The organism is Flavobacterium sp., assembly GCF_044339515.1.
Classification (GTDB): Bacteria; Bacteroidota; Bacteroidia; order Flavobacteriales; family Flavobacteriaceae; genus Flavobacterium.
This window is the reverse complement of sequence record NZ_JBIIVK010000006.1, coordinates 1-57,671: the sequence shown is the minus strand read 5'-3', so window position 1 is coordinate 57,671 and position 57,671 is coordinate 1. Positions and strand designations below refer to the sequence as shown.

Annotated in this window: 59 protein-coding genes and 1 tRNA gene (1 of these 60 running past the window's edge); 16 read left to right on the top strand and 44 right to left on the bottom strand. The window is 32.3% G+C overall.

All coding sequences use genetic code 11. The features are described from left to right. From atpH to ACIQ0M_RS02700, 13 genes are all read right to left on the bottom strand, one after another. Positions 1-276 carry the 5' portion of an ATP synthase F1 subunit delta gene (gene atpH / locus ACIQ0M_RS02760; RefSeq protein ID WP_396149483.1) on the bottom strand. 252 nt of this gene lie to the left of the window's left edge, so 276 of the gene's 528 nt are visible here — the first part of the coding sequence; its start codon is at positions 274-276; its stop codon lies off the left edge, out of view. Positions 277-281: 5 nt separating this feature from the next. Continuing rightward, positions 282-782, bottom strand: a complete 501-nt coding sequence (locus ACIQ0M_RS02755) for a F0F1 ATP synthase subunit B (protein ID WP_396149481.1) — start codon at positions 780-782, stop codon at positions 282-284. Between the two features lie 82 nt (positions 783-864). Continuing rightward, entirely contained in the window at positions 865-1,053 is a 189-nt protein-coding gene (atpE, locus tag ACIQ0M_RS02750; RefSeq protein WP_035124574.1) for an ATP synthase F0 subunit C, read from the bottom strand. A 33-nt stretch (positions 1,054-1,086) separates the two neighbouring features. Then, positions 1,087-2,232, bottom strand: coding sequence for a F0F1 ATP synthase subunit A (gene atpB, locus ACIQ0M_RS02745; protein WP_396149479.1), 1,146 nt, complete (start codon positions 2,230-2,232; stop codon positions 1,087-1,089). Between the two features lie 116 nt (positions 2,233-2,348). Then, positions 2,349-2,744 (bottom strand): hypothetical protein, encoded by a 396-nt coding sequence (locus tag ACIQ0M_RS02740; RefSeq protein ID WP_396149477.1) that lies wholly within the window; start codon positions 2,742-2,744, stop codon positions 2,349-2,351. Between the two features lie 2 nt (positions 2,745-2,746). Then, the gene (locus ACIQ0M_RS02735; protein ID WP_396149475.1) at positions 2,747-2,974 is read right to left on the bottom strand and encodes an AtpZ/AtpI family protein; all 228 of its coding nucleotides are present in this window, start codon (positions 2,972-2,974) and stop codon (positions 2,747-2,749) included. After that, positions 2,943-3,350, bottom strand: coding sequence for a polymer-forming cytoskeletal protein (locus ACIQ0M_RS02730; RefSeq protein WP_396149473.1), 408 nt, complete (start codon positions 3,348-3,350; stop codon positions 2,943-2,945). The genes ACIQ0M_RS02735 and ACIQ0M_RS02730 overlap by 32 nt, the downstream gene beginning before the upstream one ends. Positions 3,351-3,352: 2 nt before the next feature. Then, positions 3,353-6,211: a tetratricopeptide repeat protein gene (locus ACIQ0M_RS02725; protein ID WP_396149471.1), complete on the bottom strand. Its 2,859-nt coding sequence runs from the start codon at positions 6,209-6,211 to the stop codon at positions 3,353-3,355. A gap of 163 nt (positions 6,212-6,374) precedes the next feature. Then, on the bottom strand, positions 6,375-7,070 hold the full coding sequence (locus ACIQ0M_RS02720) for an ABC transporter ATP-binding protein (RefSeq protein ID WP_396149469.1): 696 nt from the start codon (positions 7,068-7,070) through the stop codon (positions 6,375-6,377). Positions 7,071-7,111: 41 nt separating this feature from the next. Then, positions 7,112-8,584, bottom strand: coding sequence for a DUF5687 family protein (locus ACIQ0M_RS02715; RefSeq protein ID WP_396149467.1), 1,473 nt, complete (start codon positions 8,582-8,584; stop codon positions 7,112-7,114). A gap of 75 nt (positions 8,585-8,659) precedes the next feature. Beyond that, positions 8,660-9,358, bottom strand: coding sequence for a hypothetical protein (locus ACIQ0M_RS02710; protein WP_396149465.1), 699 nt, complete (start codon positions 9,356-9,358; stop codon positions 8,660-8,662). A gap of 2 nt (positions 9,359-9,360) precedes the next feature. After that, positions 9,361-9,993, bottom strand: coding sequence for a hypothetical protein (locus tag ACIQ0M_RS02705; RefSeq protein ID WP_396149463.1), 633 nt, complete (start codon positions 9,991-9,993; stop codon positions 9,361-9,363). Position 9,994: 1 nt separating this feature from the next. Continuing rightward, on the bottom strand, positions 9,995-10,330 hold the full coding sequence (locus ACIQ0M_RS02700) for a PadR family transcriptional regulator (RefSeq protein WP_396149461.1): 336 nt from the start codon (positions 10,328-10,330) through the stop codon (positions 9,995-9,997). A gap of 124 nt (positions 10,331-10,454) precedes the next feature. On the opposite strand from ACIQ0M_RS02700, the gene ACIQ0M_RS02695 reads away from it, so the two are divergent. Further along, complete coding sequence (locus tag ACIQ0M_RS02695) at positions 10,455-11,507, top strand: 2Fe-2S iron-sulfur cluster-binding protein (RefSeq protein ID WP_396149459.1); 1,053 nt, start codon at positions 10,455-10,457, stop codon at positions 11,505-11,507. Between the two features lie 71 nt (positions 11,508-11,578). Beyond that, the gene (locus ACIQ0M_RS02690; protein ID WP_396149457.1) at positions 11,579-11,887 is read left to right on the top strand and encodes a hypothetical protein; all 309 of its coding nucleotides are present in this window, start codon (positions 11,579-11,581) and stop codon (positions 11,885-11,887) included. A 56-nt stretch (positions 11,888-11,943) separates the two neighbouring features. Here ACIQ0M_RS02690 and ACIQ0M_RS02685 read toward each other — a convergent pair whose 3' ends face one another. Together ACIQ0M_RS02685 and ACIQ0M_RS02680 are read right to left on the bottom strand one after the other, a co-directional pair. Then, the gene (locus ACIQ0M_RS02685; RefSeq protein ID WP_396149455.1) at positions 11,944-12,984 is read right to left on the bottom strand and encodes a glycosyltransferase family 9 protein; all 1,041 of its coding nucleotides are present in this window, start codon (positions 12,982-12,984) and stop codon (positions 11,944-11,946) included. A 10-nt stretch (positions 12,985-12,994) separates the two neighbouring features. Further along, positions 12,995-13,600, bottom strand: a complete 606-nt coding sequence (locus ACIQ0M_RS02680) for a DUF4254 domain-containing protein (protein ID WP_396149453.1) — start codon at positions 13,598-13,600, stop codon at positions 12,995-12,997. Between the two features lie 69 nt (positions 13,601-13,669). Between ACIQ0M_RS02680 and upp the strand changes: the two genes are divergently transcribed. Next, the gene (gene upp / locus ACIQ0M_RS02675) at positions 13,670-14,323 is read left to right on the top strand and encodes a uracil phosphoribosyltransferase (RefSeq protein WP_396149451.1); all 654 of its coding nucleotides are present in this window, start codon (positions 13,670-13,672) and stop codon (positions 14,321-14,323) included. Here the strand turns inward: upp and ACIQ0M_RS02670 are convergent. Continuing rightward, complete coding sequence (locus ACIQ0M_RS02670) at positions 14,318-15,259, bottom strand: hypothetical protein (protein WP_396149449.1); 942 nt, start codon at positions 15,257-15,259, stop codon at positions 14,318-14,320. The two genes, upp and ACIQ0M_RS02670, sit on opposite strands and share 6 nt — an antisense overlap. Positions 15,260-15,305: 46 nt before the next feature. Between ACIQ0M_RS02670 and ACIQ0M_RS02665 the strand changes: the two genes are divergently transcribed. Continuing rightward, positions 15,306-15,536, top strand: coding sequence for a uracil phosphoribosyltransferase (locus ACIQ0M_RS02665; RefSeq protein WP_396149447.1), 231 nt, complete (start codon positions 15,306-15,308; stop codon positions 15,534-15,536). 26 nt (positions 15,537-15,562) lie between these two features. On the opposite strand, the gene purD is transcribed toward ACIQ0M_RS02665, so the two are convergent. Next, positions 15,563-16,834 carry a phosphoribosylamine--glycine ligase gene (gene purD, locus ACIQ0M_RS02660; protein WP_396149445.1) on the bottom strand — a complete coding sequence of 424 codons (1,272 nt, stop codon included), beginning with the start codon at positions 16,832-16,834 and terminating at the stop codon, positions 15,563-15,565. Positions 16,835-16,981: 147 nt separating this feature from the next. Here purD and ACIQ0M_RS02655 point away from each other — a divergent pair, with 147 nt between their 5' ends. Genes ACIQ0M_RS02655 through ACIQ0M_RS02645 form a run of 3 tightly spaced genes read left to right on the top strand, consistent with a single transcriptional unit; the run spans position 16,982 to position 20,570 of the window. Continuing rightward, positions 16,982-18,304 (top strand): phenylacetate--CoA ligase family protein, encoded by a 1,323-nt coding sequence (locus tag ACIQ0M_RS02655; RefSeq protein WP_396149443.1) that lies wholly within the window; start codon positions 16,982-16,984, stop codon positions 18,302-18,304. Next, positions 18,301-19,386 carry a non-hydrolyzing UDP-N-acetylglucosamine 2-epimerase gene (gene wecB / locus ACIQ0M_RS02650; RefSeq protein ID WP_396149441.1) on the top strand — a complete coding sequence of 362 codons (1,086 nt, stop codon included), beginning with the start codon at positions 18,301-18,303 and terminating at the stop codon, positions 19,384-19,386. Before ACIQ0M_RS02655 ends, wecB (ACIQ0M_RS02650) begins: the two co-directional genes overlap by 4 nt. Then, entirely contained in the window at positions 19,386-20,570 is a 1,185-nt protein-coding gene (locus ACIQ0M_RS02645; RefSeq protein WP_396149439.1) for a glycosyltransferase family 4 protein, read from the top strand. The genes wecB (ACIQ0M_RS02650) and ACIQ0M_RS02645 overlap by 1 nt, the downstream gene beginning before the upstream one ends. On the opposite strand, the gene ACIQ0M_RS02640 is transcribed toward ACIQ0M_RS02645, so the two are convergent. The 5 genes from ACIQ0M_RS02640 to ACIQ0M_RS02620 form a co-directional block, all read right to left on the bottom strand. Then, a complete protein-coding gene (locus tag ACIQ0M_RS02640) occupies positions 20,567-21,934 on the bottom strand; it encodes an undecaprenyl-phosphate glucose phosphotransferase (protein WP_396149437.1) in 1,368 nt (455 codons plus the stop codon). The genes ACIQ0M_RS02645 and ACIQ0M_RS02640 overlap by 4 nt on opposite strands. A gap of 3 nt (positions 21,935-21,937) precedes the next feature. Next, positions 21,938-22,921: a UDP-glucuronic acid decarboxylase family protein gene (locus ACIQ0M_RS02635; RefSeq protein WP_396149435.1), complete on the bottom strand. Its 984-nt coding sequence runs from the start codon at positions 22,919-22,921 to the stop codon at positions 21,938-21,940. A 3-nt stretch (positions 22,922-22,924) separates the two neighbouring features. Further along, on the bottom strand, positions 22,925-24,259 hold the full coding sequence (locus tag ACIQ0M_RS02630; protein WP_396149433.1) for an O-antigen ligase family protein: 1,335 nt from the start codon (positions 24,257-24,259) through the stop codon (positions 22,925-22,927). Then, positions 24,201-25,307: a DUF1972 domain-containing protein gene (locus ACIQ0M_RS02625; protein WP_396149431.1), complete on the bottom strand. Its 1,107-nt coding sequence runs from the start codon at positions 25,305-25,307 to the stop codon at positions 24,201-24,203. The genes ACIQ0M_RS02630 and ACIQ0M_RS02625 overlap by 59 nt, the downstream gene beginning before the upstream one ends. Before the next feature lie 71 nt (positions 25,308-25,378). Next, positions 25,379-26,482 (bottom strand): glycosyltransferase family 4 protein, encoded by a 1,104-nt coding sequence (locus ACIQ0M_RS02620; RefSeq protein WP_396149429.1) that lies wholly within the window; start codon positions 26,480-26,482, stop codon positions 25,379-25,381. A gap of 71 nt (positions 26,483-26,553) precedes the next feature. Between ACIQ0M_RS02620 and wecB (ACIQ0M_RS02615) the strand changes: the two genes are divergently transcribed. After that, on the top strand, positions 26,554-27,219 hold the full coding sequence (wecB, locus tag ACIQ0M_RS02615; RefSeq protein ID WP_396149427.1) for a non-hydrolyzing UDP-N-acetylglucosamine 2-epimerase: 666 nt from the start codon (positions 26,554-26,556) through the stop codon (positions 27,217-27,219). Next, a complete protein-coding gene (locus tag ACIQ0M_RS02610) occupies positions 27,176-27,673 on the top strand; it encodes a UDP-N-acetylglucosamine 2-epimerase (protein WP_396149426.1) in 498 nt (165 codons plus the stop codon). The genes wecB (ACIQ0M_RS02615) and ACIQ0M_RS02610 overlap by 44 nt, the downstream gene beginning before the upstream one ends. On the opposite strand, the gene ACIQ0M_RS02605 is transcribed toward ACIQ0M_RS02610, so the two are convergent. From ACIQ0M_RS02605 to ACIQ0M_RS02530, 16 genes are all read right to left on the bottom strand, one after another. Further along, positions 27,651-28,901: a hypothetical protein gene (locus tag ACIQ0M_RS02605; protein WP_396149424.1), complete on the bottom strand. Its 1,251-nt coding sequence runs from the start codon at positions 28,899-28,901 to the stop codon at positions 27,651-27,653. The genes ACIQ0M_RS02610 and ACIQ0M_RS02605 overlap by 23 nt on opposite strands. Then, positions 28,898-30,166 carry an oligosaccharide flippase family protein gene (locus ACIQ0M_RS02600; RefSeq protein WP_396149422.1) on the bottom strand — a complete coding sequence of 423 codons (1,269 nt, stop codon included), beginning with the start codon at positions 30,164-30,166 and terminating at the stop codon, positions 28,898-28,900. Before ACIQ0M_RS02600 ends, ACIQ0M_RS02605 begins: the two co-directional genes overlap by 4 nt. Before the next feature lie 10 nt (positions 30,167-30,176). Continuing rightward, positions 30,177-30,992 (bottom strand): FkbM family methyltransferase, encoded by an 816-nt coding sequence (locus ACIQ0M_RS02595; RefSeq protein ID WP_396149420.1) that lies wholly within the window; start codon positions 30,990-30,992, stop codon positions 30,177-30,179. An 82-nt stretch (positions 30,993-31,074) separates the two neighbouring features. Then, positions 31,075-31,617: a hypothetical protein gene (locus ACIQ0M_RS02590; protein ID WP_396149418.1), complete on the bottom strand. Its 543-nt coding sequence runs from the start codon at positions 31,615-31,617 to the stop codon at positions 31,075-31,077. A 73-nt stretch (positions 31,618-31,690) separates the two neighbouring features. After that, a complete protein-coding gene (locus ACIQ0M_RS02585) occupies positions 31,691-33,547 on the bottom strand; it encodes a phospholipid carrier-dependent glycosyltransferase (protein WP_396149416.1) in 1,857 nt (618 codons plus the stop codon). 3 nt (positions 33,548-33,550) lie between these two features. Beyond that, the gene (rffA, locus tag ACIQ0M_RS02580; RefSeq protein ID WP_396149414.1) at positions 33,551-34,672 is read right to left on the bottom strand and encodes a dTDP-4-amino-4,6-dideoxygalactose transaminase; all 1,122 of its coding nucleotides are present in this window, start codon (positions 34,670-34,672) and stop codon (positions 33,551-33,553) included. 1 nt (position 34,673) lies between these two features. Further along, complete coding sequence (locus ACIQ0M_RS02575; protein WP_396149412.1) at positions 34,674-35,291, bottom strand: acetyltransferase; 618 nt, start codon at positions 35,289-35,291, stop codon at positions 34,674-34,676. Continuing rightward, positions 35,284-36,210 (bottom strand): glycosyltransferase family 2 protein, encoded by a 927-nt coding sequence (locus tag ACIQ0M_RS02570; RefSeq protein ID WP_396149410.1) that lies wholly within the window; start codon positions 36,208-36,210, stop codon positions 35,284-35,286. Before ACIQ0M_RS02570 ends, ACIQ0M_RS02575 begins: the two co-directional genes overlap by 8 nt. Next, positions 36,207-37,316, bottom strand: coding sequence for an acetyl-CoA carboxylase biotin carboxylase subunit family protein (locus tag ACIQ0M_RS02565; RefSeq protein ID WP_396149408.1), 1,110 nt, complete (start codon positions 37,314-37,316; stop codon positions 36,207-36,209). The genes ACIQ0M_RS02570 and ACIQ0M_RS02565 overlap by 4 nt, the downstream gene beginning before the upstream one ends. After that, positions 37,313-38,167 carry a dTDP-4-dehydrorhamnose reductase gene (gene rfbD, locus ACIQ0M_RS02560; RefSeq protein WP_396149406.1) on the bottom strand — a complete coding sequence of 285 codons (855 nt, stop codon included), beginning with the start codon at positions 38,165-38,167 and terminating at the stop codon, positions 37,313-37,315. Before rfbD ends, ACIQ0M_RS02565 begins: the two co-directional genes overlap by 4 nt. After that, on the bottom strand, positions 38,161-38,712 hold the full coding sequence (rfbC, locus tag ACIQ0M_RS02555; protein WP_396149404.1) for a dTDP-4-dehydrorhamnose 3,5-epimerase: 552 nt from the start codon (positions 38,710-38,712) through the stop codon (positions 38,161-38,163). The genes rfbD and rfbC overlap by 7 nt, the downstream gene beginning before the upstream one ends. A gap of 86 nt (positions 38,713-38,798) precedes the next feature. Then, positions 38,799-39,656: a glucose-1-phosphate thymidylyltransferase RfbA gene (gene rfbA, locus ACIQ0M_RS02550; RefSeq protein ID WP_396149402.1), complete on the bottom strand. Its 858-nt coding sequence runs from the start codon at positions 39,654-39,656 to the stop codon at positions 38,799-38,801. 3 nt (positions 39,657-39,659) lie between these two features. Beyond that, entirely contained in the window at positions 39,660-40,634 is a 975-nt protein-coding gene (locus ACIQ0M_RS02545; protein ID WP_396149400.1) for a hypothetical protein, read from the bottom strand. A 6-nt stretch (positions 40,635-40,640) separates the two neighbouring features. After that, positions 40,641-42,332: a DUF6909 family protein gene (locus tag ACIQ0M_RS02540; RefSeq protein WP_396149398.1), complete on the bottom strand. Its 1,692-nt coding sequence runs from the start codon at positions 42,330-42,332 to the stop codon at positions 40,641-40,643. Between the two features lie 26 nt (positions 42,333-42,358). Then, on the bottom strand, positions 42,359-43,855 hold the full coding sequence (locus ACIQ0M_RS02535; protein ID WP_396149547.1) for a GH3 auxin-responsive promoter family protein: 1,497 nt from the start codon (positions 43,853-43,855) through the stop codon (positions 42,359-42,361). Between the two features lie 2 nt (positions 43,856-43,857). Next, entirely contained in the window at positions 43,858-44,727 is an 870-nt protein-coding gene (locus ACIQ0M_RS02530) for a M23 family metallopeptidase (protein WP_396149396.1), read from the bottom strand. A gap of 170 nt (positions 44,728-44,897) precedes the next feature. Between ACIQ0M_RS02530 and tatA the strand changes: the two genes are divergently transcribed. After that, positions 44,898-45,095, top strand: coding sequence for a twin-arginine translocase TatA/TatE family subunit (tatA, locus tag ACIQ0M_RS02525; protein ID WP_396149394.1), 198 nt, complete (start codon positions 44,898-44,900; stop codon positions 45,093-45,095). Positions 45,096-45,155: 60 nt separating this feature from the next. Here tatA and ACIQ0M_RS02520 read toward each other — a convergent pair whose 3' ends face one another. From ACIQ0M_RS02520 to rpiB, 4 genes are all read right to left on the bottom strand, one after another. Beyond that, positions 45,156-47,291, bottom strand: coding sequence for a Tex family protein (locus ACIQ0M_RS02520; RefSeq protein WP_396149392.1), 2,136 nt, complete (start codon positions 47,289-47,291; stop codon positions 45,156-45,158). Continuing rightward, on the bottom strand, positions 47,291-48,427 hold the full coding sequence (locus ACIQ0M_RS02515) for an ATP-binding protein (protein WP_396149390.1): 1,137 nt from the start codon (positions 48,425-48,427) through the stop codon (positions 47,291-47,293). The genes ACIQ0M_RS02520 and ACIQ0M_RS02515 overlap by 1 nt, the downstream gene beginning before the upstream one ends. A 116-nt stretch (positions 48,428-48,543) precedes the next feature. Next, positions 48,544-49,449, bottom strand: a complete 906-nt coding sequence (locus ACIQ0M_RS02510; protein ID WP_396149388.1) for a cation diffusion facilitator family transporter — start codon at positions 49,447-49,449, stop codon at positions 48,544-48,546. A 17-nt stretch (positions 49,450-49,466) separates the two neighbouring features. Next, complete coding sequence (rpiB, locus tag ACIQ0M_RS02505; RefSeq protein ID WP_396149386.1) at positions 49,467-49,898, bottom strand: ribose 5-phosphate isomerase B; 432 nt, start codon at positions 49,896-49,898, stop codon at positions 49,467-49,469. A gap of 58 nt (positions 49,899-49,956) precedes the next feature. Here rpiB and ACIQ0M_RS02500 point away from each other — a divergent pair, with 58 nt between their 5' ends. Further along, positions 49,957-50,472 carry a DUF1905 domain-containing protein gene (locus ACIQ0M_RS02500; RefSeq protein WP_396149384.1) on the top strand — a complete coding sequence of 172 codons (516 nt, stop codon included), beginning with the start codon at positions 49,957-49,959 and terminating at the stop codon, positions 50,470-50,472. Between the two features lie 135 nt (positions 50,473-50,607). After that, complete coding sequence (locus tag ACIQ0M_RS02495; RefSeq protein ID WP_396149382.1) at positions 50,608-51,759, top strand: lycopene cyclase family protein; 1,152 nt, start codon at positions 50,608-50,610, stop codon at positions 51,757-51,759. Positions 51,760-52,454: 695 nt separating this feature from the next. On the opposite strand, the gene ACIQ0M_RS02490 is transcribed toward ACIQ0M_RS02495, so the two are convergent. After that, positions 52,455-52,691, bottom strand: coding sequence for a DUF2007 domain-containing protein (locus tag ACIQ0M_RS02490; RefSeq protein ID WP_396149380.1), 237 nt, complete (start codon positions 52,689-52,691; stop codon positions 52,455-52,457). Positions 52,692-52,800: 109 nt separating this feature from the next. On the opposite strand from ACIQ0M_RS02490, the gene rnr reads away from it, so the two are divergent. The 4 genes from rnr to ACIQ0M_RS02470 all read left to right on the top strand — a co-directional run bounded on the left by rnr (position 52,801) and on the right by ACIQ0M_RS02470 (position 57,156). After that, positions 52,801-54,978, top strand: a complete 2,178-nt coding sequence (rnr, locus tag ACIQ0M_RS02485; protein WP_396149378.1) for a ribonuclease R — start codon at positions 52,801-52,803, stop codon at positions 54,976-54,978. A gap of 168 nt (positions 54,979-55,146) precedes the next feature. Continuing rightward, positions 55,147-55,815 carry a head GIN domain-containing protein gene (locus ACIQ0M_RS02480; protein ID WP_396149376.1) on the top strand — a complete coding sequence of 223 codons (669 nt, stop codon included), beginning with the start codon at positions 55,147-55,149 and terminating at the stop codon, positions 55,813-55,815. An 85-nt stretch (positions 55,816-55,900) separates the two neighbouring features. Next, entirely contained in the window at positions 55,901-56,584 is a 684-nt protein-coding gene (locus ACIQ0M_RS02475; RefSeq protein ID WP_396149374.1) for a LysE family translocator, read from the top strand. A 26-nt stretch (positions 56,585-56,610) separates the two neighbouring features. Then, positions 56,611-57,156 carry a hypothetical protein gene (locus ACIQ0M_RS02470; RefSeq protein ID WP_396149372.1) on the top strand — a complete coding sequence of 182 codons (546 nt, stop codon included), beginning with the start codon at positions 56,611-56,613 and terminating at the stop codon, positions 57,154-57,156. Between the two features lie 208 nt (positions 57,157-57,364). Here ACIQ0M_RS02470 and ACIQ0M_RS02465 read toward each other — a convergent pair. Then, positions 57,365-57,435: transfer RNA gene (locus ACIQ0M_RS02465), tRNA-Cys, on the bottom strand. Positions 57,436-57,671 lie beyond the last annotated feature (236 nt).

Here is a 57,671-nt window from a genome sequence, read left to right as displayed (position 1 = left end):
CTGAGCTATTTCACCCAAAAGTTCAAAACGTTTGTTTTCCTTAAGCAACAAAAACAACCCTTTTGTATCCGGCTGAACTGAAGCAAAAACTTCGGTTATGGCGTCAAATTTTGCTTGAGGTTTTACGACCGGGCTACTTAAAAACTGTTTCAACTCTTCGTTTGAGCTTACCGTCTGATTGATTAAAATCATATCATGACTGATTGCGTCAACCCTTCCGTTGGCAACAGCATTTTCTATAATCGCTTTGGCATATCTAATCGCAGCTCTTGACATACAGACTAATTTAATTTTGCGTCACCCAACATTCTTTCAACCAATTTTGATTGAGCTTCTGTGTTAGATAATTCGCTTTTTAATACTTTCTCTGCAATTTCTAATGACAAGGTAGAAACTTGATTTTTCAATTCTGCCATGGCTGCATTTTTTTCACTTTCGATAGCGGCTTTTGCTTGAGCAATCATTTTTTCGCCTTGTGCTTGAGCTTCCGATTTTGCATCGTTAATCATTTTTTCTTTGATTTCACGAGCTTCTTTCATCATGGCGTCACGTTCTGCTCTTGCCTCTGCCACTAATTTTTCGTTTGACGATTGAAGGTTAAGCATTTCTTTCTTAGCATTTTCAGCTGAAAGTAACGCATTTCTGATTCCTTCTTCTCTTTCGTTAACGGCATCTAAAATTGGTTTCCAAGCAAATTTTTTCAAAAGAAAAATTAAGCCCACAAAGATGACAAGCATCCAAACAAATAAACCAAGTGAAAACTGTTCTATTAACTTATCCATTTATATCAATAATTTAGAAAATTTTAATTTTTTTAAAAACAACAGTTATAACCAACCGTTACAACTGTTGCTTAATTTTTAATTACGCGAATAAAGCCGCGAAACCAATACCTTCAATAAGAGCTGCTGCAATAAGCATAGCTGTTTGGATTTTTCCTGAAGCTTCTGGTTGACGTGCAATTGCGTCCATTGCTGAACCACCAATTTTACCAATACCTAATCCTGCTCCAATAACAATTAATCCTGCTCCTACAATTTCTGGAATTTGCATAATGTATATATATTTAATTAAACATTCAATTTATTAATGATGAGCCTCATCATGGTGGTGCTCCTCATTGGCCGCTCCAAAATACAGAGCTGATAACATGGTGAAAATATACGCTTGCAATGCTGCAACCAATATTTCTAACAAAGACAAGGCAAAAGCTAAAAAGAAAGACAAACTACTTCCTAACCAGCTTTTAAAAATAAACATCAAACCAATGATACTCATCAATACTACGTGACCTGCAACAATGTTAGCATACAAACGTATCATCAATGAAAACGGTTTAATGATTGTTCCTAATAATTCAATTGGAGCAAGTACAAATTTCATTGGTGTTGGAACTCCCGGCATCCAAAAAATATGTCCCCAATAATTTTTATTCGCTGTAAATGTTGTGATTAAATACGTTAAAATAGCAAGGCCAGCAGTAATGGCAATGTTACCTGTAACGTTTACACCTAGTGGTGTTAATCCAAACATATTTAAAAACCAAACAAAGAAAAAGATGGTTAATAAATAGCTCATGTATTTTTTATAATTCTTGTGTCCGATGTTTGGAATAGCTATATCGTCTCTAATGTACAAAATGATTGGCTCAAAAAAGCGTCCTGCCCCTTTAGCAATTCCACCGTTTTTAGCATATGATTTTGCTAAACTGGAAAACAACCAAAACATTAGTAAACTGACCACTAACATCATGAATACGTTTTTGGTTATCGAAAAGTCTAACGGCTTTGCATTGGTCGGATGATGTTCTGCATCATAATTTATAGTTCCTTCTGCGTCTGTTTTATAAATTTTCCCGTGGTATAATTTATAGAAGTTCCCGTTACTTTCGGCAACTGTTTCGCCATGATGGAATTTAGAAGACATGAAAAACTGTACACCATTGTCAATCAAAATAACCGGTAATGGAAAACCAACGTGATGAGCCACTTTTGAGTCATCCTCCCAAGAAAACAAATGGAAATCATAACTATCCATTAAGTGATGATTGATGTATTCTTTGATTTCAGTCTTTAAATCTTTTGGCTCTTCTGTGTGATGTCCTTCGGTTTCAGTATGAGCAACTTCTTTGTGAACAGCTGTAGAATCCGAATTGTTTGCAGAGGATAGCAACGGTAAAACCGACACTAGCAAGGCAACTATAAAATGAAGTGGTTTTTTTGAAATCACCATATTGATTAAACTTAACTATTAGGGTTTCTAAAATTTGGTGCAAAGGTACATTTTTTCTTTATTCTGCAAGTGTAATAAAATATTTTTTTTGATTAATACGCACCATAACCGATTGATTATTGTTTTTTGTTCAATAATCGTATCGTAATCAAGGTTTCAATTGCCAAAAAAAGAATGAATATGAAAAAAAAATTCGCTTTTTCGATCGTGTTTTCTGTTGTAGAGTTCAAAACTGGTCGCACAATAAAATAGGTGATTGCTAACTTTACACTTGTGATAACCAAAAAAGTCATTCCAACATTGTCGAAATTTTTTCTTGAAACCTGTACTAAAAGGAAAAGAATAATTTTAGAAAAGACAAAATAAATGAGGTATAAAACCGGAATGCTCCAGTAAAAGTTTTGAGCGGCTGCTTTTAAATCAGGTAATTGAAAAAGGAGTACATGAATAATAAAAACCGGAATGGTATATTTTAATAGTCCGAAAAAAAACCAAAGTCTTTTTAAATCCATATTTATTCTTCTTTATTGAGCTGATTGACTTGACGAATAACATTATAAAGAGCTAAAAAAACGCCAATCATGGTGAAAATTTTAGCGTTTGGACTATTTAAATTTTGATAATGTTCATCTAACCATTTTCCGAAATAAGCAAAAAGAAAAATCACGACTCCCATTTGAATAGGAATATTGATTAATTGCAACCATTTATTAAGCGGTTTTTTCTTCGGTTCCGGATTCATTTTGAGCGGGTAACGTTTTTACGTTGGGTTTCATGACACACGAAGCACTGAATTCGGCTCCGGGTTCTACAGCTAGTTTTCCACAAATCACTTCGCCATGAATTATCGCTTTTGATTTTAGGCTTAAAATTTCAGAAACTTGTATTTTACCTTCAAACTTACCTTCTATGTCGGCATTTTTACATACAATATCGCCTTTTACCATTCCACTTGGACCAATTACAATTTTTCCTTTGGAATGAAAATTCCCAATGAGATGACCGTCTAATCTAAAATCTGCAGCTGTGGTAATGTCGCCTTTAATAATTGTGCCTTCCACAATTCTATTGGTTTTTCCCAGTAAGTCGGTATATGATTTTGAGTCTTTTTTAAACATAACTATCCTTTTTTAGGGTTTCCTCCTTCGGATGGTGGCATGATGGCAGACCTGGTTTCCTGAGCATTAATTTGGCTATCCCTGGAATTCGTTTTGCTTTTTGGTGCCGTTTGCGGATCATTGCCCGAAGGTGGTTGCATTGTTCCTTTAGTTTGCGTAGGGGGCAATATCGGATTCTGTGCAGGAATAACAACCTGTGGTCGTTCCTCTTTCTCTTTCGTTCGCTTTGGTTTTGGTGTATAGGCCGGTGGAATTACCCGAAGACTAGGGTCAAGGTATTCATCTAAATTCTTTTTCATCTGAACAATTTTGTAATTTTCAGAGGAAATAACAATAGCTTGTTCGGCGATTTTATAATCTTTAAACTCTTTTAAGATAGAAACTACGCCTTTAGCATATTCTTCATCTCGTAATCCATGAATCACAAAAAAGTTTTTTTCCATGGTATACAAATCAATAGAAGTGGTTAATTGCGATTGATTTCTTTCTTTAATGAACTTGGTAATTTTTTCGACTAGTGTTTTTACTTTTTTATCTTCTAAATTGTCTGCATGATAAAGCACTTTAAAACTGGTTGGTTCTGCTTGATCAAAATACAAACTTTCTAAATACGGAATGTTGTCGTATAATAGTTCTTCGGCATCTTTCCCTTCGTCGGAGTTCGGATAGGTTAACGCCACATAATTTAATCCTTTTTTATATTCTGCCAATCCTTTGATTTTGGCAGTAATTTTCGATTTCAGTAGCTCAAGTTTAGGCATGATCTCATCGCCGGCAAATTTTTCAATAGCAAAATCAGTGTTGGCTGCAACTTCTCTATACTCTCCTTTTTCATACGATTTATAGAGGTTTTTATACACAATTTCAGGGTCATCAATTAAGTTTTCTGCCGAAGTTCCCGCTTTGGATAATATTTGTGCATATCGGGAATCCGGAAACTGCTTGATGATTTTATCTTTCATAGCCAATGCTTTAGCCGGATCAGTAATTTCGTAAATTTTATACAAATTATACATTGCCGGCAAAACCAAACGTTCTTCGGGTTTGCTTCGCAATAAAATTTCTAATCGGTCGGAGGCCAATTGGTATTCTTTGAATTTTTCTTTATAAATCACACCCAATTGGTAGTAGGCAAAATTCCTTTCTTTGGCAATACTGTCTAAGTCAGTTTTGGCAGTGGGTAGTTGAGCGATATAAAAATCGGGTGAATATTTTGGTTCAGCTTCTTTTGATGCTAAAACATCCTCTTCTTTTTGATCATCTTCATCCTCTTCTTTTGATTTGAAAAACTTATTTGAAGACAATCTCCAATTGCCTTCAGATGCTCTTTTTCCCCATGTTTTGGCAAATTCTCTTTTACCAAAATCCACTGTAGTTTGGTTATAAAAATAGAATTTGGAATCTCCGGAAAAACCACCAGCGGGATTAGATGTTAATGATGGATTACCAATACTATTGCGATTACTTATGGAAAGGTCTTTAGAATTTTGAAGATTTGAAGCCGCTATCTCTGCTCTTTCCGCTTCTTCTTTGGCTAATTTTTCTGATTCTTCTTCTTTCTTTTTCAGTTTTGAAATGTAATCTTCAAAAAATGCTATTTTATCTTCTTTTGAAAGGGAAGCAACATTTAGAATGCTATCATTTCGTTGGGCAATTCCCTCGTATTTGATTACATCTTCCAAGTTGTCACGTTTCTTTTTGAAAGCATTAAACTCGCGTGTTCTGGGTTTTAATAAAGCCAAGGTGCTATCATAGTAATGTCCAGCGGTTTGGTATTTGGCTTTATAAAAGTAAATCTCGCCCAAATTACGATAGTTAGAAGCCAATAAATAATTGTCTAAAGACTGGGCTTTTAGCGATTTGTTATAGTTTTTTATAGCATTATCCGGTTGTTTTAAGCGTTCATAAACCAATGCTTTCTGATGGTATAAAACATCAAGATACGGACGATTTTCTCTGTCTTCAAAGAGTTTTGTAAATCGTTCAAAAAGAACAATTGTGTCTCCTTTTACCACATCATATTGTTGAATTTGTTTCGAATGGGCTTGAATTGTGTAACGCTTGGGCGATTTTCTTTTCATATCAATCACCGATTGGTAGTAGGCAAAAGCACTATCTTTTTCTTCAATCGATTCAAATAATTGACCCAGAATGAACTTATATCGGGCTTCTTCTTCGTCTTTTTGGGTAAATTTTGTTGCTAATCGCAGTCTGGAAATTGCACTGTCTTTTTGTTCTAAATTTAAAAAAGCTTGGGCTAAAGTAGCATTCGCATCGGCAAAAATCTGGTCTTTGAATTTAATTTCTTTTAGTAGCTTAGTTAGATTATTTACTGCCAATGCATCATTTTCTAAACGGACATTCGTCTTTTCTCGCCAAATTTTAGCTTCGTAAATTTTATCGCTGGCCGGGCTTTTATATAAAATATAATTGAAAGCTTCTAATGCGGGGATAAATCTTTGGTCATAATACCTGGATTTTCCAAGTAATAAATGTGCTTCATCCATCTGTGGATTTTTTTCACTTCCGCCGATTAACATGGAGCGTTTTTGAATGGCTTTGGTTGCTTTTTCTTCTGCTTTTTCAAAATTTGCATTCTTGGCTTTTTGTCCGGGTAAGATGGCCTCCTCCTCCGTTTGCATGCGTTCGATGGGAAGAATTTCCCAAAAATTGTCCTTGTAGGTATCTCGGACTTCATTCAAACCGGCCTGAAGAGCTAGTTCACCGTTGAACAAAACGTTATATTCTGTGTTTAACGCCTGAAAATTACGGTTCACAAACTTATCCTTTTTGGTGGAACAAGCTATAAAAACAGTAGTGGCAAGAAAGAAAATAAAATATTTTAAAGTAATGGATTTCAAAATAAAAACGTTTAAAGGCATAACTAAAAACTAATGAATTTAGTATATCGCAAGGGTAAAAATACGTTTCTTTTTGAAATAGAGAAAAATATTGCGGTTTTTTTGTTTATAAACCTCATTCCACGAAAAGAAAATCGTGAAATGAGGGTTACTTCTTAGTGAATTAGGCGGCAAAAAACGCCTCTAGTTCTTTTAATGTTTCTGAGGATGGAACCAAATCAAGCACTACTTCACCTTTTTGTAAGGCTACAATTCGGTTGGAAACTTCAACCGTGTGTTGTAAATCGTGACTGGAAACCAAAATGGTTACCGAAGGATCATCGGCCAATTCTTTGATGATTTTTTTTAATCGTATTTGAGTAGTTGGATCTAAGTTTGCAAAAGGTTCGTCTAAAATAATTACTTCCGGTTCACCAATTAACGCTGCAACAATACCTACTTTTTTAGAATTTCCTTTGGAAAGATCACGTAAGTATTTTTTATTTTTCAAGATTTCACCATTGAAAAAGTCTTCATATTTTACCAAAAAGCTATCTACATCGGCTTTGTTCCAACCGCGAAGTTCACCAATAAAATAGAAATATTCTTCCGGTGTTAAATAACCGATCAAAAAACTTTCATCAATAAATGCGGATGTAAACGGTTTCCATTTTTCGCTGGTGTTGATTTGAACCGAATTGCTCGTAATCATTCCTGTTGAAGGCTGAATCAAATCTAACAACAAACTGAAAAAAGTAGTTTTCCCGGCTCCGTTATTTCCCACTAGTCCGAAACTTTGCCCTTTTGGAATTTCTAGTTCATTTATATTTAAAACGGTAGTTCCGTTGTAGGATTTGCTAAGGTTTTTTACTTGTATCATGATAATTTAGTTATGAGTGATTGGAAAATAGTATTACGTTTTTAGTTTTTCTGTTTGTATGCTGCGATGGTCTCGTATTTTTGAGTTTTGTAGATGTTTTCGATCCAGTTAAATACTTTTGATTTAAAGGCAAATCCTAAAATCCCGGCTAAGGCAATAAATCCAAGTCCGATTACTTCATCAAAAAACAAAACGCCTAAATAATATAATCCTAATGGAACCAGAATTTGTGGAATAACTAACAATAACGTTTTAAAATTAAATGCTTTTTTATCGCCAAACGCATTTTTATTGCTCATTAAATCGATTGGGGTTTTCGTGTAAGCTCCTGCCAACAAAACGATGTAGGCATTAATTCCAATATTGTAAAGTGCTGTTACTAAAATTAATAAGTAGGATTGCCATCCAAAATAAAGGTAAAAACTGGCACAAACTGCTGCGATTAATGTCACGATAACCATCAACCACCATTTTGAACTCAAATATTCGCGGTATTGAATGTTTTGACTCATCATTAAGTTGTAATATGAACTATCCCAACTTGGCACAAATTGTCCGAAACTGAACATAAATCCGCCGGTGACAAAAATTCCGCCAAATACTTTCCATACCGGTCCGTCATATACTTCAATGGCTCCTGAACCAAACAAAAGTCCATAGAAAAGAAACAAAACACTCATGACAATTACTGATTTTGCTCTTTTATTTCTAGTAATTAAACGAATATCATTTTTTAGAAACGTTCCTAATGTTCCGAATTGGTCTAGCCATTCGAAGTTTTGCGTTTTGGCGATTTCGTGTTGGGTTGACAATCCGGCATCGAGGTATAAATTACTTTTGAAGAAATTGTGTACTATTTTATACACCAAAATTAATGCAACAATAGGAATAATTACCATCCATGCATAATCATACAATCCTTTGAAAAACAAAACAGTATAATTAGTAGCATCAAATAAATTATAGTAATGTAACGCTCCTAAAATGGCAGAAATAACCACTACAGTATAAAAAACCGCATCTTTTTTATCGATTAAAATGTTTAAAAAATTGATGATTAACACGGTTGCAATCATCCCAACCAACCAAGTAATTACGCCTAAAACATCAAATCCTTCTATTAATAAAACCACCGCAAGCGGGATAAAAAAGAACAAATGCATGGTGTTGAAAAATGACAAGGCGGATTTTCCTAACGTATAATTGACAATCGTATCTTTTTTGATATTGATATACAACAACGGTCGGATGTTCATCACAGGGGTTTTTTGCATAAAAAATCGAAAAACCAAATCGAAAACAAAATAATAAAGCATGAATTTGTTTATTATTTGGAATGGTTCAGAATCTGTGGCTTCTTTAATTATGTAATAAGAACCTGCTCCTAATGCCAAAAACATTACTAAAAAGTAAAGTGCTCCAAAAGCCATTAAAATTTTGATAGCCAAATTAGTTTGAAATGAGGCAGCTCTTACAAAAGACTTCCATTCGAGTGAAAGAAAACGTTTTATCATAAGTGGGTTGGTTTGGTGTTTATTGTTCTACTTTGATCTGAATGTTTGACTACACATTTAACGTTTTGTTACAAGTTAATTTGAAAAAGCATATTCGGGATAAGTTTGTTTGAGATATTCCTCCGCTTTGGATGGAATGATCTTTGTTACAACATAAGTTGCCAAAAAAACAGAAACTAAAAAGAAGCTAATTCCAAAAAGTATATAATCGTTTGGTATTCCTTTTCCATAGTTTGAAAAACCGTTAATAACATGAAGAGGAAAAACAAAAACCCCTGAAAAAGAGCCGTATCCGTAAATAATTTCTTCAAACATCCATTTTTTCCCTGTTTGTGTTTTACGTTTTTTAATTTTTTTCTTTTCATAAACTAGTGCCGCTATCAACAATACAAACCAAAGAATCATTCCGAGAGCCATTATTTCATAGAAGAAAACATACTTAAAAAAATAAAATAAACTCACTGCTAATGAAATCGTAATTATGATTTTTGGAATGGTAAAATATTCTTTGAAATGCTTCCAAATTAGCCAATTATATTTCTTATTCAGAGCCGCTTGTCTTTGTTCTACTACATTCATAAAACCAAAAACACCAAATTTTTTGAATTCTTTCTGCAAGGCTTCTTCAAACGGAATGTTAGGATCTTCTTGCCATTGGTTTTCAATTGCATTGGAAAGATGATCGACCAATTCGGTTTGTAAATCGTAGTGTTCTACAAAGTGTTCGCGGGTGAAACGGTAGAGACTTTGAATTTGCTCGTCTGATAATTTCATGTTTATAAATTAATTACTCGGTTTTGGAATTGCTTATGCTTAAAGAAACTATAAATTGCAATTGGAAAATAAGTAACAACCATTGCCTTGAAGAGTATAGTCGTAATTCCTGAGTTGTAATAAAACATCATATCAAAACACCAAAACATTATTGCCATTTTGTAGATTCGAATAAATTCATAAGAATAGCTCGTTTGATAATTGCTCCTAAATGTAAAATAACGCAAAACAGACAAGAGTAAGGACAAACTTGTACTTACTATGAATAATAGTTTGCCGGTGTTTTCGTTTTCGATTTCATTCTTAAAAATAAATTGTAAAACAAAAAAAACAATCATAACCGGAAGAATAATACTATTATAAATCAAGTAACGCTTTTTAATTCCACTTATAACTATAGCCGGAAAACTGTTTTTATTACTTATCCAAATACTACTTTTTAAAATCAAACTTGGCTCCCATTCTTTCAATACTTTTGGCAAAGCATCTTCAAAATTGATATTTTGTTTTTCACATAAATCTTCTGCTTGCGATGCAATATGATCTTTAATCTCTAGTTTATAATCTAAAAAATCAAGCTTTCGTTGTTCTAGATATCGATCTATTAAATCTAAATTTTCTGTCGTTGCTTTCATCTTAATAACTCAATTTCGGATTAACAATGTTTTGCATGTTCTTAATAAATTCTTCCAATTCAGCCAATCGATTTACCGTTTCTTTGTTCCCTTTTTCGGTAAGTTTATAGTATTTCCGTAAGCGGTTATCTACTTTTTCTACTTCCACTTCCAGCAAACCTTCTGCTTCGAGTTTGTGTAAAGCAGGGTACAAAGCACCTTCGGTAATGTTTATTTCACCCAATGTAATGGCTTTTACTTTTTGAGTGATTTCATAACCATACATACGCCCTTTTTCCTCTAAAAGCTTCATTATTATGGTGTTGAGACTTCCTTTGTATAATGCTGAATTTTTCATTTGTATGAATTTGAAACACAAATATACATAAGTTTCTTATACATAAAACACTTATGTATAAAATTTTTAAAAAATATGCTGTTTTCAAAAACTGCGGTTTATTACCTTTGTAAAAAACAAATCCATGTCAACTTTCTATAAATTAGCGGTCAAAGAAATTATCCGCGAAACACCTGAAGCCGTTTCTGTATTATTCCAAGTTCCGGAAGAACTTGAGGCAAACTATCGTTTTGTGGCTGGTCAATATCTCAATTTAAAACTCACTTTAGACGGAAATGAAATTCGTCGTGCTTATTCCATTTGTTCCACACCGGAAAGTGGTGAGTTGCGTATCGCAATAAAAAAAGTGAAAAATGGTTATTTTTCTAAGTTTGCCAACGAGCAATTAACGGTTGGAAAAGTATTAGAGGTTGGTACTCCCGAAGGAAAATTTACGTTTGAACCCGATGCGTCACGACAAAAAAATTATGCCGCCTTTGTAGCCGGAAGTGGAATCACACCGGTAATGTCCATTTTGCAAACTGTTTTAGAAAAAGAACCCAACAGTACGTTTGTGTTGGTTTATGGAAACAAATCAAGTAATGAAACCATTTTCTATAACCAATTGCACGATTTACAATTGCAATATGTTGGAAGATTTTTTGTGCATTATGTCTTTAGTCAGCAAAAAGTAGACGATCAATTGTTTGGAAGAATTGAAAAATCAACCGTAAATTTTGTCTTGAAAAACAAGCATAAAGAAAAGGAATTTGACAAATTTTACTTGTGCGGACCGGAAGAAATGATTAACGCCGTAAGTAATGTTTTAAAAGAAAATAACATCAAAGAAAAAGATATTAAATTTGAATTATTTACTGCTTCTTCATCTGAAAATCAAGCACAAAAATCATTGGAAGGCCATACAAAAATAACGGTTTTGGTAGATGGGGATGAAACTTCGTTTGAAATGTCGCAAAAGCAATCGTTGTTAGAAGCGGCTTTAAAACAAGGTTTAGATGCACCTTATTCTTGTCAAGGCGGAATTTGCAGCAGTTGCATTGCCCGAATTTCCAAAGGAACTGCCGAAATGAAAAAGAATACCATTTTAACCGATGGTGAAATTGCCGAAGGGTTGATTTTAACGTGTCAAGCTCTTCCGACATCGAATGAAATTTTTGTGGATTATGATGATGTTTAATTGGTTGCGAGTTTGAAGGTTGCGGGTTGAAATTTGACTTTTGCAATTGTTTTTGATTTTTGTAATTGAATATGAAAAACAAACTGGACATATTTAAAAAAGCTCAAGACCTTTTGGACGAACCTGAAGTGCAAGAGCTTTTGGAATATTGTGACCGTTTAGAAGATGAATTAGTGGATTTCAAATTTGAAAAAGAAAAAAATAAAGAACTTATTCTACTCGATATGATTCGCGAAGTCATTAAAGGTTGTAATGCGATGGAAAAAGAACAGTTGGAACACGAACGATTTGGTTATGAAGCTCCTAATTATGCTGATGCGATTTCAAACTTAAAAACGTATATTTTGGAGATTTGCAAAGACAATAAAATTTACTTGTAAGCTAAAAGACTGCGACTGAAAACTGCGACTGAGCACTAAAAACTGAACACTGAGCACTAAACTCCCAACTGCGACTGAACACTGAACACTATTTTCTCCGGTTCTATACTTCTCATCACATCTTCATAACCTTCCACTTTTTTATTACCATAAATGGAAGTTGGCAAAAGCGGATATTTCTCTCGATTAGAAACAATGCAATTTTCCAACGGTTGATTGAATGGGGAAAATCCGGCAAAAGGATGAGTAGCTCCCCAAACTGTGATGACTTTTATACCCAACATCGCAGCGATATGAGCATTTCCGGAATCCATGGAAAGCATAACATCTAAGTTAGAAATCACTTCTAGTTCTTGATTAAATTTTAATTTTACGGCTAAGACGATTACGTTTGAATGACTATTTTGAAGTTGATTTAATTTCTGAATTTCTTCGTTTCCACCACCAAAAAGGAAAATTTTGACTGAATTAATTGTAGCCAATTCATCAATCACTTTTTGCATTAAATCGAGTGGATATACTTTGCTTTGGTATTGAGCAAAAGGTGCAATCCCGAGCCATTTTTGTGATTTAATGCCGGTTATTTTCAGAATTTCATCTGATAAAATAGCTTTAGTTGGAAACTGTGGATTTGCTAAATCAATTGAAAATCCGAGTTCTTTGAATGTTTCCGTGTGTCTTTCAACCATTGATTTTACCGGTTTAAAAACCTTATTTTCTAATCTTGTTAGTGCTTTTTTTTCGGCTCTTCCTTTGTCTGTAAACGCCACTTTTTTTCGGCTTAAAGCGAATAAACTTCGGACAACTTTAGATCTAAGAACATTATGCAAATCAGCAACCACATCAATATCCAATTTTTTCAAATCCGAAAATAATCGAAGTAATCCGAAAAATCCTTTGTGGCGATTTTGTAAATCAACTGCAAAGAAATTGACATTCGGAATTCCGTCGAAAAACGGTTTAAAGAATGGTCGGGAAACAACAGTGATTTTTACTTCTGTATGTTGAAAAACTAAGGCTCTCAACACAGGAACTGTCATAGCGACATCTCCCATAGCCGAAAGCCTTATTACCAATATGTGTTTTGGTTTAGACATCAATTGATGACTATTTTTTATTTTGATACAAAACCGGATTCAATTCTTCATCATTGTACATTTTCATTTGTTTGTACACTTTCATGAATTTGTCTCCGCTTTCGATGTCTTTCAACAATTGATCGATTGAGGAAAACATATCGCTTTTTTGTTCCAACAGAATGTTTAATTTTTCTTGACACTTCGCTCTGTGTTCAGGTGAAGCTTCAATTCTATGGGCTTCTTCGCTCATGTGATAAATTTTTAAAGCCAAAATAGAAAGACGGTCGATTGCCCAGGCTGGACTTTCGGTATTAATTTTAGCATCGGCTTTCAACTGAATGTCTTTGTATTTTAGAAGAAAATAACTGTCAATATATTCCACCATGTCCGTACGAACTTGATTAGACGCATCGATTTTTCGCTTTAAATCTAATGCGGCTACCGGATCAATTTGTGGGTCGCGAATGATGTCTTCAAAATGCCATTGTACCGTGTCAACCCAGTTTTTTGCATATAATAAATGCTCGATTTTATCCTTCGGATAGGGGTTGTTAACCAGTTGATATACATTGTCATGCACGTGATAATCGGCTATACTTTGTTCAAAAACAGAAAAGGCAAATTGTGAAAACATAGTCATAAATTTTAAAATACAAATATACTTTTTATACCTTTATCAAACTAATTCAAAACCAAAACGTTTATGCATCTTCATTATATTTCGGAACAAAATAGCATTCTAAATCATTTTTTGGCACAAATAAGAGATATTTCCGTGCAAAAAGACAGCATGCGTTTTAGAAAAAATATTGAACGCATTGGCGAAATCATGGCCTATGAATTAAGCAAAACGCTTCCTTATGTTCCAATAGAAGTACAAACACCGCTTGGCATCAAGAAAACTACTGCGTTGGAAGACCATGTGGTTTTGTGTTCTATTTTGAGAGCCGGTTTGGCATTGCATACTGGTTTTATGAACATTTTTGATAATGCCGAAAACGGATTTGTTTCAGCTTATCGTCACCATCCGAACAATGATGATTATTTTGATATTTTGGTTGAATACCAAGCGGCACCTTCCTTTGAAAGCAAGACATTAATTTTAATTGATCCGATGTTAGCTACCGGACAATCGATTGTGGCAGTTTTAAATAAATTGCATTTAGAACAAAAACCGAAAGAAATTCACATTGCGGTAGTCATTGCCGCTCCTGAAGGTATAGCTTATTTAGAACAAAATCTCCCTTCTAATTGTCATTTATGGGTCGCGGCTTTGGACGAAAAACTTAACGAAAAAAACTATATTGTTCCCGGTTTGGGGGATGCGGGCGATTTGGCTTATGGGGTAAAATTATAGTTGAAAGATAAAAAGCAAAATTCCGATTGCTAAAACAGCTCCTGTCACAATTTCTTTTAAAACAGTATCTCTGCTTATCTCAATAAAACCGGTTGCTAAGATGGAAGCGGGCATAAGTCCAAAAAGAAGCAATGTGTTGCTTTTTTCGGGAGAAACTATGTAAATCAAGACACTTATTAAAAAAATAAAAATCACTTTTTTATAGGAAGCCAACATAATTATTGGCCGTTTTGACAATGTGAATAGCATTGAAATTAGAAAAACGATTGAAAAAAGAGCATATAAAACCAAGGCAGCATTGCTGGCTGATTTTTCTAAATAATAAAATTCAAAATCTGTTCCGGTTTGATTCCACACCACATCTAACCATTCTTTGTTTATTACTAACGAAAAGAATATAAAAATAATTCCTACCGTGAAAAAAGCGATAAAAGGCAAAACCCAATTTCGATAATCCCCTGAAACGTGAAAAATGATGGAGACAAAAACAATAAAAATGAATAAAATACTCCAAAAATGAAACAATGCGGCAATAAAAATCCATAACGAAGCATCAAATATTTTTTCTTTTGGTGTGAGTAGTGATTTCATCGAAATCAGCCTTCGCATAGCCAACAAAATAAAAAAAGAGGAGAGCACTATTTTGAAATCATCAAAAGCTGAAGGAATGAACAACAGAAAAGAAACAAAGAAAAGAGCCGAAAAGCTATTGTCTTTGCTCAATCCGTTTCGTTTTGTGATAAAATTGGTGATAAAAAGAGAAGCTACCAATAGAAATAAAATTACACTTTTTTGTACTCCTTCCAACCATGAAAATGAAGTGATAGAAGTAACTTCAACCGTTTGGATTTGATAGATAAAATAGCACAAAACCAATAAACTGGAAACTAAAATATAATTAAATGGTCTTGATTTACTAAAAACACTTGCAATCATACGGATATTTTATACTTTTGTGGTTGTAAATATAATACTTTATACCATGAAAGCATTTTTCGAGGGAATTCAATCACTTTTTGTCGATTTTCTTTTTCTTCCATACGATTTTTTCAGAGAAATGGAATTATCTAACTGGTGGGGAGCCAATACCATTAACTGGTTGTTTATGATTATCTGTTCTACTGCCATTGTTTATTGGATAAAACAATTGAAATTACACAAATCCAACAACGAAGAAAACCAAGATACAACGGCTCATTCATTTTTGAAATAAGAAATTAACTTTTCGAATTTCATTTTTTAAAGGTCAAAACCGATATCTTTTCTATAATACATCTTATCAAAATGTAGTTTTTCTATATTTTGGTAAGATTTTTTTATGGCTTCTTTAAAATCATTTCCATATGAAGTTAACGCTAGAACACGACCGCCATTTGAAACGATATTTCCATTATCAAGTTTTGTACCCGCATGAAAAACGAGGGAATCTTGCACATTTTCTATTCCTGTAATTGTTTTACCTTTTTCAAAATCTTCGGGATAGCCACCTGAAACAACCATAATGGTAGTGGCACTTCTGGAATCGATTTCTAATAAAACTTCATCTAACTTTTCATTGGCTACAGCCAAAAATAATTCAACTAAATCCGATTTAATTCTTGGCATGACCACTTCGGTTTCCGGATCGCCCATTCGCACATTGTACTCAATGACCATCGGTTCTCCTTTCACATTGATTAAACCAATGAAAACAAAACCTTTGTATTCAATTCCGTCTTTTTGGAGACCTTCGATGGTTGGTTTTACGATTCGATTTTCAATTTTTTCCATTAGTACTGCATCGGCAAATGGAACCGGAGAAACAGCTCCCATTCCACCTGTATTCAAACCAGTATCGCCTTCACCAATTCGTTTATAATCTTTGGCTGTGGGAAGAATTTTGTAATTTTTCCCATCGGTTAAAACAAAACAACTTAATTCAATTCCGTCTAAAAATTCTTCGATAACGACTTTTGAACTGGCATTTCCAAACTTTTGATGCACAAGCATATTTCGCAATTCGGTTATTGCCTCGTTTAAATCATTTAAAATCACAACGCCTTTTCCGGCTGCCAAACCATCCGCTTTTAAAACATACGGTGGCGATAAAGTTTCTAAAAATTTACATCCTTTTTCCACTGTTGAAGCTGTAAAACTATCATAAGCGGCGGTAGGAATTTTGTGTTTTATCAGAAATTCTTTGGCATATTCTTTACTTCCTTCCAATTTTGCTCCTTCTTTTGATGGGCCAATCACAGGAATTGATTTTAACTCATCATCATTTTTAAAGAAATCGAGAATTCCTGCTACCAAAGGATCTTCAGGCCCGACAACAACCATTTCAATTTTTTCTTTAATTACGAATGCTTTAATCGATTCAAAATCGGTGGTTTGTATCGAAATATTCGTTGCAATGCAAGCAGTTCCTGCATTTCCTGGAGCCACAAAAAGTTTGGAGCATTTTGAACTTTGAAGCATTTTCCAGGCCAATGCATGTTCGCGTCCGCCGGAACCAAGTAGTAAAATTGTCATGTTGTGTTGTTTAAAATGAACCTATCCTAGTTTGAATTTGTTCATTGGATGTTGTGTGGCAAAAATACTTTGTTTTCTATTAAAAAAAAAGGACAACATGTTCGTTTGTAGAATATGGTTTTATATTTTTGAATAAATTTTGAGTTCATGTTTAATTTGTTTGATATTTCTTTAAAATTGAGCGGTTTTCCGATAGAGAAGGCTAAGATTGAATTTGAAAAGATTTTAAAAATTCCGGAGGAAGATTATGGTAAATATATTGAAGCAAAAAAAAAAGAAATTGTTGAATTTCATTTAAAAAACAGTCAGTATTACAAGGAACTAAACAAAGGAGTAGAATTTAATTCATGGGAAGAATTACCCATTTTAACAAAAAAAGATTTGCAAAAACCCCTGAAAGAGAGGCTTTCTGAAGGTTACAATGAAAAATCAGTTTTTGTGAACAAGACTTCCGGTTCCAGTGGTGATCCGTTTATTTTTGCAAAAGACAAAGAAGCCCATGCGTTAACATGGGCATCAATAATCTATCGATTTGGCTGGTATGGGATAGATTTTAACACCTCTTATCAAGCTCGATTTTATGGAATTCCACTTGATTTTTTTGGAAACACTAAAGAGAGAATTAAGGACATATTAAGTCGTCGCTATCGTTTTAGTATTTTCGATTTGTCGGATAAAGTGTTTGAAAAAAATTTAATGAAATTCCAAAAAAAGAAATTTTTATATATTAATGGTTATACAAGTTCCATTGTTTTATTTGCAAAATTTCTTGCATCAAAAAAGATAATTTTAAAAAATATTTGTCCTACACTTCAGTGTTGTGTGGTCACATCAGAAATGCTTTTTGAGGAAGATAAAAAGTTGATGCAAGAACAATTTGGAATTCCAATTATAAATGAATATGGTGCTTCAGAGTTAGATATAATAGCCTTTCAAAATCCTAAAGGGGAATGGGTTATCAATACAGAAACAATATTTGTTGAAATAGTTGATGACAACAATAGACCTCTTCCGTTTGGGCAAGAAGGAAAAATTATAATTAGCTCCCTTTATAATAAGGCTCATCCATTCATTCGTTATGAAATCGGAGATATTGGTGTAATAGATGAATCCAGCACTCCAAAAAAACAAATATTAAAAAAATTAATTGGTCGAACAAATGATATTGCTATCTTACCCAGCGGAAAGAAATCTCCGGGATTGACTTTTTATTATGTCACAAAAAGCATAATAGAAGACAATGGTAACATTAAAGAATTTGTTGTAAAGCAAATTAAATCGAATACTTTTGAAATCGAATATATCAGTCAAACAGAGCTCACAGTTCAACAAATTAAAAAAATTGAAAAAGAGATGTTATTATATCTTGAAAGTGGTTTAAAGATAATTTTTACAAGAAAAGATAAATTAGAAAGAAGTAAAAGTGGAAAGTTAAAACAGTTTCAGAGTCTTTTAAAAAATGAAAAATGAAAATAACAATTATAGCCGGTGCCAGACCCAATTTCATTAAAATTGCACCTATTATTAGAGCAATTGAAAAAAACAAATCAGAAGGAAAGAATGTATCTTTTCGTTTAGTTCACACCGGTCAGCATTATGATAAAAATTTAAGCGATACTTTTTTTGAAGAACTAAATATTCCAAAACCTGATGCAAATTTAGAGGTAAAAAGCGGATCCCAAGCTGTTCAAACTGCTGCGATTATGGTTGCTTTTGAACAAGAATTAATTCAAAATCCGAGTGACTTGGTTTTGGTTGTTGGCGATGTTAATTCAACCATGGCTTGTGCGATTGTAGCCAAAAAAATGAATATAAAAGTTTGTCACGTGGAAGCCGGAATTCGTTCGGGAGACATGACGATGCCGGAGGAAATTAACAGAATTGTGACCGATAGCATTACCGATTATTTTTTTACAACATCAAATACAGCATCCGAAAATTTAAAAATGTACGGAGCTAATCTTGAAAACATTCATTTTGTAGGCAATGTGATGATTGACACTTTGTATCAAAATTTAAATCGAATTTCTGCTCCTGTTTTTTGGGATGATTATCAATTAGAACAAAACAATTATGTTGTTCTCACACTGCATCGTCCTTCCAATGTTGATGAAGCAAAATCTTTGATTGAAATGTTAAAAGGAATTGATGAAATGGTTCATGGTAAAAAAATAATTTTTCCCATCCACCCAAGAACAAAAACAATATTAGCAGACAATGCATTAGACTTAAAGAATATTCTATTAGTTGAACCTCAAGGGTATTTAAATTTTATGTTTTTAATTAAAAATAGTTTTGCGGTGATTACTGATAGTGGCGGGATTTCTGAAGAAACTACGGTTTTAAAAATTCCTTGTTTTACCATGCGTAATAATACAGAAAGACCTGAAACACAGTCCATTGGAACCAATACGTTGGTGGGAACGTCAATTGAAAACCTTCGAAAAGAATATAGTCACTTTATTAAAACGGGTCAAAAAGAATCCGGAATCCCTGAATTATGGGACGGAAAAGCCTCTGAACGTATTGTTGAAATTCTTTTGAAAAAGTGATGGAAGATATTCTGATTATATCCAATTATTATCCGCCGGAAAAAGGGGCCGCTGCCAATCGAATTGAGCAATTGGCGTTAAAATTAAAGCAAAACAAGTATAAAGTTACTGTTGTTTGTCCGTTAGCAAATTATCCAAAAGGTGAGCTTTTTCCTGAATACAAAGGTAAATTTTCAGTAACTGAAGTACTTCAGGAAATCACAGTAAAACGATTGTGGATTTATCCGAGTAATAGTAAAAATTTTATCCTACGTATTTTTTCTATTTTATCATTTTCTTTGAGTCTTTTTTTCTTTTTATTGTTTAAAAAAACGCCCAATAAAGTCATTGTTCAATCGCCTCCTTTGTTGCTTTCATTTATTTCTGTTTTCACACTTTCTCTTAAATCTAAAAAAATAATTCTCAATGTTTCTGATTTATGGCCTTTGGCGGCGATTGAATTGGGAGCGATAAAAACAAATTCTTTGTCACACAAAGTTTCATGTTTTTTAGAGCGATTTATATACAAAAAAGCCTCTTTGATTTTAGGTCAATCCAACGAAATTATTGCTCATGTAAAGACAATCTCGCCGACTAAAAATTGCTATTTATACCGCAACTTTCCCGACCATAAAACAGCTGAGTTTGGTTTAACAACAACGTTAGATGAGCCAATTAAAATTTTTTATGCCGGCCTTTTAGGAGTCGCTCAGGGTGTTTTTGAATTGTGTAAGCAAGTTAATTTAGAGAGTCTTAACATTGAACTCCACATTTTTGGTGATGGAGCAGAAAAAAAACAACTTGAAGATTATCTTCAAAATCACTCAAGGAAAAAAATCTTTTTTCATGGTATGATGGAAAGAAAACAATTGCTCAATGAACTTAAAACGTTTGACATTGCTTTAGTTCCATTAAAAACAAGAATTTACGGATCTGTTCCTTCTAAAATTTTCGAGTATGGCTCGTTAGGTTTTCCGGTATTATATTTTGGCGGCGGTGAAGGAGAGAATATTGTAAGAGAAAATAAATTGGGTTGGATTGCTCCGGTTGGTGATTATGTTTCTTTAAATTACGAACTTAATGAAATTGCCAAACTTAGTAAGGAAGAATTAAAAAATTCAAAATATCAACTGTTTCAAAAGGCAGAAAAATTATTTAATTTAGACAATCAAATTGCAGAATTACTTTCAAAAAATGTGTTTTAGTAAGCTTTCTCTTCTCCTTTAAAGATATTAAATACTGTTTGAAAAATAATTTTTATATCTAAAACAAAAGACCAGTTTTCAATATAAAAAACATCAAATTTGATTCGGTTGATCATGTCTTCGTCGGTTTCAATTTCCCCTCTAAATCCTTTCACTTGAGCTAATCCGGTTATTCCTGGTTTTACATAATGACGAACCATGTATTTTTTTACTTTATTACCATACGCTTTATTTTGTGACCAAAGGTGCGGTCGTGGTCCAACCACTGACATATCACCAACCAAAACATTAAAAAATTGTGGCATTTCGTCAAGGCTGGTTTTTCTCAAAAATCGACCTATCTTAGTTACTCGAGGATCATTTTTAGATGCTTCTCTTTCCGTTGTTTGATTAATTTGCATTGAACGAAACTTGTAACAAAAAAATTCTTCTTCGTCTAAACCAGGTCTTCCTTGCTTAAAGAAAACTGGTCCTTTTGATTCTAATTTAATCAGAATAGCTAAAAGAGGCATTAGCCAAGAAAGTAAAAAAACAATAACAAAAAGCGAAAATAAGATATCAAATACTCTTTTAAATGCTTTGGTGGTTGGTTCGTGCAATAAGGTTCGTTGCAACGAAAGAACCGGAAACATTTCGTAATAATCAATTTTTAGATTTTTAGAAAAAATCTGCTTCGTATCAGGAATAAACTTAATTGTTTTGTTGTTTTCGTCTGCAAATTCAACTAAATCCTTTAATTGTTCATTTGTTATTTCGTTCAGCGAACAATATATTTCATCAATTTTATTTTCAATTACATAATTTTTGATGTCGGCTACTTTACCTTTTACTTCTTCGTTTGTTTTTTTATCTGAAAAATAACCAAAAAACCGGTATCCGTAATCGTTTCTTTTTTCAAAAAGCTCTTTTAAGTTTTTAGCTTCTTGTGTATGTCCAATAATGATAGCGTTCCGGTAATTACTCCCTGTAATAATTCTATATTTTTTTAGATAATAGAAAAGTAAATACTTGATTAAAATAACGAGAATAAAGCTAATCGTCATAAAAATTGCAATGGCTTTTCCGCTAAAAATAGATTCTTTAGCAAAGGGAAAATAAGCGATAACTACCAAACAAAAAACAAGAAATTGCTTGAGAATTTTAGACAGTATTTCTACAGGAGTTGTAAACCGATACACTTCGTAAAAACCTACAAAAAATGAAATTAATAACCACGTAATTATTAAATACGGTTCAAAAAGAAAAAAATCTACATGAAGTTCATCAAAGAAAAGTAAAGATAGGAAAACAACAACCAACAAGTCTAATAAAACACTTATCGGCCTGATGTATTTAGAATACCTTCCTTTTTGAGCTGCTACCATTTTTTAATGAATGAATCCTAAGAAGTCTTTGTGTTCTTCTTTTAAAAGTTCATCTGTAGAAAGCGTTTTAAAGTAATCGTATGTGATTTTCATGCCTTCTTCTCTTGAAACTTTTGGTTCCCAACCTAATATTTCTTTTGCTTTGGTAATATCAGGTTGACGTTGCAACGGATCATTTATTGGCAAAGGATGATAAACTACTTTTTGTTTTGTGCCTGTTAGTTTTATAATTTCTTCTGCAAAATCTTTAATGGTGATTTCATCGGGATTTCCTATGTTTACAGGCAAATTATAATCTGACAAAAGCAATCTGTAAATGCCTTCTACTTGATCATCTACATAGCAAAAGGAGCGGGTTTGCATTCCATCGCCAAAAATAGTTAAATCTTCTCCTCGTAAAGCTTGACCAATAAATGCGGGAATTACGCGACCATCATTTAATCGCATACGTGGCCCATAGGTGTTAAAAATACGAACTATTCTCGTTTCTAAACCATGAAAAGTGTGGTAGGCCATGGTTATTGACTCTTGAAAACGTTTGGCTTCGTCATATACACCTCTTGGTCCAATTGTATTAACGTTTCCATAATATTCTTCCGTTTGAGGGTGAACGAGCGGATCACCATAAACCTCAGAAGTAGAGGCAATTAAAATTCTTGCTCTTTTTACTCTTGCCAATCCAAGTAAATTATGAGTACCTAAGGAACCAACTTTTAAAGTTTGAATAGGAATTTTTAAATAATCAATTGGACTTGCCGGTGATGCAAAATGCAGTATGTAATCTAACTTTCCGGGTACAAAAACGAATTTGGTTACATCGTGGTGATAAAATTCAAAATTCTGCTCTTTGAATAAGTGCTGAATATTTTTTAAATCTCCGGTTATTAAATTATCCATTCCGATAACATAATATCCCTCTGCAATAAATCTGTCACATAGATGCGAGCCCAGAAAACCGGCTGCACCTGTTATTAAAATCCTTTTCATAATTTAATTTTTATTAGGGGCTAAAAAATCTCTTGCATTAAAAAGACAATAGAGCAAGCTGAAAAACATCACACCCCGTTGTCTCCACAAAAAAGATTCTGTCAAAAATAAACTTATCATCAGAACTGCAAAAGCAATTTGTATAAAATCTTTGTTTTTTGTTGCTTTTTTTAAGTTTAAAGTCAATAATACCATTAAAATCAAAAAACCAAAGACGCCAAGCTCTGCAAAATTCTGAATGTATTGATTGTGAAAGTTTTTGGTTTGATAACCTTCTTGACTCTCATTTCCTCTAAATACATCGTATTTGATGGCTTTTTCTTCTAATTTTTTATATGATGCATTAAGTCCGTAACCTTTCCAAAAAACATTTTCTTCCTGAAAGAGTTCTACAAAAATCCTTGCTTGGTAAACCCGAAAAGCGGTTCCAGGGAAAAAATCGTTTGGAGTGAATTTTTCGTTTGTCCACGCTTCTTTGATACTCAATACATTTATACCGTCTAAACTTTTATCAAGATCCAACACTGTATGACTAATACTTTTTTCTGTATTAGATTGAAATTCTGCTTTAAATCTGTCTTTAATTTTTCCAACAAATAAAAATGAACTAACGACTAAGCCCACAACGATAAGATTTCGCATACGCATCTTGTGTCCGCTTTTTGAAAAAAAGAAAAACTCTATTAATACTAAGAGTATAAAGACTATAATGATGTTTTTGGAAGATAAAAGAAAGAGAAATATAATAAGTAATAAAGTAATGCTTACTTCTAGTTTAGATTTGATTTCTTTTGTAAAAAAGTAAAAAAAGGCAATGGAAACATACACTGAAACATGAATTGCATTTACTTCTTTTGTAACTAATTCATGATAAAAAAACACATTTGAATCTCCATTCGATAGGAACCTAAAGATGGCTTTTACTAAGTAAAAAACAACATAAATTACCATCGCATAGCTGTAATATTTTATAATTTTTTGCCGCTGTTCCTTTGAAAACGGTTTCATTATCATAAAACAGATTGGAATAATTACTAACCCAATCTCTTTCGGAATGGCTTTGAGTGTAGCTTTTGTGTCAATACTCCAGAAATAGGAAACTACCATCAATAAAAAAAGAGCAATAAGCAGAAAAAGGGTATATTGAAAATTAAACTTGACCTCTTTAATCTTAAATAATACTGACAGAAGAAAAACACCTAGTAGAACATTATTAACTCCATATGGCATTGGAATTGTACAAAGTAGAAGCAAAAAAGGAATAAATGAAAAATGTTGTTTATTTTCCTGCTTTAGATCTTGCCATACATTGCTCAAAAAGGTTAAGGTATTCTCCATTTATTTTATCCCAATTAAATTCGTTTACAATGGCCTCAAAGTTGTTTTGAATGAATTGCAAGTTATCATTTTTTTTGATAGTGAGCAGTAAATTTTTTACCTCCTCTGCATTAGTAAAATAATAACCGTTCTGTTTGATAATTCCTTTGTTGAAATCATTGTTGTGGGCTATAATCAATGCTTTGGACGCCATGGCTTCCAACAATGATGGGTTTGTGCCTCCCACAGAATGACCGTGGAAATAAAGTTTTGAAAAATAACGAAGGTTATTCAGGTGTTCCAAGTTATATATGGCTCCCATAAAACGTATGGAAGTGCTGTTTTGGTATCTGTTTTTTAGGTAATCTCCGTATTTGGTGTTGTGATTTCCTACAACTAGAATTGGGGTTGAATCATTACTTTTTACCACACCATCCAGCACCATTTGAAGGTTATTTTCGGGTTCAAACCGAGCCATAATCATGTTGAAGTTTTCCTTTTCAACTTGATACTGTTCTAAAATAGTTTCATTAGGATTGGTAAACGGATGAGCTCCATAAGCGATATAACTGGAGTCTTTTTTATATCTTTTCTTTAAAAAAGTTTGAATACCTAATGAATCAGAAACCAAATAATCGCTACTAATGGCTGCCAAGCGTTCTGCAAAGCGAAGAAATTGTTGCACAGGTCGGCTGTATTTGGAACGTTTCCATTCGATACCATCCATATTGGTAATGATAATTGGCTTTTTGGGAAGTAGAAAAAACCAAACTGAATTGCTTGTGTAACCTAATTGTAAAATGATGTCAAAATCTCTTTTTCGGGAATCGATAATGCAATTGTAATCATAAATAAACTGACCAAAAGTACCGTATTTATATTCCGGATCATGTTGGTGAATAATGTTTACACCATGAAAGCTTTTTTCTTGAAATTTATGATTATGTGAATTATAACAATATACTTCATGCCCGTTTTGAACCAGATAGACTGAAAAAAATTCTGCAAATTGTTCAAATCCTCCGTAATAGTTTGGTATGCCTCGGGTTCCGAGTATGGCTATTTTCATTATCCTGCTTTAAGTCTTTGCAAAAATAGTTTTTTGATTTTAACTACGATAATATATTTAAGGAGATATTTTTATTTAGCTAACGCATACGCTTTTAAAGTCTCTATTGCTGTCTGCTCCCATGTATAATTTTCTAGCATTCTTTTTCTTAAATTTGGATTTACAGGAGATTGAAATGCTTTGTCAATAGCTTTTCGTATTGATTGTACATCATCGGGCTCACAGTAAAAAGCATAATCTTTAAAGTAATCATATGTATCACCTTTGTATGTTACAACAATGTTTTTCCCCATTGCTGCTGCTTCAATTGACGACAAACCAGGAGTTTCCATCCAACTTATAAGGGCATGAACTCTTGAAACTTCATACAATTGTCGTAATTCTTCATGAGGTACAGCTCCTAAAAAAAAAACATTATCACCCGCTTCTTTTCGCACTTGAGCTACGTACTTTTTCTGATTCTTTGATTCATTTCCTACTAAAACAAGTTTATAGTTGGTGTTTTTTATTGCTCTTACAAGATTTAAGGTAGATTTTCTTCCTTCAATTCTAGCTGCACATAGAATACAATCTTTGTATTTCAAAAACGGATTATTTTCTAAATTAAAATCATTACTTGAAAAAACAGATTTATCAATTGCGTTGGGAATACTAACATAAATTGGATTCTTTAACTTAAAATCTGTAATAACTCTGTTCATTTCTGAATGAGAATTGGGTAAAAAGACACTTGTGTTGTCAACGATTTCTTTCATCAATCCATAATATCCCTTAAAAATCATTTTATAAACTCCTTTATGCATTCGTTTTTCTTTATAATGTTTAACCAAATTTTTTATAAATGCAATTTGGTAAGGAGATAAATAATTGGCTAATTTTTGAAATAGTCCGCCTCTTGCTTTTCTTTCAAATTCAGTGTAAAGTCCGTAAATTGTAGAAAGCACTATCTTTTTATGCTGCTTTTTTGCATTAAGCATTTGAATATAAATATCCTGCGGTTCCATTAAGTTGAATAAATGAACTAAATCATAATTATCAAGATTAGGCTCCAATTCAAGAGAAATATCAATATGCACACCTTTCTTTTCAAGAAATTCTTTTGTTTTTAACATTTGAACCATATCCCCGCCCGGTGCGTCAAATAAATTTGTTCTGGTTTGAAATAAAACTTTCATATTGGCATTTTATACCTTGCAAATATAGTTTTTATTACTAGTTTTACATTTCAATAACTTTACTTTAATCAATGAAAAAGGTTCTATTTGTTTTCGGAACTAGACCAGAAGCTATAAAAATGGCTCCATTAATAAAAAAAATTTCCGAAGACAACCATTTTAATGTCAAAATCGCTGTTACTGCTCAACATCGTGAAATGCTTGATCAAGTTTTGAATTTTTTTGAAATACGTGTTGATTATGATCTTGATATAATGAAACCAAACCAGTCTTTACATGAGTTAACGGCTCGTTTAGTTTCAAGAATTACAGAAGAAATTTTATTGAAAGAATCGTTTGACTTTGTATTTGTTCAAGGCGATACTACCACTGTTTTAGCAACATCCTTAGCGGCATTTTATCAAAAAATTAAAGTCATTCACATAGAAGCCGGGTTAAGAAGTGACGATATGTATTCTCCTTTTCCGGAGGAAATGAACCGTGTTTTGACCTCAAAACTTTCTTTTGCTCATTTTTGTCCAACAAAAAACGCACAACAAAATTTAAGCAAGGAAGGAATTAAAGAAAATGTTTTTGTTGTAGGAAACACTGTTATTGATGCGTTGATAATTGGTTTGAAAAAGATTAATTCAACAGATGAACAAACGATGTTTGAAAAATTTAAAAATATTGATTTTTCAAAAAAAAATTATTTTGGTTACTTGTCACAGACGAGAAAATTTTGGAAAACCATTTGAGGAAATATGCCGAGCGATTTCAACTATTGCAAAGCAAAAAAAAGAAAGTATTGAAATTGTTTATCCTGTTCACTTAAATCCTAATGTCAAAGAATATGCTCATAAATGGTTAATTGATTCAAACATCAAACTTATTTCACCTTTAGATTATCCCGAACTAATTTGGATGATGAGTAAAAGTAATTTGATTTTAACAGATTCAGGAGGAATTCAAGAAGAAGCCCCAAGTTTAGGAAAACCGGTTTTGGTTTTGCGAAAAGTAACCGAACGAACAGAGGGTGTAGAAACCGGAACTGCTGTTTTAGTTGGTTCAAATTATGATAAAATTTGTTCTGAAACATTTAAATTGCTTGACGATGAGAATTATTATTCAAAAATTGCATCGGCTTCAAATCCATATGGTGACGGGACAACCAGTAGTCAAATTAAAACTATTCTAAAATCTTTTGAGTAGACTTTTTGGAGGCGATTCTCTCTGAAAGTGCAAATAGTAATCCTACTAAAATAGCTTTTGTATCTGCTTTAAAATAGAAACCCATAAAAACCCAATAAGAGATAAATAGGAATATGGCTGTTCCAGTAATCAAATAATTCAAACTCGTTAATTCTGGATTTGATGTCGCTTGTTTTCTAAACAAAAGAAAAATCGTGAACAATAATAGAAAAACTCCTACTATACCCGACTTTAAATAAACAGTCATAAAACCATTGTGAAGTATAGAAATATGTCTTAACAAAGTATTATCTAGCCAAACATCTTTGTTTAAATCGACTCTAGAACCAAGACCTTTTCCAAACAAAACAGTAAAAAAGCCATCTCTTTCCATCTGTCGATAGGTGTTGATGTTTTCTACTGAGCGATAATTGTCGTTAAAATCTTTATAGTCTTCGGTGTTAATTTTAGTTTTAAAAGGTTCTGTTGGAGCAATTTTTACTTTGTATAGAAAAGCTTCAATTCCTTTTCCATTTCGTTTTGGATTGTAATAAAGAATTGCCGAATAAGCTACTAAACCGGCGAGTACTAAAGAAAATAAGATGGTTGTATTTTTTCTATTCGGCACAAAATAACCTTTCATTGCCAAGAATAAAATTCCAAACTGGATAAAATTTGTTCTGGATAAATAAAAGGCAGCAGATAGGACTAAAACAGATAGAAAGAAAATCTTTTTGTTTCGTGCGATTTCCAATCCAAATTTGTCACTAAAGAGTATTAAAATAATCACATAAATTTCAAAATCACTAAAAAATCCGGCATAACCTCTAATTTGATGTATGTTTCTAAAACCCACAAAAACGATTCCATAAAAAACAATGAATAAGTGAATTAAAGCTAATAAAACACCCGTATAAATAACTGTTTGTAAAGGATTTTTTAGGCTATTTCTGCAAAGTTGATATCCAATTAATAATCCTATTATGGGTTTGGCTAAATAGGTAATGTCTCTAATAAAGTCATAATTATAAAAATCATGAAAAAAGCTACTAAAAAAAGCAAATCCTAAAATTAATGTAAATAAGCTAACTTGAATTAATAATTGCTTGCTGTAAGATTTGCGTAATGTTATAATCATTGTTGCTGTCCAAACTAGAAACGTAAGCTCATAGTTGTTTAAATAGGGAACGGCAATGCATAAAGCAAAAATTATTTGATATAAAATGTTTTTAGATATCGACAACTTCATGCTTTATATTTTATTTTTAATAATGAGCTTTTGAGATAAAAAAAAATGAAAAGAATTTCCGAAAGAATTAAGGTTGCTATAATTCCGAATAATTCAAATTTATCAATAACTGTAAGTATCAAAACTACGTTAATTATCGTTATAGCAATTGTAATTTTAATATAATCTTTATTTTTATTAAAAACGAACATTAACTGTTCTAAAGGCAAAGACATTGATATTAAAAAAGAAACAAGCAAAGAAAATCTAAAAATAGAATTTAAAGGCTTAATAAGTTCTTCAGAAATATTAAAAAAAGTTAAAACCTGTTTAGAAAAAACTAGAACAATAATGAGGAAAGAAGTTATTAAAGCTGAGTTTATAAAGCTGTATTTTCTCCAAAATGCTAAACCGTCTTGATGATTATATTTTACGATGTAACAAAGTTTTGGGAAAAAAAACTTTAAAAAAACCTGAACAAACGTCCTCACTAAAGTTATAATTTGTTCCATAACTTTGTATAATCCCGCAGAACCATAACCCAAAAAAACACCTATTAACAATAAAGGTGATAATTGTCTGACAGATAAAAAAAGCTGAGAAATGCAAAAGAAAAAATCACTTTTTAGAATCGATTTTACATCTTCAAAGTTTGGAATTGTGATTTTATATGAATATTTTTTTTTTATAAAAAGCAAACCTGATAAATTAAAAAAAAGAGTACTTATTCCCAAGAAGAAGTTCACATAAATATAGTCTTCACTAGAGTTAACAAACCAAAAAACCAAAATGACATAGATTACTTTAGAACAAATGTTGATGATGCTGAAAAGTCTGAAATTTTCAATACCCTGCAAAAACCAGTTCATACTAAAAACTTGTGCAAAAACAACCGTAAGACTTAAAAGGAAAAGAGTTTTTTCGGAATTAAAAAAAGGTATGAACTCTATGACAACAAAGGCCAGTAGTAAAGCGATTAGAAACAAAATAAATTTTGTAAAAAGTGTTTTGCTTAAAATTAATTCGAGTTCTTGTTTATTCTCTCTATTTTCTGCAACTTCCTTGGTTCCTTTTATATCAAAAGCATAGTCAACAATTAAAATTAAAAACAGGGCTAATGCAAAACCTAAACCTACTTTTCCAAATCCGTCTTCTTTACAAACCAAAACAACATAGGGGGCTATAATAAGTGGGCTTATCAAATTAAAAGCTTGACCTAGCCCATAAATTATAAAATTTTGTTTCGTTTTACTTTTAAAAGATTTTAGCAGGAAGTTTAAATTCATCATTTAAGCTTTAAATCCAGAAATGAATCATAACCGGTTTTGGGGTTTTTTCATATATTCCTTTAACGTAGTAATTATACTCAGGCACAAAACCTTTTATCAAGGAAATTATTTCGTTAGGATCGTTTTGTGTATGATAGGTTGTTATGGCTATTTTTGGTTTATTTCTTTTGATGGTTTGCTCAGCACCTTTAAGCATTTCTGCTTCAAAACCTTCAATATCTGCTTTTAGGTATGTGATTTTTTCTCCGTTTTTAAACAATGTATCGACCTTATGAATACTCATTTGGACACAGTCGTCTGAATTATTTTCTGAAACCATACCATCTAAAGAGTCTTCGTTAAAAGTAATCATACCGTCTTCGTTACCAATGGCTGTGTTAAAAATGGTCACTTTTTCCAGGTGATTTGAAAAAGTTTTATTTAAACATTTATTAAATGTGGTGCTAGGCTCCACCATATAAATGTGATTGCACTCATCAATTACGATTAAGGGAAATAAACCTTCGGCAGTTCCTATATCTAAAAGAATTTCTCCTTTTTCAATTTTGGTTTTATCTTTTTGATAAAAATGCCAATCGTTTGGGTCAAACGTTTCGGCAACTACTTGATCGAGTCTGTTTACCGTAAAGTTTTTAGGCCAAAAAAGTTTGTGCGAAAATGCCTTAAAGGATACTTCATATTCTTCATTCAAATGAATGGCTTTGATATGTTTTTTTGCAATGGTATTGATTTTTTGCTTTGTTAAAAACTGAAGGAGTTCTTTAAAACTAACATTGTTTTTATTTACAAAAATCCAAAAGAAAAGGATTTTGAGTCTACGCATGAAATTCTATATTATTTATGACTTGTCTGTAATAAAAAAAGTGAACAAGTTTTGTTCACTTTTTTTATTATTTAATTGCAAATTATTTAGCTCCTGTTAATTCAGCAATCTTATCCAATAATTCTTGTCTCGGGTAAAAATAGGTTCCTTCTTTATTTTCTGGAGTTTTTAAAAACTTAATTGTTCCAAGTGCACCGTCTGTCTCTGTAGGAACCTTATCATTAACTATGAAATAGTTCAAAAAATCAGAACCTTTAATTTCAAAACGCTTTCCATGAAATATTAACGTGATTTTTTTCAAAACTACATCTTCTCTTTCTGGCTTAATACCAAAATCTACCCTAATATTTGTTGGAACAATTTCTTCTGGTAACTCAATTAACACTTTTTCATCAATATTTCCTCCTGAAACTCCACCCCAAACTGCTTTTGTTCCATCAAATTCATTAGTACCAGTTTCAGTATAATAAACAGTAAAGTCGTCATTCTTTTTCACTACAACATCTAATTCTACACTGAAATTTTCCTTAACTGGCTCCGCTTTTTCTTCTGTTTTTTTTTCATCTTTACATGAAGAAACAATAACCAAAAATAGCGATATACTTACTAAAAATCTTTTTTTCATTTGATATATTATTAATGTTTTTTTAGCAAAATTATAAAAAAATTTTAATTAAAAATTTAAATTTCTAATTTACTTACCTTTTTCTTAAAAGCACTTTATATATTACAACATTTCTGTCTAAATTATCAATCGCAATGTCATTGTCAAAACTGATAGAAATGCTTGTTTTTTGACTTTCATCAATTTCAAATGGAATGATCTTCTCTGACTCAGATTTTTTCTCACTTAAGTAATAATTTATCAATTCGCTGTTTGAGATTTTTATTGAAATATGAGCGTTTTGGTTGTTAATTTGCTTTTCAGGTAGACTATTAGCTTTTAGAATAAGTTCATAGTTCCCTTTTTCAAAAAAAACTTCCTCTGATGTAACTGTCCCATTTTCAAAAATGTATAAATTCCCAACCTCATCTTGTATTGAAGGCTTAAACTCATTCAAGTACAAATTATATTCATCAAATCTATTCTCAACTTTGGTTTGTTGTTTTTTTAATTTATAATGCTTTGCCCAAGTATCATAATAATTATTTAGATCAAAATCAAGTTCAAAGTTTTGTGCCAAGTAAAGTTCATCATCTTTACTTAAATTGTATGGCCTAAAATTACCATCTACATACCAAAATGATTCTTTATTTATGGCGTTGGACCGAAGACCTTTTACATAATTTTCAAAAGTCATTTCAGTAACTAAATTATAAGAATTTGTGTTTTTAAACATCGTATTGATAACAAAACCATAGGCTGAATATATTTTGTCACCATTTCTATTATTGTCACTTATTTCTTTAGTAATTTTCATAAATTCCGTTTTTGAAATTTCGGTATAATATGATTTATAAATAAACAAAAAGTACAATGAATATGTTGATAACAGAATTACTATTATAATTTGTATTAGTTTATTCTTTATTGATGCTATCAAATAAGCCAATACTAGAACAAACAAAGGTAAGGTGCCAATAAAATACCGGTTCAAAATTATTGAAACATCCAAATACGATTTTGCTACAATTACACCTACATTTACAATTAACCAAACTGATGATAGAACCAAAAGTATGGAATTCATTTTTTGGTTTTCTTTATTCTTAGTAATCTTATACACTAGGAGTATAATGAAGAGTAGAACAGCAATAAAATAAGTGTAGGAGATCAATAATGATCCTCCTAATAGTTCAACAAAAGCTTGTAGAATTATTTCAAAACTTGCATCAGGAATCCAAAACGATTTTATTTCGGACACTTTTGATATAACAGGATATGCTGGTAATATAGTAAGAACAGTAATAATACCGGCTAAAAATGACATTTTAAAAATTTGAAATCTTTGTTTGAGGTCCTTCTCATAAAAAATCACAAATAATAATGTTAAATAAATTATCAAAATATTTAATAGTCCAATGGGATGTGCATTTGGGATTAATCCCGCTGTTATACCGAATAAAATTGCATTTTTTAGATTTATGTTTTTTACAAACTTCAATAATCTATAACTCGCCAAAATAATAAAAAAAACTAGTAATGAATAAGCTCTTGCTTCTCTCGAGTGGTAAATATGAAAAAAATTCACGGTTAAAAGTATGGCGGAAACGTAAGCGGCATTCTTATTTACTAATTCTTTCACAAACAAATACATAATATAAATCGAAAGAGACCCGAAAAAAACAGAAAAGAATCTCAAAACAAAAATTGTATGCCCAAAAACTTGACTAAGAGATTTTAAGGCTAAAAAATACAAGTGTGGAAAACCTTCTCTTGCCATAATTAATTCATTTGTTCTCCTATATGTTAAATCAGGGTCCGATACCAAAATAGTACTAAGTTCATCAAGCCAAGGACTTTGAAAATCAAGTTTATAAAGTCTAAGAAAACTAGCAATTAAGACTATTCCAATTAAAAATATATTTTCTTTTAAGACATTTAAATATTTCATATTCTACTTTACTAAATTTTCTATTATAAAATTTGAATCCAACTCATAAAAAAGTGGCAATCGCACTAATGTGTCTGTAAATCTGTCTGCTTCCGTGAGTGCTTCTCCGTCATACATTTTTTTATAAAAAGGACTCTCATGCAAACTAATGTAATGAAAAACAGCTAAGATTTGATTCTTTTTAAGGTGCTCGATTAGTGCCGAACGCTGCTCCAAATTCTTACAAACTAAATAAAACATGTGTGCATTATTCGTAGCATAACTTGGAACTTTTGGCAGTTGAATTTCATTTTTATCAGCCCAATCTTTTAGTTTAGAATTGTAGTTCTCCCAAATTTCCTTTCTTCGGTTTTGAATTTGATCTAGATTCTCCAATTGAGCCCATAAAAAAGCCGCAATAATTTCTGAAGGAAGAAAGGAACTTCCGATATCTACCCAACCATATTTGTCTACTTCTCCTCTAAAAAAAGAAGATCGATTGGTTCCTTTTTCCCAAATAATTTCGGCTCGTTCTATAAATTGTTCATCATTAATGGCCAACATTCCACCTTCTCCTGAAATAATATTTTTTGTTTCATGAAAAGAAAAAGCCGCCAAATGACCAAAAGATCCTAATGCTCTTTTTATTCCATCTTTCCCGGTAAAAAAACTATCGATTGCCTGAGCTGCATCTTCAATTACAAAAAGATTATATTTTTTTGCCAAAGTCATAATTACGTCCATTTCACAAGCAATGCCTGCATAATGAACGGGTACAATTGCTTTGGTTTTGGACGTGATTAAAGCTTCTATTTTGGTTTCATCAATATTGGGATGATCTTTTCTACTATCTGCAAAAACAATTTTTGCTCCTCGAAGTACAAAAGCATTTGCAGTAGAAACAAAAGTATATGAAGGCATAATTACCTCATCTCCTTCTTTTAAATTAATCAAGATTGCAGCCATTTCTAAAGCATCTGTGCAAGATGTTGTTAGCAATGCTTTTTTGAAACCAAAATTATTTTCAAAAAATGCTTGGCATTTTTGAGTATACTTTCCGTTTCCAGATATTTTTCCCGAAGCAACTGCGTCTGAAATATACACTGTTTCTTTTCCTGATAAATAAGGTTTATTAAATGGAATCATTTTATTTTATAAATTTTGCCGGATTACCTAAGTATAGTCCTTTTTTAATTATGTTTTTCACTACTACCGTTCCTGCTCCTATTGTAGTTTGACTTACAATGCCGATACGTTCTTTGATAGACGTGTTAATACCTATAAAACATTCTCTTTCAATTGAGCAAAAACCTGCTATTGAAACAGATGGAGCTAGAAAACAACTCGATCCTATAACTGTATCATGTGCAATAGTGCAATTCAAATTGAGTAGTGTGTTGTGTTTGATAATTACTTTTTTATCAATCACACATTTCGGATAAATAACACACCCTTCTTCAATAATAGCTGATTCATCAACCCAAGATGTTGAATGAATTATTTTTCCGAATTTTACTTTATTTTTTAATGATAAATATTTTTCTTCTCTTGCTTTTAAATGATTATATCCAATGCCAATTATAATTTCGTCAAAAAGTTTGTTATTAAAATCAGAAATTAAATCGCTTGTGTTTCCATTAATTTCCTCTCCAACATTAAAATCATCATAAAAACAGACTTTGCTGTAATGATTGTCTTTTAAAGCAAAGTTTGCAATCTGTTTTCCAAGTTCTCCTGCCCCTAAAATTGCTAAAACTTTATTCATATATTTTCTTAATTATGGCATTTGGTCTTCCTTGTACTTGTTTAAATATTTTGAAAATATAAATACCTATTAAGCCTAGAAAAGTTGAAATAATTCCTAAAATTAAAACATTAATTGCAACAATTGATGTCCAACCTAATTGTACTTCGTCTTGATGAACTATCTTTTGAAAAGCCAAATACATTAAAAAAAGAAAACTAAAAAAAGAAATTGATACACCAATATAAAACAGCCATTCTAATGGTTTTCCGGAAAATGAAGTTATTGCTTGTAACATCAATTCGGCTCTTTTTTTTAATGTATAGGTGCTTGCTCCTTCTCTAAATCCTTTTTTTACGGGAATCCCTTTTTGATTAAATCCAACCCAATAAAACATTCCTCCCATAAACAAATTTGCATCTTGCAAACGCAGTAATTCATTTACATATTGCTTGGTCATTAATCTTTCTGTAAGGATATTATGTGGTATTTTTGTGTCAGATAATTTATTGATTAAAATCCAAAATAGATTTCCTGTTTTTTTCTCAATAAAATTTCCTTTTCTTGCTTCTTGATAACCATAAACAACATCTAAAGTACTGTTATTTTTAATTTCATGATAATATTCGATTAAAACACTTGGAGGTGTTTCTAAATCATTATCAATCAAAAAAATATAGTCACCTGATGCATAATTCAATCCTGCCTGAATTGCATAATGATGTCCAAAATTTCTGGATAAATCTATAATTTTTATTTGTGAAATTTCTTTTTTTCTTTCTAATAAATACGCGACAGAATCATCTGGAGAACCATCGTTTACAAATATTAGTTCAAAATCATGAATTTTAATTTTTTCAATAGTGAACAACATCTCTTCTAGAAATGTTTCTAAAAAAGGTTTTGACTTATAAAGTGTTGTTACTACTGATATTTTCATATTAATTCAATTTTTTTGTTCGCTTTATAGATTAAATAACCTGACCTTTCATTGCTATTTGTAATATTTTGCAAGGTTGTGTTCTGAATTTCTTTTTGAATATCAAATTCGTTTTGTTGACTAAAATAAGGTAAAATTTGCTTTGTTTCATTACATAAAAAATAAACACCCGAAAAGGCTTTGTTTTTTAAAATTGGTCTTTCAAATTTTCCTAAAGCAATAGTTATTACACCTTCTAAAAAATCGTATCCTGTAGATAATTGAACTAAATGAGAGCCTATAAAATCACCACCCATTCTTGCTCCAACTTCAATAATGTAAACTTCTCCTTTTGATGTAATCTTAAATTCAGAATGTCCTGCTCCAAAATTAATGTCTAATGCATTTAAACATGAAATAGTTTCTGTTTTTAGTTTTTCTTGTATTTCTTTTGATAAACTAGAAGGTTGATGATGTGCTAATTCTACAAAATGTGGTGGTCCTGTTGTAATTTTGTCTGTAATTGCTAAAATAGTGTGCTCTCCATTGATTGAAATGGTTTCTACGCTAACTTCTTCTCCTTCTATAAATTCTTCAACAATGGCTTTTTTACAAAAAGATTCGTTTATAGCATAATTTATTGCTCTAGGCAATTCATCTTTCAACATTACCTTTGTTACGCCTCTGCTTCCCGATCTGTCTAATGGTTTTACAATAAGAGGAAATTTAAATCCCTCAATTGTAACTTTGCTGTCTGTGGCCTCGATAAATTTTGGAATAGAACAATTTCCTTTTTCAAAAGCCTTTCTCATTTCCCATTTGTTTGTAGAAACTAATGATGAATGAAAACTATTTGAAATTAAATTCATTTTTTCTGCAACATAACAAATCGTTGGCACCGCCATGTCTGTAGCAATTGTTGTAATTCCGTTAACATTAATTTCTATACATTTTTTTAAAATTTCTTCTTTTTCTAAAATTGAAATGGGATAAAAATAATCTGCAATTTCTTTACATATTGCACCTTCCGGCCAAGCAAAACAATGCGTTTCAATTCCCATTTGTTTAGCTTTTTCTACTAATGGAAGTTGAAGATAACTTGCTCCTATGATTGCTAATTTTTTCAAACTCTTTTCAAACTAGTTTCCCAATACTTTACCTCAACTCCAAAAGCGTTTTTAATCTTCGTTTTATCCAAAACACTATAAGCCGGACGTTTTGCAAGTGTTGGAAAGCTTGTTGTTGGAATGGGTTCTAAATTAATATTGATTTGATTACATTCAAATATTTTCTTAGCAAAATCATACCAACTGCATTGGCCTTCGTTGGAGAAATTGTAGGTTCCAAAGTTACGAGTTACGGGTTGCAAGTTGCGAGTTTTAAGAATAATTTTAATCAACACTTCTGCTAAATCGACAGCATTTGTTGGGGTTCCGATTTGATCGTTTACGACTGATAATTTATCTCTTTCAGAAGCCAAACGGAGCATTGTTTTCATAAAATTGTTTCCAAATTGTGAATACACCCAAGATGTTCGGATGATGAAATGTTTATCCCAGATTTTCTGAATAGCTCTTTCTCCGTCAAGTTTTGTTTGACCATAAACACCGGTTGGATTTGGAATATCATCTTCTGTATAAGGTGTTTTTTTAGTTCCGTCAAACACAAAATCTGTAGAAATGTGAAGTAAAACAGTTTTGAATTCTTTGCAAATCTCAGCTAAATTTTTTGCTCCATTTACATTGATTAAATGAGCTTCTTCCGGCTCACTTTCAGCTTTGTCAACTGCAGTGTATGCCGCCACATTAATGCAATAGTTTGGTTTGTATTGTTCAAAGACATGATATATATTATTCAAATTTGTTAGATCTAACACTTTCGAATCACAAAAAACAAATTGAATATCCGGATAATTAGGTGCAATAAATTGCAAACTTTGACCTACTTGTCCGTTGGCTCCGGTTACTAAAATTACCATGCTTTTTTGGCGTTTGCTAAAGTGGGTAATTGGGTGTCTTTTTCTGAAATAATCAGATTTTCGGCTTCAAAATTCCAATCTATTCCAATGGAATCATCATTGAAAATAATGCCTCCTTCTGATTCTTTATTATAGAAATTATCACATTTATAAAAGAAAGTAGCCGTTTCACTTAACACCAAAAATCCATGAGCAAATCCTCTTGGCACAAAAAACTGTTTTTGATTTTCAGCAGATAAAACCACTGCTTCGTATTGTCCAAAGGTTGCAGAACCGGGTCTGATATCAACGGCAACATCTAAAACTTCTCCTTGGATGACTCGAACCAATTTTGCCTGAGCAAATTCGCCGGTCTGATAATGTAATCCTCTTAAAACACCTCGGGATGAAACCGATTGATTATCTTGAACAAAATGTACCGCTTGTTCTAAGGCATTTTGAAAAGTTCGTTCATTAAAACTTTCCATAAAATAACCTCTTTCGTCATGAATGACATTCGGTTCTAAAATAAAACATCCTTGTAGTTTGGTTTCTGTAAATTTCATCTTGGCTTACATTAAATAAAGTAAAACTTTTATCTTAAACACAGATTCTAAATCCGTGTTCAAATCAATTAGATTAAATTAAAATCTTAAATTAAGCTCATCAAATGTGTTCCATAACCACTTTTTAAAAGCGGTTCAGCTATTTTTTTTAATTGATTGGCATCGATAAAACCCATTCTGTAAGCAACTTCTTCAATTGCCCCAATTTTTAAACCTTGACGTTCTTCAATAACCTGAACAAATTGTCCGGCTTGCATAAGCGATTGAAAAGTTCCAGTGTCTAACCAAGCAGTTCCTCTATCAAGAATACTAACTTGTAAATTCCCACGATTTAAATATTCTTTGTTTACATCGGTTATTTCCAATTCACCTCGATGACTTGGTTTTATATTTGCAGCTATTTTCAACACAGAATTATCATAAAAATAAATTCCGGGAACTGCATAATTTGATTTAGGCTGACTTGGCTTTTCTTCTATAGATAAAACATTTCCGTTTATATCAAAATCTACAACACCATATCGTTCCGGGTCATGAACATGGTAAGCATAAATGATTCCACCATCCGGATTATTATTAGCCTGAAGTAATTCGGCTAAACCGGTTCCATAGAAAATATTATCACCTAAAATTAAAGCTACTTTATCGTTTCCAACAAATTCTTTTCCAATAATAAAAGCTTCGGCCAATCCATTTGGATGCTCTTGAACGGCATATTCGAATCGGCATCCCAACTTGCTTCCATCTCCTAAAAGTTGACGAAATAATGGTAAATCATGCGGAGTAGAAATAATTAGAATTTCATTTATTCCGGCCCACATCAATGTAGACAATGGATAATAAATCATTGGTTTGTCATAAATTGGCATTAACTGCTTACTTACTGCCAAAGTTAACGGATGTAAACGCGTTCCTGAACCTCCGGCTAGAATGATTCCTTTCATAAATTAGTTGTTTTTTATTGATTGTGCTTTGTAAAAACGAATCCAAGCATGTATTACTAGAAATAAAAACACTAATAAAAATGGTAAAACAAGCTTTAATCTACCACTTGTACCTTTAGTATCTTTTTCGTTTGTTATCACACTTATATCGCGAACAATTTTGGTTAAATTAACTAAATCAATTCGCAAACTACCTTGCTCTCTAACCAAAAGATCTTTTGTTTTTATAATATCATTTAACTGAGTATTTTCATTAAAGTAAACTAATTTATCCCCTTGGTTTGAACTCATCTTATTTTTAAACTGATTCAAAACCCCATTGATTTGGGTAATAATGGAATCATTTTCTTTCATTTTTAGTTGAATATTATTCATGTATTCTTTTTGAATTTCTTTAAAATAATCAGAATCATTTAAAAAAGACAAAATCGGTTCTACAGTTTTATCATTCGAAGTTAACTTAGAAGTTGAAAATGATAAAGTATGGTAAGGATAGTTTTTGCTGGTGACTTTGTTTTCAATAATTTTATCAATATTACCATCTTCTGCCATTAATTTTAACAAATCAAAATTTTCTGTTTTATTATCCACAAAACGATAAACATCAATAATAGGTTCAATTTTTATTTTGGATAATCTTTTTGACTCCTTAATCCCTATTTTATTTAAAAATATAGTATCATTTTCGTTGATTTTTGATTGTAATAAATTAATTTGAGCATAAACGTAATCAGTGCTACCAAAATTGGGCATGATAATCATTTGATGATTATAGGTTCTAACTTTTTTATCAAGTAAAAAACCTATAGCTATGCCGGAAATGAATAACACCGAAATGATAATAATATTTCTTTTCAAAAATAAAATGAATCTGAAAATTCTACTTAGAAAACCTTCGTACATTCCATTAATTTTTTGTCCTAATTGTCCTAAGTCCAATTCTTGATTATCAATATTTTGTGGAGAGTTTGAGCTCATAATAATTTAGTTAGAATTAAAAATCTGTTCTAATATTTTAATGGTAATTAAATAAGTTGGTTTTACACCGGTGGTCCCTAATCCTCCTGATGCTAATGTACTTCCTGTTTCCAATGGATTATCTGATGCATAATAGGCATATCGTACTTTTACCTTTTGCGGTATACTTTTTCTTATTCTAGAGGCTGATTGAATGGCTTTTTGATAATAAGCCCCTTCCATTTCCAAACCAATCACTCCCCATGTAGATTCATGGAAAAATTTCAGTAAATCTTTATTTTGTAGTGAGGTCCCTAAAACGGTAACCATCGGTCCGGCAAAAACCGGAATGTCATTCCCATAAAACATATTGGGTGACAATTGATTTTCAAAGGGATAATTATCTCCGGTTCCTTCGTTAATGTGAGCAGACGGAATCATGATATCCCCTTTTCCTCCTTGAAGAATTCCGGCTTTACCCATAATGGAAACAGATTCTACATTCAAAAAAGTTTGGTTGTTGTTTTCTTTGTAAGCTTTTAACAACTCGTCGATGGTTTCATAGGCTTGTTCGCCAAAAGCATAATCCATCACAATCAAAACAGGTTGTTGCTTACTGATTTTTGCTTTTGGAAAAGCTGTTTTGGAAAAATCTATTCTTGCCGTATCAAAAACTTGTACATCAATATTAGTTCCGGATGTATCTAATAAAGAGATCATTCCGTATTTCAATGCCACATCTTCTACTTTTTTGCGTAATTCATCTGCCCCTGATTTACTTAATTCTTCATAAATAAAGAAATCCGGTTTGTCTTTAAATTTTGTTTTTAAAACCTGAGTTGCAAAAATCGAGTTCATCACACTGTGCATATTGGCACTAATAATGTGAATAGGTCGGTCTAGTAACTCATTCTCTTTTAACACATTTTTGATACGATTAGCCCAAAACTCACCATGAATGTGATGTCCTAACCGTTCTCTTAAAATTGGACTGAAGGTGATGGTTCGTTTGTTATTGTCTACCACTTCTTCAATGGCTATTTTTCCTAACCTATAAATAATATGTAAAAAACGATCCGGCTTTTCGGATGTTCCAAAAGCATCATAAATGTCTAAGACTTCCGAAAAACTTCTTCCCAATACATTAGATGCATGCGAAATCGCTTTTTCTTTATCAATTTGAGATAATTTATTTCCTTGTAAAACATAGTGTTCTACTTTATGCCAATCACGTGTTACTTCGAATTGGTTTTCATCTAACAAAACACGGTCTTTTATTTTATGTGATTCGATGAAAATAAACGTCAAATGCGTCAAAATATCATAAATATCTGAACGTCCTCGCGTAATTTCCACATTCATTTGTTCTTCATCGATACGATAGCAGTTTCGTCTTCTTTTTGGAGGAACTATCGCTTGAAAATGGGATTTAGAATAACCTTCGTCTGAAGTTAAGTTGATGTATCGACATTCTTCAATTCCAATTGGAAGTCGTTCGATAACGTATAATAATCCATTTAATTCTACTTTTTCTTCGGCAATTGAACCATAAATTTCAGGTCGCAATTGCAATAAAGCTTCACGCAATGTTTCACCGGAAACACCCATTGGTTTATAGAAACCACGGTTAAACAAGTGACGCATGGTGATATATAATCGCTCAATAGCAGCCGATGATTCTTGTGCTCTTGAACGGGATATGTTTTTAATTTCTTTCATTAAATTCTGTTTTCTAACCTGCAAAGTTACACTTTTTTATATTGGCTGAGAAAATCCGCTATTTTTCTATCATTACTCAAACGAGGCAATTTGTTTTGACCACCTAATTTTCCAATCGATTTCATATAATCCTGAAAACCGTTTTGTGCTACTTTTGTAATAACTAATGTTCTCAACACTTTACCCACAATCAAATCGTCATAATAAGTGTTTTGCTTTCGCATGGCTTCATCAATTTTTAAAGCAAACTCTTCTAATTTTTCGGGTTTATTTTCAAATTCAATAAACCATTCGTGATAGGGTAATCCTGATTGTGGGGAAGTTTGTGGAGCTACTGTAAATTCATTCACACGGATTGATGTTCCCTCCATAGCTTCTTTTAACGCATGCTCTACTTCTTTTCCAATCACATGTTCGCCAAAAGCGGAAATAAAATGTTTGATTCTGCCGGAAACAATCACGCGATGTGGTTTTAATGAAGTAAATTGAACTGTATCCCCAATATTATATCCCCAAAGCCCGGCATTGGTAGAGAGGATTAAAGCATAATTAACCCCTAATTCTACTTCGCCAATGGTATAACGTTTTGGATTTTCGGTAAAAAATTCATCGGTTTTTATAAATTCATAAAACATTCCGGCATTCAATAAAAGCAACATTCCTTTTTCATTTTGCTTGTCTTGATAGGCAAAAAATCCCTCAGAAGCTGGAAATAATTCAACCGAATCGACTTTTCTACCGATTAAATTTTCAAATTTGGCTCGATACGGTTCAAAATTCACTCCACCATAGACATACAAACTGAAATTTTTAAACAGTTCGCCTACTTTTTTTCCTGACTTTTCATGAAGTTTTTCAAAATACATTTGCACCCAAGCCGGAATTCCCGAAATAACGGTCATGTCTTCCTTTATGGTTTCGTCAACAATTGCATTTACTTTGGTTTCCCAGTCTTCAATGCAATTGGTTTCCCAAGAAGGCATTCTGTTTTTTAATAAATACTTTGGGACATAATGAGCAACAATACCTGAAAGTCTACCAAGTTTGATGCCGTTTTTTTCTTCTAAAATTGGACTACCTTGCAAGAAAATCATTTTTCCTTTTACAAAATCCGCATTTCCGGTTTCGTGAATATAGCTCAACAAGGCATTGCGTGCCGCTTGAATATGATAAGGAATAGATTCTTTAGTGAGTGGAATATATTTTGCTCCTGAAGTTGTTCCAGATGTTTTGGCAAAATAAATCGGTTTGCCTTTCCATAAAATATCCGGTTTACCTTCCACAACCAAATCTACATATGGTCGTAAAGCTTCATAATCTCGAACCGGAACATGTTTGGCAAAATCGTCAAAATTTTTAATTTTATCAAAATAATGGTCTTTTCCAAACTTAGTTTTTGAGGCCTCTTGGATTAAGTTTTGAAAAACCTTTTGTTGTGTTTCAATCGGTTTGGAAGACCATTTCTGAGTCTCTTTATTTACTTTTTTAGCTAAAAGTTTAGCGGCTAAAACTTTAATTCGCATCATTATTCAAAATCAATAAATTGTGTAGGGTCGATGGTAAATCCGTCTTTCCAAAGTTCAAAATGCAAATGAATTCCGGTAGATTCTTTTCCGGTAGATCCCGCCAAACCAATTACTTCTCCTGTTCGCACCACATCACCTTGGGTTTTGGTTAAGGTCGCTGCATGTTTATAAACGGATAAAATGGCATCACGATGCTTGATGATAATTACGTTTCCGGTTGAAGGTGTCCAATCTGCAAAAACAACGGTTCCGTTGGCTACTGATTTAATTGGAGTGTCTTTAGGAACGGCTACGTCAACAGCATAATGTTTGTTTTTTGCACTGTATTTTTCAGTAATGTGGCCTCTTACCGGAGGAAAAAGAACTAAATTTACTTTTGACTGAGCTTTCTCAAAAAGATTGTATTTATCTTCTAAAGCCACTTGCTCTCGAAGTTTGAGTTCATCCTCAGAAGGATTTAATTCATCTTTGGAAATATCCACATTTTCAGGATTTAAAACAGAATCTTTTTTGAACTTAGCATATTCCAAATCGCCAGTCAGAATTTTTTTTATCGATTGAATATACAATTCGTTTTTCTTAACTTCTAAAGCTAAAGAATCTGATTTTACAGCCAAAAGTGTTGCGTCTTTTTTTAATTTATTGGAGGCATAACCCGGAATAAATTCCCTCAAGGGTGTAAACGCAATAATATAAGTTGTAATCGAAATGATTAAAATAGCCGAGATGGTTACTACCACAAACACATTCATCAAATTAAGTTTTAAAGAAAAAATCTCTTCAAAAGATTCTTCATTTAAAATGACCAAACGGTTTTTGGTGAACAATTGTTTTTTAAGTTGCTGTCTTTTTAGTCTTTTTGCAGACATGTTCAAAATTTAATATACAAATATAGGAATTAAAGCTTCTTTAAAAAGCGTCCTTTTTCTTGTTTTAGACAAATATAATGCACTTTAACGCAGTTTTTAGTTAAGAATTGTTTATATTCTGACCAACTACACTAAAATATTTTTACCTTTGTAGTCTCAATTTAGATATTATGAATGCATTAGCTATATTTTTAGGAATGATCGGTGTTCCGCAAGTTATTTTAATTGTGGTGGTTTTGCTTCTCCTTTTTGGTGGAAAGAAAATTCCGGAATTAATGAAAGGTTTAGGAAGCGGTATCAAAGAATTTAAAAATGCTGCCAAAGAAGATCAACCGGCTGACAAAAAAGAAGACGATAAAAAAGAATAGTTTTTTTGTTCTTTTCAAAAAAATCCAAACACGAATTAATAATTTGTGTTTGGATTTTTTTTACAACACCATCGTCAACTGAATACGTTTCCTCACTTCATCCACCTCAACCACTTTCACTTGCACATGTTGTTGTAATTTCACCACTTCATTCACATCCGAAACAAAACCGGCTTTGAGTTGAGAAATATGAACCAATCCGCTTTCTTTTAATCCGATATCCACAAAACAACCAAAAGCGGTAATGTTGTTGACAATTCCGGGTAAAATCATGCCGATTCGCAGATCAGACATTTTTTTGACATTCGAGTCAAATTCAAAAACTTTGGCCGCTTTTCTGGGGTCAAGTCCGGGTTTTTCCAATTCTTTTAAAATGTCTTTAATTCCTAAAATTCCAATGGTTTGGTTGGTGTAATTTTCGGGTTTGATTAAGGAAATTTTTTCTTTATTTCCGATTAAATCGGTTAAGGAAACTTTCAAATCTTTCGCCATTTTTTCAACTATTGAATAAGCCTCCGGATGTACTGCCGAATTATCCAACGGATTTTTTCCGTTTTGAATACGAATAAAAGCTGCGGCTTGTTGATACGCTTTTTCGCCTAATCGTGGTACTTTTTTCAACTGTTTCCGGTCTTCAAAAGGTCCGTTTTCGGAACGGAAAGCCACAATGTTTTCAGCCATTTTTTCGCCAATTCCCGAAACATAACTCAACAACGATTTACTGGCGGTGTTCAAATTGACACCTACCGAATTCACACAACGAACGACAACCGTGTCTAATTCTTCCTTCAACTTCGTTTGATCCACATCGTGTTGGTATTGCCCTACTCCGATGGATTTGGCATCAATTTTTACCAACTCAGCCAACGGATCTGAAAGTCTTCTTCCGATAGAAACGGATCCACGAACGGTTACATCATAATTTGGAAATTCATCTCGAGCAATTTTTGATGCAGAATAAACAGATGCTCCTGCTTCAGAAACTACAAAAACCTGAACAGGCTTGTCAAACGCAATTTTCTTAATAAAAAATTCCGTTTCACGACTGGCAGTTCCGTTTCCAATTGAAATGGCTTCAATGTTATACGCATTGACCATCGAACGAATTTTCTTCATTGCCATGGCATTTTCATTCTGAGGCGGATGCGGATAAATGGTTTCGTTATACAACAAATCGCCTTTTTCATCCAAACAAACCACTTTACAACCCGAACGATAGCCCGGATCGATAGCCAAGATTCGTTTTTCTCCTAAAGGCGGAGCCAGCAAAAGCTGACTTAAATTTTGGGCAAAAACATCAATGGCTTTCGCATCTGCTTTGGTTTTAAATTCTTGCAGCGTTTCGTTGGAAATAGCCGGTTCGAGCAATCGTTTATAACTGTCTTTTATGGCTAACTTCAGTTGATGTGCGGTTTCTTTGTTGTTTTTAATGGTATTATTTTCGATGAATTCCAATGCTTCTTCTCCCGAACCATCTGAGTCAATTTCGATATTCATTTTTACAAAACCTTCGGCTTCAGCACGAAGCATAGCTAATAAGCGATGCGATGGAGCTTTTGAAAGTGGTTCGGCCCAATCGAAATACTGACTGAATTTTTGAGCCGCTTCATCTTCTTTTTTACTTTTCACAACTTTAGTAGAAACAATCGCTTTTCGTTGAAATAAACGACGTAAATTTTTACGAATAAAAGTGTTTTCATTGATCCATTCGGCAATAATGTCTCTTGCTCCTTGTAATGCTTCGTCTTCATTGGCTACTTTATCGTTCAAATATTTTGAAGCAATGAACTCAATATCATCGCTGTTTTGTGCCATGATGATTTTGGCTAAGGGTTCTAGTCCTTTTTCGCGAGCCACGTCGGCTTTGGTTTTTTTCTTTTTTTTGTATGGAAGATAATAATCCTCAATTTCTTGTAAATCGAAAGAATTTTCAATTTTCATTTTTAATTCAGGCGAAAGTTGACCTTGTTCTTCAATTGCTTTTAAAATGGATTCTTTTCGCTTAACGATTTCCTCGAATTGTTTGTTGAGTTTGAAAATCTGCTTGATTTGTACTTCATCCAAATTTCCGGTTTGATCTTTTCGGTATCGGGAAATGAATGGAATTGTGCAGTCTTCGTTTAATAAATTTATTGTGCTTTCGATTCCTTTTAACGGAAGTTGTGTGGATGATTGGATATATTGGATGTGGGTCATTAGGTGATAAATTCTAAATAATTTTGTTTATTAATTACTTCAAAAGTTGCTTCCGGATAGGCTTTTGCAAAAGCTATAGGAATTTTTGACTTTTTATTTTCATTCCATTTGAATTCAAAAGCATTGATGCTATCTGCTTCGGTTTCTAGCCAATCTAATTCTTGTTGGTCATAGGTTCGCCAAAAATAATTATGCTTTGACATTTTTTGATAGGCTTGTTTTTTCATTCGTTCAGAGGCGAGATAATTTTCCCATAAATCGCCAACATCTGTTCGGTTATTCAACGTAGTAAAATTATTAATAATGGCATTTCGGATACCATTATCATAAAAATACCAACGGCTTGATTTGGTTATTTCTTTGCGAAGGTTTCTTGAAAAACCCTCTACTTTGAACAAAATAAATACTTTAGACAACAAATCTAAATAACGTTCTACCGTATTTTTAGACATTTGCAATTGATTTCCTAACTCTTGCAACGAAACTTCTTTACCGATTTGAAATGCAATCAATCGCAATAAATCATAAATTTTATCTGCGTTTTTAATGCCTTCAAAAATCAAAATATCTTTTAACAGATAAGCATTCACTATTTCTTTTAAATAGTCTTTTTTTTCATCCCACGATTCATAATGAGTCAACTCAGGATAGCCTCCATAAAGTAAACGGGTTTCTAGATTTTCAGTAGTTTGTTTATAATTTTCAAACTGTAAAAACTCTAATTGTGCCAATGGAAATAAATACAATGTGCTTTTTCTTCCTACCAGTGGTTCACCTAATTTATTAGCTAAATCAAACATTGACGAACCGGTTGCAATGACTTTTATTCCATCTATGGTATCTACTATAAATTTCAAAATCAGACCAATATCTTTAATATTCTGAGCCTCATCGATAACCAAAAGAGAAATATTTTGCAACAATTTTGAATAGTTAGCTAAACTTCTCTCTTCCAACAAACGAGCATCGTTGACGTCTTCACCATTTAGTTGAAGTACTTTTTCATCTGCATTTTCTAAATATTTTTTTATCAGTTGCGTTTTGCCTACTCGTCTTGCTCCCAATAAAATTAATACTTTATTCGGTTTTAATTTGGATTGAAAATCAGCTAACACAGCTCTTTTATAATAATTCATCTTCAAAATTGAATTAGTATTGAAAGAACAAAGATAGTAAAAAAATGCAAATTTAGTCAGTTTGTTGACGGAATTTAGCTAAATTGAGTCTGTTGATTGACGGAATTAATAAAAATCTAATCCTGCACAATAAAATCCTTCGGATCCACCTTCTGAAATTCAGGTTGAATATTCACGTGATTGATGTTGAATTTATCATAAAGCACTTCTTCAATCTCCTGCAATAAATCGTTGAATTCACTCATTTTGATATCTGAAGCACAATCGAGATGAGCTTCTAAATGCAGTTCTTCTTCATTCAAATGCCAAACATGAATATGATGTAATTTTCCAACTCCTTTGATTTGATGTACCTCGCGAACAATTTCTTTAATGTCGATGGTATCCGGTGTAAACAACATCAACATTTTAGTGGATTTTATAAACAAATCAAAACCAACCACAATGAGGTACAAAGCAATTAGCAAGGTCATCAAGCTATCCACCCAATAAATTTGATAATATTTCATCAACAAACCACCGGTTAAAACCGCCACAGAGGCCATCATATCGGTGAATAAATGCAAATAAGCCGATTTCATATTCAAATTATGAGCCGCATCTTTACGAAGTAATAAAACAGAAAAACCATTGACGGCGATTCCTAAAAGGGCCAACCAAATCACTAAGTTAGATTGGATGGGTTCCGGATGTGCTAATTTAATTATCGCATGATAAATCAAAATAAACGCTACAATAACTAACGTAGATGCATTGATAAACGCTGCAATCAATTCAGCTCTTTTGTATCCAAATGTATGATTGATAGAAGCTTTTCTACGGGATAATTTGTGAGCCACTAAACTGAAAATGAGCGACAACACATCCGAAAAATTGTGTAATGCGTCCGAAATCAACGCCAAACTTCCGGAAAAAATTCCACCAATCACCTGAGCGATGGTTATTAATGTATTCAATAAAATCGAATAAATTAAATTATTGCCTCTTACATTATGTTTGTGAATCTTTGGATTGGTTGACATTTAGGTTTTTTGTTTTTTTACGAACAACTTATTTTATTCACTCGATTCTGATGTCTTCCGCCTTCAAAATCGGTTTTTAAAAAGGTTTCCACCATTTCAACTGCCTGCGGAATGGAAGTAAATCGTGCCGGAATGCTAATTATATTCGCATCATTATGTTGTCTGGCCAATGCAGCGATTTCTTTTGTCCAACACAATGCCGCTCTAATGCCTTGGTGTTTATTAACAGTCATGGCGATGCCGTTTCCGCTTCCGCAAATAACGATGCCTAAATCGGCTTTTCCTGTTTCAACATCTGTCGCCACGGGATGACCAAAATCGGGATAATCCACGCTATCTGTCGTGTTGGTTCCGTGATTAATGACTTCGTGGTCGTTTTTTTCTAAAAAATCAACAATGGCATTTTTATATTCCGGCCCAGCGTGATCGTTTCCAATAGAGATTTTCATGTGTAGTTGTGTTGTTATTTTTATCTTTACAAAAATAATCAATTTCAATCAGGTTAGGATGAAATTTAACCGTCAGGTTTGTTCGTTTGATGATAATGCGTTGTATTGGGAATTACACATCCCGATTCCGCTCGCTGTTTTTGAAAAATTGCTTACAGAAGCCAAAGATAAACGGGTAGTTTGCACTTTAAATGGAGATTTTTCTTTTCATTGTGCGATGTTGCCAAAAGGAACATTTCACTATATATTATTGAATAGAGAAATCTCTAAAAAACTGAATTTACATTTGAATGATGATGTAAAAGTGGAGTTAGTAAAAGATGAAAGCAAATACGGCATGCCACTATCGGAAGAAATGGAAGAAGTTTTTTTCAGTGATCCCGAAGGAAGCGAGTTTTTTCATCAATTAACTCCCGGAAAACAACGCAGCCTAATTCATGTGGTGAATAAATACAAAAGTTCACAACTTCGGATTGAAAAATCATTCGTTATTTTAGATCATTTGAAAAATCGAAAAGGTGTTTTGGATTTTAAAGGGTTGAATGAGGATTTTAAGAATTTTAAGAATAGATAACCTCCCCCCGACTCCCTCCAAAGGAGGGGGAGACGAAACGCTGAAAAACCTTCCTAATTTGAAGTTTTTTTAAACAAACTCAATCATAATAAGTAGCTTTGTGAAATTCAAAATCCGTGTTAATTCGTGAAATCCGTGTCAAATAAATACGATTACATTATTCTAGGCTCAGGTTTATCCGGTTTGCTCACCGCTTATCGAATGGCGAATGATGCTTGGTTTGATGATAAATCTATTTTAATCATCGACAAAGAAATCAAAAACCAAAACGACCGAACCTGGTGTTTTTGGGAGGAACCGAATGGAGAATTTGATTCTATACTTTCTAAAACTTGGGAAAAAGCATTTATCGGGAATCAAGATTTTCAACAATCGTTTGAAATGCAACCGTATTTGTATAAAATGATTCGAAGTAATGATTTTTACAAATTGGTTTTCGATACGATTTCATCAAAATCTAATTTTACTTTTATAAATGATGAAATTTTAAGTTGGAAAACAATTGAAGATTCGGTCGAAATCACCGGAAAAAATCAAACCTATTCATGTCATTTTTTATTGAATAGTTTTTTCAATGTCAATCCAATTCTTAATCAATCGAAGTTTCCCTATTTAAAGCAACATTTCATAGGTTGGTTCATTAAAACCAAAGAAGCAATTTTTGATGATTCTGAGGTAAAATTTATGGATTTTACGATTGAACAAAGCGGAAATACGCGTTTTATGTATATCTTACCCACATCTAAAACCGAAGCTTTGTTTGAATATACTTTATTTTCGGAAAATTTACTGGAAAAATCGGAATACGAAAATGCAATCAAAACTTATCTTCAAAATCGAGGTATTAATGAATATGAAATTGTAGAAAAAGAATCTGGAAACATTCCGATGACGTGTTTTCCGTTTCACAAACAAAATTCTGAACGGATTTTATTTATTGGAACGGCCGGTGGTTGGACAAAAGCAAGCACTGGTTTTACTTTTTTCAATAGTAAAAAACAATCGGAAAAATTGGTGGATTTTTTAAAAACCAATCAAAACCTTTCTCAATTTCATCAAAAAAATCGTTATTGGTTTTACGATTTAATTCTGTTGGAAGTTTTACATCAAAATAATGAATTGGGAGCACAACTTTTTGGTACACTCTTTCAAAAAAATTCCATTCAAAATATCTTCAAATTTTTGAATGAAGAAGGTACTATTTTCTCTGATTTAAAAGTGATGTTAACGTTACCCAAATGGCTTTTTATTAAGGCTACTTTTCGGGCTTTGCGAAAGTTGTTTTAAACGTAGTCAGTTGTCAGTTATCGGCTGACAGACAACTTTTTTAAACGTTAAATCTTTCCATTGTTAACAGAATTTCATAATTGCTTGATAATGAGGTAATATTAAATTAACACAGGTTGTTGATAAATTCAGATAGAATTTTAGAAGTATTTTGATGTTGTATGGGATTTTTTTCTAATCAAAAATTGAAATGAAAAAATCAATTTTAGTTTTGATTTTTTACTTTAAAATTATCAACTTTTTAAACTCGGTTTTCAACAGTTTTTCACAACAAACTTATTAATATTTTACACTAAAAACCGGATGTTAACAAGTGTTAATAAAAACTAAAAATTTCTTCATTTTGAGGATTTTATCTTTTTGTAACCCTGTTAACAAGTCTGTATAACTTACGACAACTTTTAAAATCAAGTTTAACGTATAAAGTTATTGTACAAATGAACACACCATAATAACCATCATAAATTTTAAATTAATTTAATTTTTCTTTTTGTTGTATTTAATAAATGTTGAAAACTATTTGAATTTTGGATGGAAGCGGAAAGTTATAAGATGGAAGAAGTTTCAAGTTTTGAAGAATTTATTTCTTTTATTTCTCAAATTTTATAAATCTGTGTTCTTTTAAAATTTAGAATTAAGAGATTAGAATTTAGGAAGGATATTTCTGTGTTTTCCGTGCTTTCTGTGAGAAACAACTAATCTACAACCCGTAAATGACTATCTAAATTATCTAAAATACCTCTCACCACTTCCACATCGTTTCGATGCACTTTTAATTTAATTCCTCCATACGCAATACTTGCAAACGGATCTATCGAAACAATGGTTTCATTTTCAAAAAAATACTGAATGCCTTCGTTTTCTAAAATAGATTTTAAAACCGCAATTTCAGTGGGTAAATTAAATACAGCAACGGTCAGAAAGTCTTTCATTTTTCAAATTTGTCTAAAGATACAAAAGTTATATTTTCAATAAATCTGTATTTCAAATTCTATTTTCTCCTATCTTATTCGTAATTTTCAGCATTATTAGAAAAGAATTATGAGTAAGAAACCTAGAAAATTAGGTAAAAAGAACAAAGATTTTACCGCACAGATATTTAAAATATTATCCAAAGAACCGAATAAATCATTCAATTACAAACAAATAGCAGCTGTTTTAGAACTGTCCGATACCAAAAGCAGAAACGAAATTATACGCGATTTAAAAATTCTGAAAGCTCAGGATAAAATTCACGAAGTAGAAGTTGGCAAATACCAAATGGTTTCCAAAGCTGAATATTACGAAGGAACCATCGACATGACTTCCCGAAAAACAGGCTATTTTATTTGCGATGAATTGGAAGAAGATGTCTTTATTCCCTTTATCAATTTAAATCATGCATTGGATAACGATAAAGTAAAAGCTTACATCTACAACCGAAGAAGCTCTCGCCGACCGGAAGCAGAAGTATTAGAAATTCTTGAACGAGCCAAAACCGAGTTTGTAGGTGTGATTGACATTCAAAAGAATTTTGCTTTTGTAACTACTGCCAATGCTAAAATGTACACCGATATTTTCATTCCAAAAAATAAAATTGGCGATGCCGAACACGGTGATGTAGTTTTAGTAAAAATGGAAGATTGGCCGGTGAAGGCTGATAGTCCATTTGGTTCAGTAATCAAAGTACTAGGAAAACCAGGTGAACACAATACAGAAATTCACGGAATTTTAGCTGAATATGGTTTACCGTATGATTTTCCGATTGAAGTAGAAGCTTTTGCAAACAAAATTGATACTTCTGTTACCGAAGAAGAAATTGCCAAACGTCGTGATATGCGAAAAGCATTGACGTTTACAATCGACCCAAAAGATGCTAAAGATTTTGATGACGCGTTGTCGTTTGAAAAGTTAGACAATGGAAATTATGAAATTGGTATTCACATTGCCGATGTTTCACACTATTTGCAAGAAGGAACGATTTTAGATGATGAAGCGTATAAACGAGCCACATCGGTTTATTTAGTTGATCGTGTTGTTCCTATGCTTCCCGAGGTGTTAAGCAACGACGCGTGTTCGCTAAATCCACACGAGGATAAATTTACCTTCTCAGCCATTTTTGAAGTTTCTCCAAAAGCAGAAGTGGTCAATCAATGGTTTGGACGAACAGTGATTTATTCAGATCAGCGATTTTCGTATGAGGAAGCTCAACACATTATCGAAACGAAAAAGGATATCATTCCGGCAGAAATTTCGTTAACCGGAAATGATTATAAAACACCTCAAAATATTGTTGAAGCAACGTTGAAATTAGATGAATTAGCCAAAATTCTTCGTCAGAAACGAATGGCAAACGGAGCGATTTCGTTTGATAAAGTGGAAGTAAAATTCAATTTGAATGAAAAAGCAGAACCGGTTGGTGTTTTCTTTAAAATATCAAAAGATGCCAATCATTTAATTGAAGAATTTATGTTGTTGGCCAATAGAAAAGTGGCTGAATTTATCGGAAAACAAAAGAAAACATTTGTTTACAGAATTCACGATGAACCGAATGAAGATAAATTAATTAATTTGCAAACAGTGATTTCGAAGTTTGGTTATAAAATTAATTTCAAATCAAAACAAGATATTTCTAAATCATTGAATAATTTATTGAATGATGTGGTTGGAAAAAAAGAGCAAAATTTAGTCGATACGTTGACTATCCGAAGTATGAGTAAAGCGGTTTATTCTACCGAAAACATTGGTCATTACGGATTAGCCTTTGATTATTATTCGCATTTTACTTCACCCATTCGTCGTTATCCGGATGTGATGGTGCATCGTTTGTTGCAGTATTATTTGGATGGAGGAAAATCAGTTTCGGCAGAATTGTATGAAGAAAAAAGTGCTCATTCGTCTGATATGGAAAATTTAGCTGCTAAAGCTGAACGCGATAGCATCAAATATATGCAGGTAAAATACATGCAAGACCATAAAGATCAGGAATTTTTAGGTGTAATTTCCGGTGTAACCGAATGGGGAATTTATGTAGAAATCATCGAAAACAAATGCGAAGGAATGGTGCGAATCCGTGAAATTAAAGATGATTATTATGTGTTTGATGAAAAACAATATGCATTAGTAGGCGAAGTTTCTAAAAATATCATACAATTAGGCGACGAAGTTTACGTTAAAGTAAAAAATGCCGATTTGGTTAAAAAACAATTGGATTTTCATTTTATTAGAAGGAAAGAGTAAGTGTAGAACTACAAAAAGCTGTAAATAATTGAACCATATAAGTCATTTAAGTTCTAGAAAGTGAAACTTAAATGACTTATATGGTTAATAACATTGTTTTATTCTTACTACTTAAATTTATAAAATGGTATTATTTTTGAACTAATCAATCATCAAAATCATCCTATCATGAAAAAAATTATCTTATTTTTCATTTTAACCGCTTCTCCTCTTTTTGCTCAAACGGTAACCAAAAGTCCGGGCGATTTTACGACAGTAAAAATATTTGACAGAATTTCGGCTCAACTCATTCCATCCAATGAAAATAAAGTGGAAATCAAAGGTTCCAGAGCTGCAGAAGTGGAAGTAATCAATAATAATGGTGATTTAAAAATCCGCATGCCGCTGACCAAATTATTAAAAGGAGAAGTTATTGAAGCAACAGTTTATTATAAAAAATTAGAAGGTGTAGAAGCCAGCGAAGGTTCGTATGTGAATTCAGAAAAAACAATTAAAGCCGTCAATTTTGATTTAAATGCGAAAGAAGGAGCAGAAATTAAAATTGCGTTAAATGTGCAAAAATGCAACAGCAAAGCATCAACCGGTGGTAAAATAAACATTACCGGAACTACTCAAAATCAAGAGGTTATCGTTACTTCCGGAGGTGAAGTAAATGCAAATAAATTTAATTCTAATCAAACCACTGTCAGCATCAATGCGGGAGGGAATGCCAGTATTCATGCAACCGATTATGTCGATGCCAAAGTGAGAGCCGGCGGATTTATTTATATCTACGGAAAACCAAAGCAAATTGATCAAAAAACTGTTTTAGGGGGTTCAATCAAAGAAATGAACTAAGAAAGGTGTTAATTTGAATTTTAAATTTTAAATTAGCATTTAGAAAGTTTCATAACTTGAAACTTTAAACCTGAAACAAACTTCAATGCTTAACGATATTTTAGCTGCCATTCCGTGGGGAATTCTTTTGGCTTTTACCATTGGTCCCGTTTTTTTTGTACTGATCGAAACCAGTATTACTAAAGGTTTTAAAGCGGCTATGACATTTGATTTAGGTGTTGTTTTTGGTGATTTAGTTTTTATTCTTATAGCCTATTTCAGTACCAACCAACTCTTGGAAAAACTTAAAGATGACCCAAGTCTGTTTATTTTTGGTGGCGTAATTATGTTTGTTTTTGGGATAATTTCCTTTATCAAAGAGAAGAAGAGTAAAAAGAAAAACCTCAACCCCGAATTTGTAGCCGATTCGATTCCGAAAAACAATTATTTAGGACTTTTTTTCAAAGGATTTATACTCAATTTTATCAATATTGGTGTATTAGGTTTTTGGGTGGGAATCATCATCGTTTTTGGTCCGCAAATGAATATGAATCCCAACCGTATTATCCTTTTTATGTCGGTAATTCTCATTACTTATCTCATTACCGATATCATCAAAATCATTTTAGCCAAACAACTCAAAAACCGTTTAACGCCTTATATTATTTATAAAATAAAACGTGTGATCAGTGTAATTCTAATGATTTTTGGGTTCTTTTTAATTATTCAAGGATTTTTTCCGAATGAAAAAGAAATGATTAAGGAGAAGTTTGAAAAGATGAAGGAGTGAAAATTTTTTAAATTAGAACGACAAATTTGAAATCAAATTTTCTAAAATTAAAAAGAAGAGAAATTGTGACTGCTGATAGCAATATAAATTTTGCTAAAAAGTATTTAATTCCTGCAATTGCTTTAATACTCAGTTTTGTTAGTATTGGACAATTCTATTTATCAAATATTAATGAAAATGAATTAATTGAGGTTAGTGGAAAAATTAATTCAATAAAGTTTGAAGTATTTAAACATTACAAAGATACTACTGAAAAAAGAGTAACTATCAATATTAACGGCTACTCAAGACCGTTTTATTTCATTGAAAATAAAAGTTGTTATTTTAACTCTATCATTGAAAATGTTAAAAGGAATGATATAATTACAATAAAACACAGAACGAAATTTCAATCATTAGTAGGAACTGGAAAAGAACTTCAGATAGTACACTTATCCAAAGATTCAAAAGAGATTTATAGTTTTAATAACATTCAAAAAATGTACTTTGAGCGAGGAAAGTTTGGCTTACTATGTAGTTTTATAATGTTGCTTTTGTATATATGGTTAAAATTAAGATATGAAGTAAGATAGTAATTTTATAAAAAAAAGGAAGTTAAAAATTTAATAATAAGTATTTTTCATAGAATAAAAAAAGCTCCAAGTTTGCTTGAAAGTTTTAGAGGTATCGCCTGTTTCGAAGTTTTAGGTGAAACCGGAGTAGTCGGTTTTCAATATCTTTAATTAATTTTTCTAAAAATTTAAAACAAAAAAAAGAGCTACTTTTCAGTAACTCTTTCAGAGGCATCGCCCGGATTCGAACCGGGGTAGACGGTTTTGCAGACCGGTGCCTAGCCGCTCGGCCACGACGCCTTATCATCGGACGGCAAATGTAAATAAAAAGTTTAAAGTTAAAAAGCTAAACTTCAAAAAACTTTTGTAAAAGTAAACTTATTCTTAAATTTATGAGATTCCTCATTCTTCGGAATGAACTGTGTTTATTTCCAAATTTATTTTAGTTAATTATATACTGAATAATATTCTTTTTTTGTAGCAATCGCATAAGCTTGTTTTATTAGTTTATTTACAACTGCTATTAAAGCAAGCTT

Excerpts from the sequence above, each read along its gene's own strand:
- ACIQ0M_RS02600 (WP_396149422.1), bottom strand. The coding sequence starts at position 30,166 with ATGAATTTAAACTTCCTGCTAAAATCTTTTAAAAGTAAAACGAAACAA.
- ACIQ0M_RS02740 (WP_396149477.1), bottom strand. The coding sequence starts at position 2,744 with ATGGATTTAAAAAGACTTTGGTTTTTTTTCGGACTATTAAAATATACC.
- tatA (WP_396149394.1), top strand. The coding sequence starts at position 44,898 with ATGAATGCATTAGCTATATTTTTAGGAATGATCGGTGTTCCGCAAGTT.
- ACIQ0M_RS02755 (WP_396149481.1), bottom strand. The coding sequence starts at position 782 with ATGGATAAGTTAATAGAACAGTTTTCACTTGGTTTATTTGTTTGGATG.
- ACIQ0M_RS02680 (WP_396149453.1), bottom strand. The coding sequence starts at position 13,600 with ATGTTTTCACAATTTGCCTTTTCTGTTTTTGAACAAAGTATAGCCGAT.
- ACIQ0M_RS02490 (WP_396149380.1), bottom strand. The coding sequence starts at position 52,691 with ATGAAAGACTTTCTGACCGTTGCTGTATTTAATTTACCCACTGAAATT.
- wecB (WP_396149427.1), top strand. The coding sequence starts at position 26,554 with ATGAAAAAGGTTCTATTTGTTTTCGGAACTAGACCAGAAGCTATAAAA.
- ACIQ0M_RS02620 (WP_396149429.1), bottom strand. The coding sequence starts at position 26,482 with ATGAAAGTTTTATTTCAAACCAGAACAAATTTATTTGACGCACCGGGC.
- ACIQ0M_RS02635 (WP_396149435.1), bottom strand. The coding sequence starts at position 22,921 with ATGAAAAGGATTTTAATAACAGGTGCAGCCGGTTTTCTGGGCTCGCAT.
- ACIQ0M_RS02730 (WP_396149473.1), bottom strand. The coding sequence starts at position 3,350 with ATGTTTAAAAAAGACTCAAAATCATATACCGACTTACTGGGAAAAACC.
- ACIQ0M_RS02690 (WP_396149457.1), top strand. The coding sequence starts at position 11,579 with ATGAAAAACAAACTGGACATATTTAAAAAAGCTCAAGACCTTTTGGAC.
- ACIQ0M_RS02665 (WP_396149447.1), top strand. The coding sequence starts at position 15,306 with ATGAAAGCATTTTTCGAGGGAATTCAATCACTTTTTGTCGATTTTCTT.
- ACIQ0M_RS02500 (WP_396149384.1), top strand. The coding sequence starts at position 49,957 with ATGAAATTTAACCGTCAGGTTTGTTCGTTTGATGATAATGCGTTGTAT.
- rffA (WP_396149414.1), bottom strand. The coding sequence starts at position 34,672 with ATGATTCCATTTAATAAACCTTATTTATCAGGAAAAGAAACAGTGTAT.
- ACIQ0M_RS02645 (WP_396149439.1), top strand. The coding sequence starts at position 19,386 with ATGGAAGATATTCTGATTATATCCAATTATTATCCGCCGGAAAAAGGG.
- ACIQ0M_RS02540 (WP_396149398.1), bottom strand. The coding sequence starts at position 42,332 with ATGAAAGAAATTAAAAACATATCCCGTTCAAGAGCACAAGAATCATCG.
- ACIQ0M_RS02670 (WP_396149449.1), bottom strand. The coding sequence starts at position 15,259 with ATGATTGCAAGTGTTTTTAGTAAATCAAGACCATTTAATTATATTTTA.
- ACIQ0M_RS02530 (WP_396149396.1), bottom strand. The coding sequence starts at position 44,727 with ATGTCTGCAAAAAGACTAAAAAGACAGCAACTTAAAAAACAATTGTTC.
- ACIQ0M_RS02700 (WP_396149461.1), bottom strand. The coding sequence starts at position 10,330 with ATGAAAAATTCAGCATTATACAAAGGAAGTCTCAACACCATAATAATG.
- atpE (WP_035124574.1), bottom strand. The coding sequence starts at position 1,053 with ATGCAAATTCCAGAAATTGTAGGAGCAGGATTAATTGTTATTGGAGCA.
- ACIQ0M_RS02570 (WP_396149410.1), bottom strand. The coding sequence starts at position 36,210 with ATGAAAATATCAGTAGTAACAACACTTTATAAGTCAAAACCTTTTTTA.
- purD (WP_396149445.1), bottom strand. The coding sequence starts at position 16,834 with ATGACAATTTTACTACTTGGTTCCGGCGGACGCGAACATGCATTGGCC.
- rfbA (WP_396149402.1), bottom strand. The coding sequence starts at position 39,656 with ATGAAAGGAATCATTCTAGCCGGAGGTTCAGGAACGCGTTTACATCCG.
- ACIQ0M_RS02640 (WP_396149437.1), bottom strand. The coding sequence starts at position 21,934 with ATGGTAGCAGCTCAAAAAGGAAGGTATTCTAAATACATCAGGCCGATA.
- ACIQ0M_RS02590 (WP_396149418.1), bottom strand. The coding sequence starts at position 31,617 with ATGAAAAAAAGATTTTTAGTAAGTATATCGCTATTTTTGGTTATTGTT.
- ACIQ0M_RS02545 (WP_396149400.1), bottom strand. The coding sequence starts at position 40,634 with ATGAGCTCAAACTCTCCACAAAATATTGATAATCAAGAATTGGACTTA.
- ACIQ0M_RS02695 (WP_396149459.1), top strand. The coding sequence starts at position 10,455 with ATGTCAACTTTCTATAAATTAGCGGTCAAAGAAATTATCCGCGAAACA.
- ACIQ0M_RS02595 (WP_396149420.1), bottom strand. The coding sequence starts at position 30,992 with ATGCGTAGACTCAAAATCCTTTTCTTTTGGATTTTTGTAAATAAAAAC.
- rfbC (WP_396149404.1), bottom strand. The coding sequence starts at position 38,712 with ATGAAATTTACAGAAACCAAACTACAAGGATGTTTTATTTTAGAACCG.
- ACIQ0M_RS02630 (WP_396149433.1), bottom strand. The coding sequence starts at position 24,259 with ATGGAGAATACCTTAACCTTTTTGAGCAATGTATGGCAAGATCTAAAG.
- ACIQ0M_RS02655 (WP_396149443.1), top strand. The coding sequence starts at position 16,982 with ATGTTTAATTTGTTTGATATTTCTTTAAAATTGAGCGGTTTTCCGATA.
- wecB (WP_396149441.1), top strand. The coding sequence starts at position 18,301 with ATGAAAATAACAATTATAGCCGGTGCCAGACCCAATTTCATTAAAATT.
- ACIQ0M_RS02710 (WP_396149465.1), bottom strand. The coding sequence starts at position 9,358 with ATGAAATTATCAGACGAGCAAATTCAAAGTCTCTACCGTTTCACCCGC.
- ACIQ0M_RS02625 (WP_396149431.1), bottom strand. The coding sequence starts at position 25,307 with ATGAAAATAGCCATACTCGGAACCCGAGGCATACCAAACTATTACGGA.
- ACIQ0M_RS02720 (WP_396149469.1), bottom strand. The coding sequence starts at position 7,070 with ATGATACAAGTAAAAAACCTTAGCAAATCCTACAACGGAACTACCGTT.
- ACIQ0M_RS02605 (WP_396149424.1), bottom strand. The coding sequence starts at position 28,901 with ATGAAGTTGTCGATATCTAAAAACATTTTATATCAAATAATTTTTGCT.
- ACIQ0M_RS02685 (WP_396149455.1), bottom strand. The coding sequence starts at position 12,984 with ATGTCTAAACCAAAACACATATTGGTAATAAGGCTTTCGGCTATGGGA.
- ACIQ0M_RS02735 (WP_396149475.1), bottom strand. The coding sequence starts at position 2,974 with ATGAATCCGGAACCGAAGAAAAAACCGCTTAATAAATGGTTGCAATTA.
- ACIQ0M_RS02715 (WP_396149467.1), bottom strand. The coding sequence starts at position 8,584 with ATGATAAAACGTTTTCTTTCACTCGAATGGAAGTCTTTTGTAAGAGCT.
- ACIQ0M_RS02585 (WP_396149416.1), bottom strand. The coding sequence starts at position 33,547 with ATGAAATATTTAAATGTCTTAAAAGAAAATATATTTTTAATTGGAATA.
- ACIQ0M_RS02535 (WP_396149547.1), bottom strand. The coding sequence starts at position 43,855 with ATGCGAATTAAAGTTTTAGCCGCTAAACTTTTAGCTAAAAAAGTAAAT.
- ACIQ0M_RS02520 (WP_396149392.1), bottom strand. The coding sequence starts at position 47,291 with ATGACCCACATCCAATATATCCAATCATCCACACAACTTCCGTTAAAA.
- upp (WP_396149451.1), top strand. The coding sequence starts at position 13,670 with ATGCATCTTCATTATATTTCGGAACAAAATAGCATTCTAAATCATTTT.
- ACIQ0M_RS02480 (WP_396149376.1), top strand. The coding sequence starts at position 55,147 with ATGAAAAAAATTATCTTATTTTTCATTTTAACCGCTTCTCCTCTTTTT.
- ACIQ0M_RS02515 (WP_396149390.1), bottom strand. The coding sequence starts at position 48,427 with ATGAATTATTATAAAAGAGCTGTGTTAGCTGATTTTCAATCCAAATTA.
- ACIQ0M_RS02510 (WP_396149388.1), bottom strand. The coding sequence starts at position 49,449 with ATGTCAACCAATCCAAAGATTCACAAACATAATGTAAGAGGCAATAAT.
- ACIQ0M_RS02705 (WP_396149463.1), bottom strand. The coding sequence starts at position 9,993 with ATGAAAGCAACGACAGAAAATTTAGATTTAATAGATCGATATCTAGAA.
- ACIQ0M_RS02475 (WP_396149374.1), top strand. The coding sequence starts at position 55,901 with ATGCTTAACGATATTTTAGCTGCCATTCCGTGGGGAATTCTTTTGGCT.
- rfbD (WP_396149406.1), bottom strand. The coding sequence starts at position 38,167 with ATGGTAATTTTAGTAACCGGAGCCAACGGACAAGTAGGTCAAAGTTTG.
- ACIQ0M_RS02575 (WP_396149412.1), bottom strand. The coding sequence starts at position 35,291 with ATGAATAAAGTTTTAGCAATTTTAGGGGCAGGAGAACTTGGAAAACAG.
- rnr (WP_396149378.1), top strand. The coding sequence starts at position 52,801 with ATGAGTAAGAAACCTAGAAAATTAGGTAAAAAGAACAAAGATTTTACC.
- atpB (WP_396149479.1), bottom strand. The coding sequence starts at position 2,232 with ATGGTGATTTCAAAAAAACCACTTCATTTTATAGTTGCCTTGCTAGTG.
- rpiB (WP_396149386.1), bottom strand. The coding sequence starts at position 49,898 with ATGAAAATCTCTATTGGAAACGATCACGCTGGGCCGGAATATAAAAAT.